This window comes from Microbacterium sp. Leaf320 (genome assembly GCF_001423485.1).
GTDB lineage: Bacteria > Actinomycetota > Actinomycetes > Actinomycetales > Microbacteriaceae > Microbacterium.
Genome location: NZ_LMOD01000004.1, coordinates 166,245 through 221,566, shown reverse-complemented (window position 1 = coordinate 221,566; position 55,322 = coordinate 166,245). Strand labels below are relative to the sequence as shown.

Sequence of the window (55,322 nt, the reverse complement as noted above, 5' to 3'; positions counted from 1 at the left end):
GATGCGTCTACCTCGAACTGGCCGACGTTGGTGCGCCCCTGCTCCCCGAAGGGGATGAGGAGGCCGGTGATGGTGCGATCATCGGCGGCGGCGAGCACCTCCCCGCCCTCGATCTCGATGTCAATGTCATTCATGTGATTCAGTCCTCACTGGTCGGTGTGGTTGTGGGGTCGGGCGTGGCGAACATGTTGGTCAGGTCGCCGCGGATGGACTTGCCGGTCGGGACGATGTCGTCCAGCGACATGCGCGCCTCGAACGCGAGGAGCATTCGGCGGGCGGGGCCGTAGTCCCAGAGTTCGGAGCGGGCGGTGCCGTTCTCTCCGACGCCCTGGTAGCGCATCTCAGTGCCACCTCCGGAGCCGCCCTGGCGGACGCCCTCCAGGACGGAGGCCGGGAGGGAGACGTGGTTGGCGATGTCGAGGCGGACGGCGTTGCGGCCGGTCTCGTAGAGGTCGGTGGCGACGTTCACTCCGGGGAGGTCGACGCCCATGGCGTCCTTCGGGAGAAGGCCAGTGGAGTTCTTCCGGCGGCCTTCGTTCCATTCGTCGCGAACGGCGGCGCGCTGCTCGGGCGTGTAGCTGAAATACATGTCGTCTTTCAGGCGGAGCACGGTGAGCGGGATGGGGTTGTCCAGCCGGTTGAGGTAGGCCTCCTCGATCTTGCGGGCCTGGTTGAGGGTGTCGCGCCCGTCGACGAGGAGGCCGTTCTCGCCGTAACCGAGGGGCACGGCGACGAGGTAGGCCTTGAACTCGTCGGGGATTTCGTCGGAATCGCAGTGCACGTTGCCGAGCGCGTCGGCCCACCAGTGCCCGACCGGGATATGGAGGCAGTCGGCCTCGGGGTCCTCGGCGGGCTTGGCGGTGAATCCGAAGCACGCCCAGCCGTAGAAGAACCAGTCCGACGATGCGCCGAACTGGCGGTGATAGGGCGAGACGCCGGAGTCGGAGGTGGTGAGCCAACGGGGCTGTGCGGTGTCGACCGTGTCGGCGTCCATCTGGAAGAACGGGATGCCGGAGAGCTGCGCGCACACGATGCCGTGTGCGCGCTTGACGCCGGGAATCCGGAGGGCGATCTCGCGGGTGAGCGGCTGGTTGGTGCCGTCGCCGACGAGGCCCTTGAGTGCGTCGGCCGTGAACGTGTCCAGTGACGACTGCGGCGACCACGGCGACGAGAACGGGGCCATGGTGGCGGCGGGCTTGTCGTAAGCCTGGACGATGCGCTTCTTGAAGATTCCCACGTTTAGAACCTCGGTCCCGTTTCCGACACCGAGGGGGTCGCTGCGTTTGCGACACGCCGGGCGAGGCGCACGCGGCGCGCGTCGCGGTGCCGGTTGTCTCTGGGGTGCTCGCGCTCTTCGTGGTCGCACGCGGCGTCCTGCGCCTCGTCGAGGTGGAACCGTGAGGCCCGCCACCACGTGTGTTCCTGGCAGTGGATGACGATGAGCGACTTGGATTCGTCGAGGCGGATGGGGCTGGTGGTCTGTCCGAGTTTGGCCATGACGGGTCCTAGAAGCTGAAGAGGTCGGAGGGGTCGACGAACTCGGTGACGTCGTCGAGGAACTGGAGGGCGAGGGTGCCGCCCTCCAGGGTGGTGACGTCGGCGTCAGGCTGGTCCTTTGGCCGGCCGATTCCGAAGCCGCCGTATGTGCCGATCGCGCGCTTGGTTGCGACGGCGGCAGCGCCGTCCAGGCGGTCCTGCGGCCAGTGCGCGAGGCCGCCCTCGTCGAGGAGTTTGAGGAGCTTGGTGGCACCCTGGCGGACGTCGATGGTCTTGGCCGGTTTGAGCTCCGGCGCGGGCATGGCCTTCTCGAGTGCGGCGACCTCGACGGCGGCGGCCTGGGATGCGGAGTCGTAGACGATGGGGACCTTGTGAGTGCGGGCGAGGAGGAGGACCTCCTGCCAGAATCCCTTCGTACCCTGCTGGTGGTGGAGGACTCCGATGGCGATGCGGGTCTCGCGCTCCGCGCCTTCCTGGTCGAGGGCGACGGCGACGAGGTCGAGGGGTTCCAGGGTGTGGTGCCAGGCCGCCATGGCGGAGGCCCAGAGGCCGTCCGGGTGGATCGCGATGGCGAGGGAGAAGCGGCCGGGGTTCTCGGGGAGCCCGCCGGGGATGAGCGTCTTGGCCCAGAGTTCGGGCTTGATGAGGGTGTTGGCGGTGCCCTCGTCACCGAAAATGCCGAGGTACTCGAAGATGAACTTCTGTCGCGGCTGGAGTCGGAAGTTACGCCGGACGGCCTCGATGTCGGTGAGGTTGCCGGGCGCGACGCCGGGGTGGTGCTTCTCGATCAGGGCGCGGACGTTCGCACGCGGGTGCTCCTCGGTCGGCTCCCAATCTGCTAGTTCCTCCTCGCTGGTCGAGTCGGGCGCGTTGTATCGGAGGATCGCTGCGCCGAGTTCGCCCGCCTTGACGAAGACGACTTCGTAGAGGAGGTTGCCGGTGCGGAACTTGTCGGCGGTGCCCGCGATGATGAACTGGCCGTCCGTCGTGTCGAGGGTGGGCGGGATCGCGGCGAGGAGGTCCTCAGTCATCTCGGGTTTCGCGCGGCCGGACTCGTCGATGAACACCTCGTCATAAGCCGAACCTCGGAAGTTGTCACCGATGGGCGCATGAACAGAGAAGACCGAGCGGTTAGCGAACGTGATGGCCTCGGCACCGGCCTGGCGTGAGACCTTGACCGGGCGCGTCTTCTTGTCGGGGTAGACGGTCTCGATCACGTCCAGCACTTCCTTGCCGAACTTCTCACGCGCTTTCAGTCCAGTCGTGGCGAGAGTGAATGCGGAGTTGCGGCGCGGTCGGCTCGCGCATCGGCCGATGATGACGGCGAGGATCGTGGCGGTCTTCGTCGAGCGTCGAGGCATGAGGATGCCGTCGATAGTTCTTCCGGCGGCGAGCGTGTCGACCACCTGGAGTTGTTGCGGCTTGGGGTCCTGAACCTCACCCTCTCGGTCGACGAGGAGGCCCATGATCTGCATGCCGGTGAGGAACTCAAGGCGGTCGCGTCTGGTGGTCACGTACTCGGTCGCCTCGTCGGGCGTCGCCTCCGAATCGCGGTGCGCGACCCACGCGGCCTCATCCATGAGCCAGTGCTCTTCCAACTCGGGGAAAAACACGCCTGTAGAGCCGTAGGCGGGGGTTGCTGTGACAGACATAAAAAGATCCGATGGTCAGGGGTTTTGTTACCACTTGAGGGAGCCGGGCGAGGTGATGGGAGCCGGTGCGTGTCGGGTCTTGGCCTCGCGCTGTCGGGCAGCGCCGAGGCGTCCGCCGTCCGCTCGATTGCCGATGCACCGCGCCGTCTTGTAGCGATGCTCGGGCGCGAGGTTGTCCAGGCCGGGTCCGCCGTTCGCGTCGATGTGCCCGACATCGAACCGCTGTTCGGGATCGATGAGGTGACCGCACCTCCAGCACGTCACATCGGCACCGGCTCGACGCTTGACCGCGACCCGAGAGCGGACGATGCGTGCATTCTTGAGGTACTCCGGGTCGCGATGCTTAGCGCCCACGGTCGAGGTCTCCGGTGCGGTGGTTGACATGCGGGCCGGTGTGGTCCAGCGGACGAGAGCACACGACCCATAGCCCGCTGTCATCACCGAGCCAGATGAGCGCGCAGATGCCCTGGTCGACGCGATCAGCGAGGGCAGCGGTGAGTGCCGCCTCGACGATCCGCCCGCGTCGGTGGTCACGGATGCCGAGGGCGAGCCAGGCGGCGACGATGAGGGCGAGGGCGATGAGGAACGGGACCGGGTCGATGTTGTCAACCACGACGGCGCTTCCCGGCGGTCTCGGCGCGGACGAGGTTGAGGAGGCTGGTCGAACCGTAGGCGGTCGCGATCTGCTTGCGTCCGGCGTCGACGAATGCCCACGCCGCGTCGAGGTACTCGATGCCGTCCTCGACGAGTCGGGTTCGCGCGCCGTCGAGGGTGTTGGCGATGGCGTCGAGGTCATTGGCCCGGCGAGCTGATCCGCCGATGGTGTTGCGTTCGCGGGCGGCTCGGGTGCGGGCGGTGTTGACGAGGTCGGTGAGGGCGTCGGTCGCGGGCTTGGTGGTCTGAGCTTCGGTGAGCGTCATCGGAGTTCCTTGGGTTCGTAGGTCGGGCCGAGGATGGCGCGGATGGCGGTTCGGTCGAGAGGCGGTGTCTCGTCGCGTTCGCTTCGTCCGTCGTCTCGGTGGTGTCCGCATGTGCACCATCCGGATTCGAGGTAGGCGTGTTCCATCTCGTCCTGCTTCGGTGGTGAGTGGTTGAGGGAGTACTGGCCCCCTCCACAACGGGAAGGGACCACTGATCTCGTTGCTTCGGCGGAGCCGGGCGTCGGTCGATCACTGGGCGCGTCTCTCGACAGCGCTACTGACAGGCGTGTGAGATCGGGGAGCCGTATGGGAAGGCCTCGCGCCCGGTCGTACCACTAACCGCGAGACCCCGATCTCTCGGGCGGCATCTTGTTCGATTTCGCGGAGCGCCTCCCGCGTGTCCCGCCCGGTCGTGGCGTCGCGTTACTGCATCTGTGGTCTCCCCTACGGCGGGGAGCATGGTGGTGGTCGGATAGTCCGATTCGGATTGTTCACACGCATGACTCAATCCGAATCGGACTGAATCGCCGCACATTGGATTCGGCGTGTCTCGGAATCCGATATGGACTACTCTCAGACCATGCGAACTATCTACGCCGTGACCGGCCTCCTGGCCGCGACGATGCTTCTCTCGGCGTGCGCCGCACCGGCTCCCACCTTGGAGGATGCGGGTAAGGCGTGCGTGACCTACGTCATGTCCAAGTACGACGAGACCCCCAAGCGGGCCGATCGCACGTGCGAAATCATGTATGAGGACATGGGCGAGGCCGACTTCATCGAGGAATGGACGAGATGATGAATGCAGACCAGATCACTGGCGAGTTGGTACACCTGGCGATGCGACGCCGTCGCGTAACCCAAGCCGCGCTCGGTGATGCCTTGGGCATCACTCAGGCCGCGATGGGCAAGAAGCTCTACGGCCGCCGGAGCTGGACGATTGACGAGGTGTTGGCCGTCGCCGACTACTTCGGCGTGCCCGTGTCCGAGTTCCTGCCTGGCGAGGACTACAAGCCGGTGTTGTCGGGTCGCGGTCGCGTTAACGCAGAAACGGCCTCCACCGAAGTGAAGACCGTTTCCGACTCTGTGCGCCCGAAGGGACTCGAACCCCTAACCTTCTGATCCGTAGTCAGATGCTCTATCCATTGAGCTACGGGCGCTCCTGGACCGCTCAGCGGGCCGTGGAACAGCCTATAACAGTCCACACTCGAATGCGAATCGAGCAGGGTCAGTCGTCGTCATCGGGGACGGTCTGCTTCTTCTTGCGCTTGGCTTTCGCGCGCTGCAGAGACGACAGAGCCTGCAGGTCGACGAGGCGGAGCGCCTGCATCCGGGCCTCGCGCATCCGCTCGTAGTCGGGGTCCTGATCGGGACGCATGCCCTCGACGTGCAGCCGGCGATCGAGGTTGTGGCGCACGTCTGCCCAGGCGCCCTCTCGGGCCTCCTCGACGATCGCGCGCAGCGCGGCCTCGTTCTCCATCGTCTCGCGCAGCTTCGTCGCGACTCCGTGCGACTGCTTGGCGCGGCGACGGAGGTTGCGCACATCGCGGTCGCGGTAGTCGTGCGTTCCGGAGGGATCGGAGTGGCGACCGCGAGCACGCTTGCGCAGCTCGGTCAGGTTGCGCTCGACCTCTTCGGACTCCTCGGCCATCGCCCGCAGCGCCTCTCGCGCGTCGGCGACGTACTTGTCGGTGTCGAACACGCCGTTCTCGGCGATCGTGCCGATGAGGATGTGATTCTTGACGGCGAGGCGCGCAGCAGCGGTCGCGATCGCAACGCCTTCGGCGATGGCTTCCGCAGTTCGTCCCACCGCTACCTCCTCTCTTCGAGCGTACCGGTATCGCTCCCCGATGCAGTGGGCCAGAATGGATCGGAATCGGGTCGCCACGGCCTGCTCTACGACCTGCGGCACTCCCGGACGCCGCCAGGAGGAGTGCAATGAAGCGTCTCACCCTCACCGGAAGCACCACAGTGATCACCGGGGCCGCGAGCGGTATGGGCGCGGAGATCGCACGGATCCTCTCCGCGGACGGCGTGCACCTCGCCCTGGTCGACCACAACGCGGAGGCTCTGGAGACCGTGGCCGCAGGGCTCGGGGGCACGACCGTCACCACGCACGTCGTCGATCTGCGCGACGACGACGCCGTCTTCGCCGCAGTGGACGAGATCACCTCGACTCACCCGCACGTGAACGCTCTGATCACGTGCGCCGGCTCCTCGATGCTGGGAACCCTCGACCAGCTGACCATGGAGGAGATGCGCTGGCTGACCGATGTGAACCTCTGGGGCACGGTGTCGATCACCAAGGCGCTGCTGCCGACGCTCCGCAGGGAGCGCGCCGCGCACATCACACACCTCGCGAGCATCTACGCTCTGGCGGCTCCCGCGGGGCGCATCCCCTATGCACTCAGCAAGTACGCCGTGCGAGGGTTCTCCGAGGCGCTCCGCCACGAGCTCGAGGGATCCTCGGTCACGGTCGGCGCGATCTATCCGGCCGGCGTGCGCACGGGCATCATCCTGCATGGCCGCTACGCCGCGGCGATCGACCCCGCGGTGGCAGCACGGGCGGCGGCCGCGCAGGCGGCGATGTACCACACCGAGCCCGCGGATGCCGCGGCGCAGATCGTGCGTGCGACCGAGCGACGTCGTGCGCGCACAATGGTCGGCCGGGAGGCGCGCCTCGTCGACGTGCTCGTGCGCGTCGCGCCGGCGGCCTACTGGCGCGTGATGCGGCGCCCGCTGCGCGAGGCAGTCGACACGACGACTCCGATCCGCTGAGTCAGCGGACCGCACCCACCCAGATCCCGGACGCCCACGCCTGCTGGTCGCCGTTGCAGCCCACCGAGCCGGGGAATCCGCGCACGACCGCCATGCAGTTCGCGAGGAACTCGGGGTCGCCGCCGAACATCGACTGGTACGAGCCCGACGAGGTCAGGGCGCCCCAGACCTTGAACTGGTAGATGTGCGCGAGCTCGTGCGCCATCGCCCATTTCAGCCGGTCGGAGCTCCAGTCCGAGATGTCGGCGCGGTACTTGATGTACCCGTTGCTGTTGGCACAGGCGGGGGCCGTTCCCCCCGCGCACGACGACGATTCGTAGAGCCCCACCCCGCCGCCGCCGACCGCGTCCAGCGCGGCGCGAACCCGCGCATATCCGTCGGGTCCGCTCGACGACCAGGCCGGCCCCCCAGGAGCCGCGTACTGGACGGCCTCCCACGTGGTCACGTCCTCGCCGAGCTTGTCGATGAGGGCGTGGACCGTGGCGGTCGCCGCCACGACCGTGGCCGGGTCCTCGCGCTCGGCGAGCACGGTCTGCTGGGCCGACAGCGCGGATGCCCGATGGGCGGCCGTATCGACCTTGCCCTCCGCGCCCGCCATCGCGGCACCGAGCGCGGCGATCCCCTCGACGAATGCAGGGCGCACCTCGAGCACCGCTGCACGGGAGGCAGTGTCCTTCTCAGCGAGATCGATCGCGCCCTCGAGGTGGTCGGTGCGCATCTGCGCGGTGCGCGTCGACTGCGACAGCGCCTGCAGCTCGGCGATGGCGGCGGCTCTGTCCTCGTCGAGGGCCACGGCACGGCCGACCACGCCTGCGGCAAGGAGGATCGCCGCGACCATGGTCACCGAGAAGACTCTTCTGATCACGACGCCGCCGTCATGGGAGGAATCCCGTGGTGTCGGCGAGCTGCGTCTCCTGTTCGGCGATGGCCGTGCGCAGAGCCGTCAGTTGTTCGGCGAGCAGGTAGTTCGCATCCCGAGTCGCGTCGAGCTGGTCTTCGGCGCGCACGACCGCAGCTCGCGCCTCGGCGAGCGAGTCGACCCGCTGCTGATCCGCGACCACGACGAGCACCGTCCCGCCGATCAGCAGCAGGCCCCCGGTGACGACGGCGAGGCCCCTCATATCGCTCCCCAGAACAAGATGACTTTCCGGAACGATTCCGTACGGCCAAATATATCCTCGCGAGTGGTGTCGTTCTAGCGCACTGTCTCACCCGCCGCGCTCCGGAAGCGACGGAGCCTGAGGCTGTTGAGCACGACGAACACACTCGAGAATGCCATCGCCGCACCGGCGAGCATCGGGTTGAGCAGGCCGAGAGCAGCAAGCGGAATAGCCGCGACGTTGTACGCGAGCGCCCAGAAGAGGTTGCCGCGGATCGTTCCGAGCGTGCGTCGAGCCAGCCGGATCGAGTCCACCGCACCCCAGAGGTCGCCCCGGACGAGCGTCAGATCGGATGCTTCGATCGCGGCATCCGTGCCAGTCCCCATCGCGATCCCGAGGTCGGACTGCGCCAGAGCCGCGGCGTCGTTGACGCCGTCCCCGACCATGGCGACGACGGCACCGCGCGCTTGCAGCGCAGTGACCACATCGACCTTGCCCTCGGGGAGGACCCCTGCGCGCACCTCATCGATGCCGACGGCATCCGCGATGCTCCGCGCCGCCCGTTCGTTGTCACCCGTGAGCAGCACCGGACGCAGGCCGAGCGTTCGGAGGGCTGCGATCGCGTCAGCGCTGGTGGGCTTGACCTGGTCAGCGACGACGAGGACGCCTCGCACTCGGCCGTCCCACGCCACAGCCACGGCCGTGCGCGCATCCGCTTCGGCGCTGTCGAATGCCGTGGCGAGCATGCCGTCGAGCGACAGCGCCCAGTCCTCGAGAAGCGAGGGCCGACCGGCGATCACGGCATGCGATTCCACGACCCCCGTGACTCCGCGGCCCGCGATGCTGCGGAAGTCGTGAACGGCGGGCAGATCGCCGATGCGCTCGGTGGCACCCCGGACGATCGCCTGGGCGATGGGATGCTCGGATGCCTCTTCGACCGCAGCCGCATGGCGGAGAACCTCGGTGGCGTCTTCACCATCCGCGACGATCACCTCGACCAGCGTCATGCGCCCCGTGGTGACCGTGCCGGTCTTGTCGAGCACGATCGTGTCGACGCGGCGGGTCGATTCGAGCACCTCCGGACCCTTGATGAGCACGCCGAGCTGCGCTCCGCGTCCTGTGCCGACGAGCAGCGCCATCGGGGTCGCGAGTCCCAGAGCGCAGGGGCACGCGATGATCAGCACCGCCACGGCTGCGGTGAACGCGGCAGCCGCACCGCCCCCGATCAGCAGCCACACGACGAGCGTGACGGCCGAGATCGCGAACACGATGGGCACGAAGACCGCCGAGAGCCGGTCGGCGAGCCGCTGCGCCTCGGCCTTGCCCGACTGGGCCTCTTCGACGAGACGCGCCATACGGGCGAGCTGCGTGTCGGCTCCGACGCGCGTCGCCGACACGAGAAGGCGACCGCCGACGTTGACGGTGGCTCCGGTGACCGAGTCGCCGGGTCGCACCTCGACCGGGATCGATTCACCCGTGAGCATCGAGGCGTCGACCGCAGACGACCCCTCGCGCACGATTCCGTCAGTCGCGATCTTCTCGCCCGGGCGCACGACGAACACGTCCCCCACCTGGAGCCGCTCGAGCGGCACCCGCTCTTCCCGCCCATCGCGCAAGACCGAGACGTCCTTGGCGCCGAGTTCTCCGAGCGCACGGAGTGCCGCACCGGCACGGCGCTTGGAGCGCTGCTCGAGGAAGCGTCCGAGCAGCAGGAACATGGTCACGCCGGCGGCGACCTCGAGGTAGATGCTGCCGAGGCCGTCGCCTCGTTCGATCGTGAATCGGAACGGGTGGGTCATTCCCCACATGCCGGCGGTTCCGAAGAACAGCGCGTACAGCGACCAGAGGTAGGCCGCGCCGACGCCGACAGAGATGAGGGTGTCCATCGTGACAGCACGGTGGCGCGCGTTGAGGAAGGCCGCGCGGTGAAAGGGCCAGGCGGCCCAGGTGACGACCGGCGTGGCGAGGATGAGCGACGCCCACTGCCACCCAGGGAACTGCAGTGGTTCGGCCATCGCGAGGGCGATCACCGGGATCGCGAGCACCGCAGCGACGAGGAGGCGGAGCCGCAGTCGACGGTACGAGGGGTCGACCTCGGCGGACTCGGCCTCCCGCGGGAGCGCGGCCGCGTATCCCGTGCGGACGACCTCCGAGATGAGGTCGTCGACGGCGATGCCGGACTCGACCTGAACATGGGCCTTCTCGGTCGCATAGTTGACGGTGGCCGCCACCCCCTCCATGCGGTTGAGTCGCTTCTCGATCCTCGAGGCGCAGGACGCGCACGTCATGCCCTCGATCTCGAGGTCGTAGGTCACCGCTCCGCCTGACATGCTCACTCCTCAGGCGCGGGTGGCGCTGTAACCGGCCTCATCGACAGCGGCCAGCACGGCTGCGTCGTCGAGCTCGGCGGTGGAGGTCACGGTCAGGCGGCCCGCTGCGGCGCTGACCTCGATGCCGGTCACGCCGTCCAGCTTCGCGACCTCGCTGCGGACCGAACCCTCGCAGTGCCCGCAGGTCATTCCGATGACGGAGTAAGTAGTGGTGCTCATGTGTGCGTTCCTCTCGACTGTGTTCGATCAGAATACCCCCCAGGGGTATCCTGATGATCACAACAGTACCCCGCGAAGGGGTATTCCCTCAACGCGAGGATGATCAGATCGAGTACGTCGGACTGCTGAGACGCCGCTCTGCCGCCGCCTGCCCGCTGGCCAGATGGCGCGGGATCAGCCACCTCAGAGTCTCGACGTCGCGCGCCATGACCGCTTCGAGGATCACGCGATGCTCTTCCGCCATGGCGAGCAGATCGTCGTGCTGTCCGAACAGCCACCGCAGGCGCGTGACGAACACGCCGATCAGCTCTCCGAGCATCTCGTTGCCGGCGAGCTCCGCCGAGATCTCGTGGAACTCCCCCGCCGCGATGCGGGCGGCCTCGACGTTCCCCGCCTTCGACGCCGCGAGCTCGCGCTCGTAGGCCGCCTGCAGCCTCGCGATACCCGCGTCATCATGACGCTCGGCAGCGAACACGAAGATGAGGGTCTCTATCGCCTCCCGCACCTCACCGAAGTCCTGGATGTCGCGGTGCGTGAATTCGCGCACCACGGCCCAGGTGCGGGGCCGTGCGACCACGACGCCCTCGCCGACGAGCGCGCGGATCGCCTCGCGCACCGGAAGTCGCGACACGTTGAGCTCTGCCGCGATGTCGCGTTCGACGAGTCGGGATCCGGGCACACGGCGCCCCAGGATGATGTCATCGCGCAGAATGCGCGTCACCCTCACCGACTCGAGTTCGCCGGCAGTCCCCACCCCCGCCATACCGTGATTGTCCCACCTGCACACCGGTCCGACAAGTTTTGGTATCCCAACGGGTGAATCTATTACGACCGTGCAGCGCTCGACACGCAGAAGGAGCGGGGCGGATGCCGCAGCATCCGCCCCGCTCCTTCTGCGTCGCTCAGGGCAGGCGGTTCGCGATCGCGAGGTTGGCCGCGAGCTCCTCGGCGGTCTGCTTCACGACGTAGGCGGGGCGATCGCGCTCGACGCGCCAGGACTCGCTGAGCGGACCGACGTTGACCGTGTCGAAGCCGGCCTCGTCGTAGAAGCGCGTGACGAAGGCGACGGCCTCGGCGTCGTCGCCCGCGGTCGCGAGTGCACGGCGACCCTCCGTGTCGGCCGGGGTGCCGTCGGTCGTGATGTCGGCGGCGAAGATGTGGTTGAAGGCCTTCGCGATGCGCGAGGTCGGCAGCTGCTCCTGCAGAAGCTCCGAGGTCGTGGTCTCGCCCTTGTCGAGGGCGTCGATGTGGCCGTCGCGCTCGAAGTAGTAGTTGTTGGTGTCGAGCACGATCTTGCCGGCGAGCTGCGCCACGGGAAGAGCATCGATCCTGCCGAGCGGCACCGTCACGACGACCGCGTCGCCCGCCTCCGCCGCATCCGCAGCGGTCGCGGCCTTCGCCTGCGGGCCGAGCTCGGCGACGAGGTCTGCGAGCGTCTCCGGTCCGCGTGAATTCGCGATCACGACGTCGTATCCGTTCGCCACCGCGACGCGAGCGACCTGGCTGCCGATGTGTCCTGCACCGATGATTCCGAGAGTTGTCATGCTCGGGCCAACGCCTGCGGGATCAGGCTATTCCCTCGGTGACGCCGCGTGTCGCCATCAGACGGCGAGGAGGAAGCGCTCCTCCACGCGGCGGTATCCCAGGCTCTCGTAGAGGCGGATGGCACCGGTGTTGAAGCCGAAGACGTGCAGACCGATCGAGTCGGCTCCGAGCCGCGCGGCCTCCCGCTCGGCCGCATGCATGACGTCGCGGCCGTATCCCCTGCGACGCTGATCATCGGCGATCTCGATGTCGAGGATGAACCCGTGCGGGCGTCCGCCGCGAGAGCGGACGCCGATCCAGAGCACTCCCACCTCGACGCCGTCGACCTCGGCGGTGAACAGCTCCTGGCCTGCCGACGCGACCCCGTCGGGCAGCTCCAGCTCCATCTGCCTGTGGGACTCGACCGCCGCGTCCTCAGCCGAATACCGACCGGAGGCGGCGAGATCCTCGGCGAAGGCGGCCTCGGATGCCTCGGCGAAGCTGGTGAAGCGCTCTGCCGTCATGGGCCTCACGACGACGCGCGAACCCGTCTCTCGCGTCGGGAGCGGTTCGAGGATCATCTGGATCGAGGCGACCTCGAAACCACCGCGCTCGATGAATGCGCGACTCTCGCTGTCGGAGGCGTAGACGCCCATGCTGATCCGATCGACCTGCTGTGTGCGGGCGAGTGCCTGCAGAGCGTCGAGGAGCGCACCCCTCTGGTCGACGCTCGGCGCGTGCTCGAAGGAGAGATCCACGACGAACAGGACACCGTTGTTCGCCGCGAGCCAGACGGTGCCCAGCCGGGTCCCGTCGTCCTCGATCTCGAGGATCAGCGAGGTCGGCGTCTCGTGTCCTTCCGCGAGCATCTCGGCCAGGAACTCCTCGACGCGGACGGCGGCGTCATCGCCGACGAACATCCCCGAGTCCTGCCTGAGAGCGATCAGCCGCTCACGCGTCACCCCGAGCCAGTCGTCGAAGCGTTCTGCGCCGAGAGGATTCAGAAGAAGAGGCATGGTTCCATCCTGCACCTCACGGCGTCCACCCCACGCCTCACACCTTGTGCAGGGCGTCTTCCACGGCGACCCAGGCCAGCATCGCGCACTTCACGCGCGCCACGTACCGTGAGACGCCACCGAGGGCTGCGACATCACCGAGCAGCTCCTCGTCCGGCTCGATCTTGCCGCGCGAGCGCATCGCCTCGCGGAACGACGCGATACGGATCTCCAGCTCCTCGACCGTCAGCCCCTCGGCGAGCTCGGCGAGAAGCGAGGCGGATGCCTGCGAGATGGCGCAGCCGTGCCCCTCCCACGCGATCGCCTCGATGCTGCCGTCGCCGGCGCGATGCACCTGCAGGGTCACCTCGTCGCCGCAGGTCGGGTTCACCTGGTGCGACTGCGCCGCGATCTCGCCGCGGAGCCCGAACCCGTGCGGGGTGCGGGAGTGGTCGAGGATGAGTTCCTGGTACAGGTTCTGCAGGTCGCTCATGCGCCCCTCCGGAAGAAGTCGATGGCACCCTGGACGCCGTCGAGCACGGCGTCGATCTCGGCATCGGTCGTGTACAGATACGTGCTCGCCCTGGTCGACGAGGTGACGCCGAGGCGTCGATGCAGCGGCTGCGCGCAGTGGTGCCCGACACGCACGGCGATTCCGCGGTCGTCGAGGAACTGACCGAGGTCGTGCGAGTGGATGCCGTCGACGTCGAAGCTCGCGAGCCCCACCCGTGGCAGGTCGATGCCGGCACCGAGCACGCGCACGCCATCGATGGCCGTGAGTCCCTCGACGAGACGCGCCCCGAAGGCGGCCTCGTGCGCGGCGATGCGCGGCATTCCGACAGCGGTCAGATAGTCGATCGCCGCGGCGAGCGCGACCGCCTGCGACACCCTCTGCGTGCCGGCTTCGAAACGCTGAGGAGGTGGCATGTATACGGCCTCCGTCGTGGTGACGGTGGTGATCATCGAGCCGCCGGTGAGGAACGGCGGCATGGCCTCGAGCAGCTCACGACGACCGTACAGTGCGCCGATGCCGGTCGGGCCGAGCATCTTGTGTCCGGAGAGCACGGCGAAGTCGACATCGAGCTCGCGGACGTCCAGCGGCAGATGAGGTGCCGACTGGCAGGCGTCGAGCACGACGAAGGCTCCCACGGCTCTCGCCAGCGCGACGAGCTGCTCGACCGGGTTGATCACACCGAGCACGTTCGACACATGGGTGAATGCGACGAGCCTGGTTCGCTCTCCGATCAGCTCGGCGGCGACGTCGAGACGCAGCGCGCCGTGGTCGTCGAGCGGGATGACCCGCAGAGTCGCCCCCGTGCGCGCCGCGAGCTCCTGCCAGGGGATCAGGTTGGCGTGGTGCTCCATCTCGGTCGTGACGATCTCGTCACCCTCACGCAGGCGGAGTCGCTCGGCGGCCGCTCCCCCGCGGCCGAGGGAGGCATTGGAGATCGAATACGCGACGAGGTTGAGCGCCTCCGTGGCGTTCGAGGTCCAGACGATCTCGCCCTCGTCGGCGCCGATGAACCGCGCGACGGTGGCGCGAGCATCCTCGAAGATCTCCGTGGCCTCGGCCGCGAGAGTGTGGGCTCCGCGGTGCACGGCTGCATTGAGCGTCGTCGCGAACGTCCGCTCGGCGTCGAGCACCGCGAACGGACGCTGCGATGTGGCACCGGAGTCGAGGTACGAGAGCGGATGCCCGTTGACCTCGACCTGCAGGATCGGGAAGTCCTCGCGCAGGCGCCGCACCTCGGCATCCGTCAGGGGATCGTCGCTCAGCGGGGCGATCTCGTCGGCGTCGCGGGAAGTGCTCATCCTTCTAGCTTCTCATCTGATGCGCCGAGCCGGGTCGCGGCCGCAGGCAGGCCGACGGTCAGGGAGAGACGAGGATGCCCTCGACCTCCGCCAGCCCGAGTGCCCCCGTGACCGGATCGACGTAGCGGACGATGATCTGACGCAGCCCCGGTCGGACGTCGAGCACAGACACGCGGGTGGATGCCTCCGTGAGCACGACGCTCGTCGTCGCCTCGCCGTCGACCGATACGGACACCGTCGAGCCGGAGATGCCCTGAAGCAGCAGACTGATGTCGTCTCGGGCTCCATCGGCGTCGGCGTCGATACGCGGGATGAACGTGTCGGAGACCTCAGCGAGCGTCGGAGTCTCGAAGGAGAAGGGACCGATCGGAGCGCTGACCGTCTGCTCGCCGGTGAGCGCGGTGTGGCGCACGGAGATGGACATGCCCTGATGAAGGCCCCCGGCCTCGGGAAGAACCGAGAAGGCGCCGGCGGAGTCGACGACCGTGGATGCGATGACGAGGCCCGCTTCGTCGAGGATCTCGACCTCGGCACCCGCGGCACCGGTTCCGGTGAGAGCGGTGGGCACGATCATCGACGTCGAGGCGCTCCACTCGACCGTCACAGGAAGGACGACGGGCTCCTCGACCTGAGGTTCCTCGACAGGGGCCGCAGGCGGCAGCCGTTGCGGTTGCGATCGGGGTTCCGGCGGAGTCGTCGAGGCCGCGACCTCCTGCGGCGCCGGCGAGGCGTCGCTCTGTTCGGGGCTGACCTCGTTGTCGGGCTGGGGTTCGAGAACGGGGTCGGGTGAGTCAGGCGCCTCCGGCGGCACCGGCACCGCCGGAGACTCCGTGGTCGACGGCGCCTCGATCGGCGCAGGAGACTCGACGACGAGCGCAGCCGGGGGCGTTGCCTCGGCACCGGGTACCGCCTTCGGAGTGAGCTGGGCGGCGACCGCGATCGCCGCGACCGCGACGGCCGCGGCAGCGACCGCTCCGCCGACGAGCAGCCAGGGCGCGACTCCCTTGGGCAGCACGCCGACGGAAGCCGCTGCCATGACCGGTGCCGGCGTCGCGGCGGAGTAGGCCGCCGCTGCAGGGCCGCCGATGATCGCCGGCAGCAGCAGAGCACGCAGCTTGGACGACGCCTGCGAGATCTCCGTGCTCGCCATCGTGCAGCGGTGACAGTTCTCGAGGTGCGCCTCGAACCGCGAACGGTCCGCACGTGAGACCTGCCGCCTGCGCCCCTGGGCGACGATGCGCTCGCAGGTCCACCGGCACTCGGGATCGCGACCCGGCTCCTTGATGTGCGCCTGCAGCCAAGCGACTTTGAAGCCCTCGCGGGCCCGCGAGGCCAGCACCGAGACGGCATTCGGTGTCATGCCCATCAACGGTGCGATCTCGCGCGGCTTCATCCCCTCGACTTCGAGGTACCACAGCAGTGTGCGCCACCGCTCCGGCAGGTCCTTGAACGCCGTCGTCAGCAGCGCCTTGTCCGAGAGGATGTCCAGGGAGTCCTCCGAGTCGTCGACGGGCAATTCGTCGATGTACTCGAGGGCGAGATCCTTCTGCTTTCCTCCCCAGGTCGCGGCGGCGCTGCGCACCGCCGCGAACAGGTAGGGCCGGAACGCCTCGGTCGGGCCTCCGCCGTTGCGGATCGCACTGAAGGTCTTCGCGAAGGCCTCGCTGACCAGATCCTCGGGGTCGATCGAGCTCGTGATGGCCCGGGCGGCACGCAGCGCGGCGGGAGAATGGCGGTCCCACAGCATCCCGTAAGCCCTGTTGTCACCGTCGCGGGTGGCGCGCACGAGATCGTCATCGCTCGTATCGGGGTCGAGTCGCGTGCGGATCACGGTCGGCGGCAGCACGGTCATGACGGACGGCCCTTCGCCCCGATGCGCCGCGTGGGGCGAATGCTGAAACGGGCGATGTCGCCGTCGATCCCCGGCGCGTGCTGCCAACCCTCACGAAAGAACCGGGCCGTCGACGCTCCCACGGGGATGACAAACCTGAAAGCGCCCCCGCTCCTGCGCTCGTCCAGAAGGAGGCCGACGGTGTCCGCCTCCGGTTCCCGGTGAAGGTCGGGGGTGCTGTTCATGTGAGCGTCCTCTGTGAGGGGGCGACGTCGCCCGGATTCCATCTGCACCTGTGACGTGCGAGAAGAGGAGATTGTCGTATATCGAGCGAGGCGCCCTGGAGACCTCGTACTCTCAATTCTTACGGGGAACCGATCTGACCGATATGTGAGTTCCTCTGTCATTAGACCTCCGCGAATGGAGAAGAGTCCATGTATGTACTCCCGCACTCGAGCGATTCCGGGGCTCCGACGCTGCATGAGGCGCTCCTCATCGCGGACCGATCGCTCTCGACTCGCACATCCGACTCGCGTGCGGAGGCGACGGTCTACAGAGGAGTGGACTTCTTCGACCCCGCGATCGACGCGGCGGAATATCGCGAACGGGTCGTGCTCGCCGCAGGCGTCGCTGAAGACGACCTGCCCGCACTCGCCACGCAGTTGGCCGCGGCCGGCGCAGCGGCACTGGTCGTCCGCCGCGCGCAGCCGGTCGACATGTCGAGCGATACCCCCGAATGGACCAGAGCGCTTCCGTTGATCCACCACGTCGAGGGCGATTGGGCGCAACTGGCCAACGTCCTGCGGTCGCTTCTCAGCCCGCACTCCGTCGGTGATGTGACGGGGGTGCGCCTCGGTGACCTCTTCGGCCTCGCGAATGCGCTCGCAACGCTGTCGGAGGGCGCGGTCAGCGTCGTCGATTCCACCGGTCAGGTCGTGGGGTACTCGACCCACAGCGAGCAGCCCATCGACGACATCCGGCGCCGCACGACGCTCCTGCTGCAGGAGGAGATCCCCATCTCGTCCGACCTGGACTACCAGTCGCTGCTCCGCGCTCCCGATGCCAGGCACTTCCCGTCCGAGACCGACCAGTTCGGTCGGGTCGGCATCGCGGTGCGGGCGTCCGGTGAGCTCCTCGGGTCGATCTGGGTGATCCAGATCGACCCCGCGCTCGCCCCGCGCACCAAGACCCTTCTCGAGGAGATGGAACCGATAGCCGCCCAGCACCTGCTGCGGGCACGGGAGGACGCGGCGGATCGGGACCAGCGCAACTCCGGCCTGCTCCGCACTCTGCTCGAGGATGAACGGCACGCCCGCAGCGCGGCGTCGCAGCTGCTGATCCGCCCGGAGGCCGGGTGCACGATCGTGTGCTTCCGTGTCGACACCTTCGACCAGGTCGAGGCGATGCGGGGCCTGCATCGCCTGCTGCATCTGGCGATCACCGTGTCGAGCGCCGCGTTCCCCGGATCCCACAGCGCGGTGATCGGCACGCAGGTCGTGACGCTGATCCCCGGCTCGATCGCTGCGCGCGCACACACGTTCGCGCAGGCTGTCATCCGAACCGACACCGCGCTGATCGCCGGCATCGGCACTCGCGCGTACGACGTGAACGGGATCGCCCGCTCGCATCGCGAGGCCGGTGCGACAGCCGGAGTGCTGATGAGCACTCCCGTCGCTGACGACCATCACCGCCAGACCCGTATCGCGACGTTCGACGAGATGCGCGATCGGCTCGCGATCCTGCAGGTGACTGACCTGATCGAAGGCCTCGATGCCGCCGTCGGCGACTCCGCGAGCATCCTGGCCGAGCACGATGCTGCGCAGGGCACGGATCTGTCGAGAACCATGCGCATCTACCTCGACCACCTCGGGAGCGTGCGAGAGACCGCCGCCGCGCTGCACGTTCACCAGAACACCGTGCGGTATCGCCTGGATGTCGTGCGCAACGACCTGGGCATCGATCTCGACTCGCCGGACACACGGCTGTGGCTGTGGCTGCGCCTGTCGGTCGCCTCCCGCTCTTCGCGCTGACCACTCATTCGACACCTCGAGAAACCGCGACCGACACTCCAGACCGCCCGGTCGTCGGATCGATGTAGCGGGCCGCGACGACCGGTGCGCCGGCCCCGACGTCGAACAGAACCAGCTCGTCGACGCCCTGGGGCATCCGCACGATCTGCGAGCGTCCCTGCTCGTCGAGCAGCTCGATCCAGGTCCCGGGCTCCGCACGCAGGCGCACGCAGTCACGCTCGAGGGCGGACGGCACGCGACACTGGTCATCGTCGCCGGTCTGGATCTCCGGCACCAGGAAGAACAGCGGTCCGATCGGCTCTGCCCAGCCTGTGGCACCGGTGCGGGCGTCCTCATGCCGCATGCTCAGGGTGATCCCCTGGCGCAGCCGATCGCCGGAGACGTCGAGCGCGAAGGTGCCGTCGTCCTCGACCGACACGGCGTCGAGGACTGCACCTGCCTCGTCGACCACGCTCACGATCGCCCCCGGCGAGCCTGCGCCCTCGATATACCCCGGCATCAGGGAATGCTGGGAGATCGACCTCGTGATGCGGAAGTCGTGGGATTCCTCGATCAGCGAATCGACCGCGGGCGGACCCACCGGCGCCCTCGGTGACGATGTCGGCTGAGGCTGCGGGGGCGTCGGATTCGGGTTCGGCGTCGTGCTCGGCGTCGCTGACGGCGAAGACGGCGCTCCGGTCCGGGCTGACGTGCCGTCCACCTCCACCTCCACCGCGTCGGGCTGAGCCTCGATGGTCAGCAGGCGCTGAGAACCGGGGCTCGGGCGCCTTGCAGGCCCTGCGGGATCCTCCGCGCGCGGTGCTTCCTCGGCGGCCTGCGCCAGCGGAAGCTCTCCTCGCGGATCGGAGGCCTCGATGCTCGACGAGGCGGCGTCCTCATCACCCGCGTGGGGAAGACTCAGTACGCTCCCGCCGAACACCACTGCTCCGAGAACAGCGACGGTCGTGGCTGCCAGGGCGGCGAGCCCGCTCATCGGGAAGGAGGCGGGCGAGGTCGCGTGCGCGGCGATGCCGACTCGCGTGGCCATGACCGCAGGGGCCGCGCCGGCTGTTGCGGTCTCCGCAGGACCTGACCCCGCGTGCTCGAACCACGACCGGACGTCGCTCGCGTGATCCGTCACCGTGTCAGCGGCCGTCGCCGCCGCGTCGGGACCTGCGTAGAGGCCGGCCGCCACACCGCCGAGCAGAGCTGCCGGGAGGATCGACCTCAGTCTCTGCGACACCGTGTCGATCTCGGCCGCGACGAGCTGGCATCCCCGGCAGCTGCGCATGTGAGCTCGGAAGCGTGCGGCATCATCGCCCCGCACCGGGCGCTCACGCTGCGCCACGATGCGTTCACAGAACCAGCGGCAGTCCTCGGACCGCGACGGATCGTGGATGTGCGTCTGCAGCCAGGCCCGGCGGAAGCTGTCCCGTGCGCGCAGCGCGAGCGCAGACACAGCATTCGGGGTGATCCCCATGAGTGGGGCGAGCTCTCGCGGCTTCATGCCCTCGACTTCGAGGTACCACAACAGCGTCCGGTGTCTCGCAGACAGCTTTCCGAAGACCTCGGCCACGCTCGAGCGCTCTGACATCCGCTCGATGGGGTCATCGGTGTCCGACATCAGCTCCAGCTCGGAGATCACCTCGATCGACAGCACCCCCGATCCGCGGGACCATCGGGCGGCGGTGTTGCGAAGAGTGGCGAGGAGATACGGACGGAAGGCGTCGCTCGGGCCCCCTCCGGCCTTGGTCACGCGGAGGATCGACGCGAAAGCCTCGCTCACGAGATCGTCAGGGTCGGCCGACGGTGAGATCGCACGCGCGGCCCGACGAGCGGCGTCGACGTGACGCCGCCACAGCAGTGCGAAGTCCCCGATGTCGCCGCCACGGACCGCATCGATGATCTGGTCGTCTGAGGGCTCGATGAGCGCGTCGTCGTCGCTGTCGAGAGGCGTGGGGGGATTCATGCTGCTCCGAATGTGGCGGATGAGGGACGAGACGTTGGGGGTGCCTCGTCCCTCCGACTCTCGTAAGGGTCGATTCCGCAGTGCGTGAGTCGGCCGGGGAGGCGTCGATTCTCGCGAAGCGGTGCGCCGGGCGGGAGTCCGACGCGAGGCCGATGGCCATACTTACAAGACCCTGACGGCGGCGAATCGTGACGGACGCCCTCGGAATCGACGCTCAGGGAGGGCATCAACCGGCGTTCTGCGGGGATTCCACCGGCGCGAGCGCGAGGAAGCGCATCTTGTTCTCGCCGTAGAAGCAGGTCTGCACCATGAATTCGCCGGACATGCCGACGAGCTCTTCGACGTTCGACCACTTCGGCGTGTGTCGCTCTTCGATGACCTCATAGATGACGTCGGAGCCCGCCACCGTGACCCGTTGACCGATTTCCCAGCCCAGGATGACATCGCCTCCGCAGTTGTTGTGAGCAGCGAACAGGGGCAGGACCGCGTCGACGCGATAGCTGACCATCTCGGTGAACGTGCCGTCGCAGTGGTCGAGCTCGACCATGCCGCCTTCGGCCCCGAGTCTGATCACCGGCAGCTCATCGGGCGCGACGATCTGGTGCAACTGCTTCTGCACGGCGACCTTGACGTCGCCGGTCACCCTGTCGACCATCTCAGGGGCGAACGTCGACGCGGCGAGGAAGGCCACGCCGAGCCCGACCAGCACGATGCTGCAGCCCAGCAGCCCCACCCGACGTCGGCGTCGGCGTCGGCGTCGGGTCGCGGGGTACCGCTCGGAGCCTGCATCGGGCCGGATGCCGTCATCGGCGCGGAGGTCTTCGATCCCGGCCGTCATGACGGGGGCGTCCGCTCGACGTGGGTTCTCCGCCGAGAGCCTCCGCGATCGCGGGAGCGCGGTGAACGGCGGCGGCGGTCGCGAGATCGCCGTGGTTTGACGACGATGAACGTGAGCACCGGAACAGCGACGACGAGCAGCGCCCACCACGGCAGGCCCGCGGGGCCCGTCGCATCGTCGATCGTGATGATGGACGTATCGTCGGACGGTGCGTCGATGCGCTCGGCCCGCACCAGAAGGCGATGCGTGTTGACGCCGGTCGGCGTGCACGTCACGAGGGTGATGTAGTCCTTGCCCGGCACCTGGCGCAACGCCTCGGTGTCGTCGGGCAGCACCGTCGTGGTCTGATCGACCTCGTAGTAGAGGTCTTCTCCCAGGGTGGTGACGACGATGACGTCGCCCTCGACCAGTTCGTCGATGTCGTCGAAGAGCGTCGCCTGAACGAAGCCGTTGTGGCCGGTGAGCACCGAGTGCGTCCCTGCGCCCCCGACGGGGAGTGACGAGCCGTAGAGGTGGCCCACGCCGCGTGAGAGCGTCTCTTCGCTCGTGCCGTGGAAGATCGGCAGATCGACATCGATCTTCGGGATGCTCACGCGCGCCATCGCGTCGGTGCCTTCGGGGCTCAGGGTGTCGAAGTACGCGGCGGCACCGTCGCCGATGGCCGTCTGCTGCCCGTCGGCTCCGAGCGCGTACGGATCACGCAACGGCCCGCTCGGCAGGTTCCCGTTGTAGGCCTCGGCATCCGCGAGCATGTCGGTGATCGCGTCGTCGGGAATCTGTTCGATCGACTGGACGTATCCGTCGACCTCGGTGTCGTGGCTCCACGCCGAGAACCAGGACGCGGCAGTCGGGTACACCAGCACCACGATCCCGACGGTCGCGATGAGCATGACGATCGTCTGGCTCCATCCCCAGCGCGCACGCCGCGCGGCGACCCGCGTGGTCGGTGTCGTGCGGGCATCCGGAGCGGATGCGTCGATGAGCGTCATGCGGATCTCTCTGAGTGGGTGTCGGTCAGGATCTGAAGGGAGACGGAGTGAAGGCGAATGGGCCGTGCGGGGGAAGGGACCTCAACACCTCCCCCGCACGGCCGGTCTTCGTGTTACGCCTCGATACCGGCCTTGCGGCGGCTGCGGATGGCGAGGAGCACTGCTCCACCGAGCAGCAGGACGCCGCCGGCCAGGAACAGGGTGGTTCCGGCGCCACCGGTCAGCGGCAGCTTGAACCCGGCGTTCGACGGGACGTTGACGACCTCGAGGTCGATGCCCACGGCCGAGGTGGCCTCGGTCACGGTGAACTCGATCGGTGCGGCGAGCAGCTCGTATCCGTCGGGTGCGACCATCTCAGCGAGCCAGTACGTCTGGTAGCCGTCTTCGCCTGCAGCGACAGCGGCGTTGTCGGCCCAGTCGGAGTAGCGCAGACCCGAGATGGTCACGGTGCCGTCGGCGGCCACGGCGAACTCTGTCGCTCCGTCGAGCGCGATGGCGTTGGTGCCGTCGATCGCGTCCTGCTGAGTCGGGTACACCGAGAACACGGCGCCGGTGAGCGGTGCGCCGGCCTTGTCGGTCTTCTCGACCGTGATGTCGCCCCACTTGGTGACGACCTCAGGGGTGACGGTGGGGCCGCCGGGCTCGCCCGGAGCGACAGTGTACGAACCGAGGTTCGGGTAGAGCACAGCGGTGTTGGCGATCTCGCCGACCGTGTTGACCGTAGCCGTGAGAACGACCTGCACCTGCGTGGCCGGGTGTGCGGCGAGCACTGCGAGGCCGGATGCGGTGAACTCCACCGTGACCGTGTTGGTGGTGGCGTCCAGGACGACCGTGTAGTCGGTCGCGGCGAGAGCGGTGCCGTCGAGGAGCGTCACAGCGGCGCCGACGTAGTCGAGCTTGGCGTCGAGCGTGTCGACGACCTTGTAGCCGTCGATGACGGCGACGTTCGGGATGTCGGTCGTGATCGTGAAGTCGATCTCATCGCCGAGCTTGACGTCCTCGGAGTCCTCCACGGTCTTCGTGGCCTCGGTGAGAGCGTTCTTCGGGTAGACGTGCACGTCGTACAGCCAGGTGCTGTCATCGGCGGGGTCGGTGAGCGGCACGGTCACGAGGAACGGTGCGACGGCGGTCGATCCGCTCAGCGGTGCGGTCTCGACGACGAAGTACAGACCGAGGTCGAGGTTCGCGAGAGCGATCTCGCCATTGGCGTCGGTCAGCGTCTGTCCGCCGACGGCGCTGGCGGTGTAGCCGGCGGCCGTGATGTCGGCGACGCTGTCGGGCGCGAGGTCTGCGAGGTCGTTGGCGTCGATCCAGCCCTGGTTGCTGGTGAGGTCGATCGTGTCGACCTTGTAGACCGTGAAGCCCACGCCCGGCAGCGGTGCCAGGGCGACGTTCTGCTCGGTTCCGTCGTTCGGGAGCCCCGTCGGCGTCTCGGGTGCCTCGAACTTGTGGATCGTCAGCGAGCCGGTCGCGTCAGGGTCGACGAGGTTGGGCGTCGCGGCGCTCGCCGGTGCAGCGAGGGTCAGTGCGGCGACGCCTGCGGCAAGCAGACCCGCTGCGACGCGGGAGCCGCGCCTGTTGTTCTCGGTGTTCACTGTGTCTCTCTCTCGGTGATCCAGGTCGCCCTGGAGGTCTTCGGATGGTGGTGAGCTGATGCAGATCAGATCTGCGGGTCTTCGGTATCGGCGCGTGCGCTGCGGCGACGGATCCAGAGTGCGAATCCACCTGCGCCGAGCACGATCAGAGAGCCGGCGAGGATGTAGGGCAGCGCGCCCGTGCCTCCGGTGGTCGGAAGCTCCATCGCGGGCACGTCGTGCACCGTGATCGTCTGCCCGGCAGACGTGACCGCCTCATCTCCCCCGGCCGTGATGCTCACGGTGCGGTCGGGGTTGATGGTGAACTTCACCGGGGCTGCGAGCAGGCTGAACCCGTCGGGCGCCGTCAGCTCGCTCAGCCAGTACGTGCCGGCAGGAATGCTGTCGATCCGGAACAGACCGGTCTCGACGTCGCCGATCGTGAACGGCAGCGCCGCCCCCGGCTCACCCGCGACGTCTTCGAGCACTGCGAACGACGATCCGTCCATGCGCACCCAGGCGTCGGCGTCCGACTCTCCGACCTTCTCGATCTGGAGCGGGATCCGGAACGGCTCGATGGGCGTCTCGGTGCTGTCGTCGTTCGAGCGCACCGGCCCGCCGTCGGGGTCCGTGCCCGTCGAGTACGCCGTGTTGATGACCTTCTTCGCGTCCACGTCCGCCTGGGTCACGACGTAGGGAGCGTTCGCGACGCAGTGCGCGATCTGAGTCGGCGCGATCGTCGACGGCGTGCACGTGACGGTGATGCTGCGCTGGGTCAGCCGGTCGTCGACCACGGTGATGTTCGCCACGGTGACGTTTCCGGTGTTGGTGACGTCGAACGCGTACATGATGTGATCGCCGAGCCCGGTCACGCCGTCCTGATCGACGTCTACGACGGATGCCGTCTTGTCGAGCACGATCTTCGGCGTCCAGACGGCGGGGATGATCTCGTCATCGGTGTCGGTGACGTTCGGTCCGACCGTCGGCGTTCCGGTGGCGCGAGCGATGTTCGTCAGGGGTGCGTTGTCGAGGTCGGCCTGCTGCACCACGTACGTGGCCGTGCAGGTCATCGTGGCGCCGCTGGCGAGTGTGGACCCCTGGGGCGGAACGCACGACAGCGTCGTCATGTCACCGGCACCGGAGAAGGTGTCTTCGGTGATGCGCACATTGCTGAGGCTCGTGTTGAGCGTCGTGTTGGTCGGCGCCTTAGGTGTCGTGTTGGTCGCCACGAAGGAGTAGGTGATGACGTCACCCACCTTGGTGAAGACCTTGTCCGGGTCGGTGTCACCGGTCACGGCGACTCCGTTCACCGCGGTGATGCTCTTGACCAGGTCGATCGATGGCTGGATGACCTCGAGCGACGCGTTGGCCGGCGGGTTGAGGTTCGTGGTGATGTTGGCGGGGCCGTTGATGTAGGTGCCGTTGACCGTGGAGGTCACGTCGACCGTGATCGTGCACGATGCCTGTCCGAGCGCGAGGTCGCCTCCGGTGATGCCGACCGTCGTACCACCGGCCGGCGCCGTCACTGCGTACGGCGCTCCCGCCGTGCTGGCGCAGGTGCCGCCGACGTTGGGCACGGCGGCGATCTTCAGGTTCGCCGGCAGCACGTCGGTGATGAACCAATCGTTCTTGGCCATGAGGTCGGTGGTGTTGGTGACGGTCAGCGTCATCTTCGACGCGGTGCCGTTGAGGATCAGCGTCGGGCTGAACGCCTTGTCGAGCTGAGGAGTGACGTCGACGATCTGCGGCAGGTCGAAGGCGACATCGTTGCCGGATCCGGTGGCGGTCGCGTTGTACAGCGAGAGGCCGAGGTTCGCCGTCGTCCCGACGGGCACCTGATACGCCGCCGACTGCAGCTTCGCGGTCTGCGTCTCCCAGACCGTGTTGTTGGTGCAGGGGTTGAGTCCTGTGCTCAGCACGATCGGGGCGCCGTTGACGATCAGACTGAACGTCTCCTTGGGCTGGTTCGCACCGCCGGCCGCCGGACAGTTAACCGCAGCGAAGAAGGCGGAGACGGCGTAGTAGTGACCACCGATCGCGGGGATCGTGTTCACTGTGCGGAACTGCGTGCCCGCGGCGATGGTGCCGTTCGTCGCATTCGTATAGGACGTCAGCACCTGATTGGTCGCGGCCTGAGTGGTCGTCTGCCCCTGTGCCACGCCGAGCGCACGAGCCATCTGCTGCAGGGTGGGCCAAGTCGTGGAGACGTTGTTGGTGCACCCGAGGTCGGTCAGCGGCGCTGTCGGAGTCGCGCCGCTCATGATCCAGCCGTTGCACTGGTTTCCGGCCGGCGTGTACTGCCGGTCGGCCGTGTAGGTGGAGTTCGCTGCGGCTGCGCCACCGGTGTAGTTCAGGATGCTGATCGGCAGGAGGGACGCGTTCTGGTTCGAGAAGTTCTCCGTGTAGACGGGCGTCCCCGCCTGCGGGATGCCCGGCGTGCCGGGAACCGTGGCCGCAGCGGTGAGGCCGGAGTTCGGGGCCAGAGTTGCGCCGGCGACGAGCACACCTGCGACGGCGAGCACGCCGAGCAGTCGAACGAGCGCCCGTCGGCGCGGCGCGACCGCGACACGCGCAGTGCGCCCCGTCGAGCGGTGGTGTGAGCGAACGCTCATATGTGTCCCAATCCCGGCGCACGCCATGCGCCGGCCGCGTGCGGCCGAGCGACGGCGTGAGCCTGTCCCCAGAAGTGCGTGTGTGTATTCCCCTGTGACGTGCAGCCCAGAAAGGCTGCCCATCACATACCCAGACCTCCACGAGGAGCTTTTATGACGGTCTCGCGAAAACTTTCTGATCGGATGCCGCAGAGCTGCCCTAGGCTCGCACCATGTTCAGCGCCGACACCCTCCTGGCCTTCGTCGTCGCGGCGTTCGTCATGGTCGTGATCCCCGGGCCGACCGTGCTCTTCACGATCGGCAGGGCCATGGCCCTGGGCAGGGTCGGCGGCTTCCTGAGCATCCTGGGCACCGCGATCGGATCGGTCCTGCTCGTCGTCGGCGTCGCACTGGGGGTCGGCACCGTGGTGGCGCAGTCGATCGTGCTGTTCACGATCGTCAAGGTGCTCGGCGCCGGCTACCTCGTGTTCCTGGGGATCCAGGCGATCAGACACCGCAAGGACGCGGCGGAGGCGATGACGGGTGCCGTGCCGAGTCGCTCAGGTCTGCGACTGCTCGGCGAAGGCTTCGTCGTCGGTGTCACGAACCCCAAATCGATCGCTTTCTTCCTGGCGATCCTGCCGCAGTTCGTCGACCTTCACGCAGGATCGGTGCCGATGCAGCTCTTGGTGCTCGGGGTGATCGTCGTCGCGATCGGAGTCGCGTGCGACGCGATCTGGGTGCTGCTCGCGAGCGCGGCCCGGGAGTGGTTCGGTCGCTCGCCGCGTCGCATCGAGGCGATGAGCGCGACGGGCGGAGGCCTCATGATCGGGCTCGGCGTGTTCCTGCTGGTGTGGAGCGAGAAGCCCTCGAGCGCCTGACGCCCGGAATCACATCCGGGCGTAGCGCGCGCGGACCATCGAGAAGACGCCGTAGATCGCGAGGCCCGCTCCGACCAGCCAGAGGATGGCCCGTCCGAACGGCAGGTCGGTGAGACTGCGCAGCGCGGCATCGAGGCCCGCGGCCTTCTCGGGGTCCTGCGTCCACGCCGCCACCACGAAGAGCACGCCTGTGACCGCGACCGCGACGCCCTTGGCGATGTAGCCCGCGATCCCGAGGGCGACGATGCCCGGTCGGGCGGCGCCCGTCGGCACGTCCATGGTCTTCTCGAATCCGCGAGTGAACCCGATGACGATGAACCCGACTCCCACCCCGACCACGCTGAGCCCCAGGACGACGAGCAGCACCACACCGCCGGGAGCAGACAGCACCACGGCGCTGAGGATCTGCGAGGTCTTCTCGGACTCGACCGTCCCGCCGAACGCGAAGACCAGGGCGAGCCCGGCGATCACCAGGTACGCTGCGGCGATCCCGATCAGCTTCACCCGCTGCCCCCACTTGCGCGGTTCCTCGCCCGACGCGAGCATCCCGCTCGCGACCTGCCAGATCGCCAGCGCGATCAGTGCTGCGGCGACCGCGGCGAGCAGCAGCCCCCCGATCGGAGTGGAGCGGATCTGCTCCATGGCGCCGTCCTGATCGGCATCCCCGCCGCCGCCTGACGCGATCGAGACGGCGATGGCTCCGATGATGATGTGCACCACTCCGACCATCACGAACCCCGTCCGTGCCACACGGCGGAAGGCGTCGGAATGCTGGGCCGTACGCGCGGCATCCTTCGGGGAGGAGGTCATCCGTGCAGGATATCGCCGCGCGGGGAGTCGGCGATGGGGCTTGCCTCCTGGCTCTCGCCGAGCAGTCGTCGGTCTGCCTCGTCGTCAAAGCGATCCTGTGCGTCGAGGACCTCCTCGACATGCGATTCCGCCCAGATCTGCAGAGCCTGCAGCGGTTCGTGCAGCGTGCGACCGAGCGGGGTGAGGCGGTACCGCCCGTGTCCGTCGTCATCCACGGAGCGCACGAGCATGCCGTCGCGTTCGAGAGCGCGAAGAGTGTCGACGAGGACCTTCTTCGTGATCCCCTCGACCTTGCGGTGCAGCTCGCCGAACCGCAGAGGCTGCTCGTGAAGGAGGATCACGATCATCGCGGTCCACTTGTTGGCCACCCGCGCCAGCGACGCCCGCGACGGGCAGCTCGACGAGAACACGGTCCATTCAGGGCTCATCCGCTCGGCATCCTTCCGGTGACGTTGAAGTGACCACGCTCGGGTGGAGACGCTGGATCCTCAGAGTACCGAGACATCGAGGAGGACATCATGTCGGCGATCGACATCGTGGGACAGTACGGCGCGGCCATGGCCGCGGGAGACATGCAGGCGCTGGCGGCGACCTTCGCCGCGGATGCCGTCTGGCACCAGCCCGGCCGCAGTCAGGTGTCGGGCGACAAGGTCGGCCCAGACGCGATCATCGCGCATCTCGGGCACTTCATGGAGCTGAGTGGCGGCACCTTCGTGCTCGAGACCGACTCGGCGACCGAGAGCGGGGCCCTCGTGTCGGCGACGGTGCGCTTCCGTGCTGTGCGCGAGGGACGCGCGGATCTCGAGCAGCATGGCGTCGACGTGTTCCGCGTGGCGGACGGCAGGATCGCGGAGGTCTGGCTGATCAGTGAGGACCAGCAGGCGGAGGACGCCTTCTGGGGACACGCATGAGACGCACGCGGGGGCCGGGCGTCAGCTTCGGCGGGCTCCGGCCCCCGCCCGTGCCCGCGGGTCAGCTCACGCGCTCGACCGGTTGACGGAGGATCGTGCGGAGTCTCGCCGGCTCGACCCGACGGACGTCGCTGAGATAGATCTCGTGATGCAGACCGGTCATTCGCAGACCGCTGCCGGGGATGAAGCGATGGTGCAGGTCGTCGAGCACCGGGGCTTCGTCATCGTAGGAGCCGACGTGCAGGGTCTGCACGCAGAGTCCCTCATCGAGCGTCTCGAGGCGCACCGCGCGCAGTGACGGGTTCTCCTGCTTCTTCTTCGCCGCTTTCTGCTCGACCGCGTCGACGGCGTCGGCGAACATCTCGGGCGTGACGTGGTCTGGGACCATGATCATCAGCGTCCACAACCACGCCGACTTGTCTCGCCGCGATGTGAACGACTCCATGTCCGGCGCATGCCACTGACCTTCCAGCGGCATCACGACGGTGTCGACGCCGAGAGCCCTCCTGCTCTCGAACTTGAGCGTGTACGCCAGCGGGAAGAGCGCCGTGACCGCATCCGAATACGCCGGCGCCGTGTTCGGGTCGCCCGCCCCGTCGATCATCAGGTACTGCATCGCCGGGACCTCGAGGATGCGGAACTCGCCCCGCTTCGCCTTGTACGCGTCGAGGGTCTTCTTCGGGTCGATCGCCATCATCCCTGCTCGACTGCCAACCAGAGTTCGCACGACGCATGTGTGCCGGTGAACTCGAGGTATCGGACGATCGACGGCCCCGGCCGCAGCCTCCACGGGTTCGACGGGAACCAGTCGCTCGCGGTCGCGGCCCAGAGGTTCTGAAGAGTCTCGGGGAACGGGCCCGAGGCGGCGAAGACCGCCCACGAACCGGCCTCCACTCGGATGGCGTCGAGATCGTCGGGTACCGGTGCATCCGGATCCAGGGAGACCCCGTGCAGGTAGGTCAGCTCAGTGCCTTCGGGGGCGTCCGGTGCGATGTCGCCCGTGATCGCGAGGATCCCCGAGGGCTCCGCATCGCTCAGCTGCTTGAGCCTGAGGTGCTCCTCCGGCGCGATCCCCGCGATGTGCGCCTGGATATGCGGATTGACTCCGGTATGGATGAGCGGGACTCGCGCGGCATGACCCACGAGCACGAGCTCGGGAATGGTGGTGATGGTGACGTCCATCGGGGTGCTCCCTTCGACGCTCAGGCGGAACCGGAGCGTGGGTTGTGTACGGAGAGGACCGCCGTCCCGGCGCGCGTCGACGGGGCCGATGCCGTGCACCGCACGGAATGCGCGGCCGAACGCCTCGGATGAGCCGTAGCCGTGTCGCACCGCGACCTCCAGCACGCTCGGGGCACCCGCCACGAGCTCGGCACCCGCGAGCGTCATCCGACGCCGACGGATGTAGTCCGACAACGGCATACCCGCCAGCGCCGAGAACATCCGGCGCAGGTGATACTCCGTGGTGCCGTGTGTCCGAGCGAACCCGGAGACGTCGAGGTCTTCGTGCGAGTCGCTCTCCACGAGCTCGACCAGGGCGTTGAGCGTTCCGATCATGAGGTCCTCCTTTCCCCACCATCGTCCGCTGATCGGGGCCGCGCCACCCGATCATCCGGATCGGATGCGATCAGCTGGCGCGATGCGTCAGGCTCGCTCACCCGGATCGGCCAGCAATCCGGCGAAAGCCAGCTCGGCGGCTCCGATCAGCAGCCGATCGGCGCCGAGGGCGGCCGGGCGGATCTCGAGGCCCTCGACGCTCTCGGACATGGCGAGCGCGTCGACGTCTGCGGCGATCTGCTCTGAGCGCAGATCGGCGATCGTCGCGAGGAAGCCTCCCAGCACGACGAGCGTCGGATTGAGCACGTTGACGGCATTGGCCAGCGCGCTCGCGAGCACGTGAGCCTGTCGTGTGATCTCGTCGGCCACCGCCGGCGACTCCGACGATGCGAGCGCGGCCTCGAGCGTCTCGTCGTCAGCGCCCTCCAGACCCACCGAGTCGAGCAGCAGCCGCCTGCTCACCTCTGCCTCGAGGACGCCGTCGCCGGTGCGGCGGTCGCCGTCCGCAGAGATGCGCGGGCGGTTCTGTCCGAACTCCCCCGCGTATCCGCCCGCACCCGCGACCGCCCGACCGTGGATGATCAGGCCACCACCGATTCCGGAGGCGCCGCCGTTCAGATAGACGATGTCGTCGATCCCCCGACCTGCCCCGTAGCGGTGCTCTGCGATCGCCCCGAGGGTGGCGTCGTTGTCGACGAAGGCCGCAGACGACGTTGCCGTGCCGACGAGGCCGGCGAGCGGCACATCGGTCCAGCCCAGATGGGGCGCGTTGCGCACGACTCCGTCGGAGGTGCGCACGAGACCGGGCACGGCGATTCCGACAGCCGCGATCCGCACGTCCGCGAGCGGCCCCGCGCGCCACGCGGCGATGCGCTCGGCGATGGTCGCCACGACGACTGCAGGTGTCGGCACGGTATCGTTCGGCAGTCGCTCGCGCACGAGGATGCTGCGGTCGAGACCGACCGCAGCGATCTCGATCGCATCGACCTCCGGGTTCACCGCGATGGCGACGACGCGGGCCGAGGCCGTCACGACCGGCGACGGTCGACCCACGCGACCGGCGACGTCGGGGACCCGCTCGTCTACCAGACCCCGTCTGACGAGTTCGGCGACGAGGTCGGCGATCGTCGAGCGGTTGAGGCCCGTCTGCTCGGTGAGAGCCGCTCTGGACTGGGCGCCGTTCTCGTGCACGAGCCGCAGGATGAGGGAGAGATTGTGTGGGCGGGTGCCCAGCGCGGGGCTCGACTGCGACGGCATCCCTTCACTGTAGGGGGTGGACGGGGCTCCTGTCATGAGATATGTTGTCAAGCACAACTTATTCGATGATCTGCACAGGAGCAGCCATGACCACCCCCACCCGTGACGACAAGTTCTCCTTCGGCCTGTGGACCGTCGGCTACAACGGAGCCGACCCGTTCGGCGGCCCGACTCGACCCGCACTCGACGTCGTGCACGCCGTCGAGAAGCTCGCCGAACTCGGCGCCTACGGTCTGACCTTCCACGACGACGACCTGTTCGCCTTCGGCTCGACCGACGCCGAGCGCCAGAATCAGATCGATCGCCTCAAGGGCGCACTCGACGACACGGGCCTCGTCGTGCCGATGGTCACCACGAACCTGTTCAGCGCACCGATCTTCAAGGACGGCGGCTTCACCTCGAACGACCGCGACGTGCGCCGCTACGCCCTGCGCAAGGTCTTCCGCCAGCTCGACCTCGGCGCTGAGCTCGGCGCGAAGACATTCGTGATGTGGGGTGGCCGGGAGGGCGCCGAGTACGACTCCGCGAAGGACATCCGGCAGGCACTGGAGCGCTACCGCGAGGCCGTGAACCTGCTCGGCGACTACGTGACCGACAAGGGCTACGACATCCGCTTCGCGGTCGAGCCGAAGCCGAACGAACCCCGCGGCGACATCCTGCTGCCGACGCTCGGCCACGCGATCGCATTCATCGACTCGCTCGAGCGCCCTGAGCTCGTCGGCGTGAACCCCGAGGTCGGTCACGAGCAGATGGCCGGACTCAACTTCACCGCCGGCATCGCGCAGGCGCTGTTCCACGGCAAGCTCTTCCACATCGACCTCAACGGCCAGCGCGGCATCAAGTACGACCAGGACCTCGTCTTCGGTCACGGCGACCTGCACAATGCCTTCTCGCTCGTCGACCTGCTCGAGAACGGCGGCCCCGGCGGCGTCCCCGCGTACGACGGCCCGCGTCACTTCGACTACAAGCCGAGCCGCACGGAAGACGAGAAGGGCGTCTGGGATTCGGCCGCCGCGAACATGCGCACCTACCTGCTGCTCAAAGAGCGGGCGGCCGCGTTCCGCGCCGACCCCGAGGTGCAGGAGGCACTCGCCGCCGCCCGCGTCGACGAGCTCTCGACCCCGACGCTGAACGCCGGCGAGACGTACGACGACTTCCTCGCCGACCGCTCTGCATACGAGGACTTCGACGCCGACTCCTACTTCGGCGGCAAGGGCTTCGGCTTCGTCCGACTGCAGCAGCTCGCGACCGAGCACCTGCTCGGCGCCCGCTGATCGTCATGCCACTGGTTCTCGGGGTCGATTCGTCGACCCAGTCCTGCAAGGTCGTGGTCGTCGACACGTCGACCGGCGCGGTCGTCCGCTCGGGTCGCGCATCGCACCCCGAGGGGACGTCGGTCGACCCCGAGGCCTGGTGGCGTGGGCTGAACTCGGCGATCGCGGAGGCAGGGTCTCTCGACGACATCGCCGCATGGTCGATCGGCGGTCAGCAGCACGGCATGGTCGCCCTCGACGAGTCGGGGGCCGTGATCCGCGATGCGCTGCTGTGGAACGACACCCGCTCATCGCGTGCCGCCCAGGATCTGATCGACGAGTTCGGCGCATCCGCACTCGCCGCCCGCACCGGTCTCGTGCCCGTGGCCTCGTTCACGATCACGAAGCTGCGGTGGCTGCGCGACCACGAGCCCGAGAACGCGGCGCGGGTGGCGGCGGTCGCGCTGCCGCACGACTGGCTCACCTGGCGGCTGCGAGGCTTCGGCCCTGACAACCCCGCGCTCGACGAGCTCGTCACTGACCGATCTGACGCGTCAGGCACCGGATATTGGAATCCTGCGACGGGTGAGTACGACCGCGAACTGCTCGTGGCAGCTCTCGGGCACGACGCGATCCTGCCGCGCGTGCTCGCTCACGACGAGTCGGTGACGGATGCCGAGGCGCGTCGCGTGGGCGCGGGAGCAGGAGACAACGCCGCCGCAGCGCTCGGATTAGGTGCCGCTCCTGGCGACGTCGTGGTGTCGATCGGCACGTCGGGCACCGTCTGCGCCGTCAGCGCGACCCCCATCAGCGACCCGAGCGGCACCGTGGCCGGCTTCGCCGACGCCTCGGGCAACTTCCTGCCGCTCGTGGCGACGCTGAACGCGGCTCGGGTCGTCGACGTCACCGCGGCGCTTCTCGGGGTCGCCCACGGCGAGTTCAGCGATCTGGCGCTGCGCGCGGATCCGGGCGCGGGAGGTCTGACCCTGCTCCCCTACTTCGAGGGCGAGCGCACCCCGAACCTGCCGGATGCCACGGCATCCCTCAGCGGTATGAGACTCGCCTCGACGACCAGGGAGAACCTCGCCCGGGCTGCGGTCGAAGGGATGCTCCGAGGACTCGGCGCAGGGCTCGACGCGCTGCGCGAGCTCGGCATCCCGCTCGAACGGGCATTGCTGATCGGCGGTGGCGCACAGTCCGAGGCCGTGCGCCGCATCGCGCCGGAGATCCTCGGCCTGGCGGTCGAAGTACCCGAGCCCGGCGAGTACGTCGCCCTGGGCGCCGCGCGCCAGGCCGCACAGCTGGTCGCCTGAGGCAGCGAGCGTCCACCCCTCGGGAAGAGAACTGCGCCTCGGCAGGAGAACTGCGCCTCGGGAGGACGAATCAGCCGCATCCGTCCTCCCGAAGCCCAGTTCTCCTCCGCAGCGCGATCAACCGGATGCCGGGCGGCGGCAGGCCGATGTCGGAGGACGGATGCCGTCAGCCGGCGAGCACCCGAGCATCCCGCTGCGCGACGATGCTCAACTCTGCCGCAGCGAACGCGTGCTCCTGCGTCATGGCGAACTCGGTGCGGTCGAGGCAGTCGCGGATGAGCTGACCGAAGAACGGGAAGCCCGTCTTGCCCGTCGCATCGAAGCGGAACTGGCCGTCATGGTTGACGAGCAGCACCTGCCCTCCGCCGTTGTCGGTCGTGATGTCGGTGTACTTGCGCAGCTCGATGTAGCCGTCGGTGCCGAGCAGCACCGTGCGGCCGTCGCCGAAGACGTCGAGACCCGCCGGGGTGAACCAGTCCACCCGCACGTACCCTGTCGTGCCGTTGTCGAGCACGACGTGCGCGTCTCCGAAGTCCTGCAGCCCGGGGGTCTCGGGATGCGCGTAGTTGGCCACCGTAGAGCTGACGATCTCGCCGTCGGTCGCGCCCGTGTAGTAGAGCATCTGCTCGAAGTTGTGGCTGCCGATGTCGCAGATGATGCCGCCGTACTGCTCGGGGTCGTAGAACCAGTCAGGTCGCCCCGAGCCGATGCGGTGAGGACCGAACGAGGCGACCTGCAGCACGGTGCCGATCGCCCCCTGATCGATCAGCTGGCCGGCGAGGATCGCTGCCTCCGAATGCACCCGCTCGCCGTAGTAGACGGCGAACTTCCGCCCGGTGCGTTCGACGGCGTCACGCGCGGCCGTGAGGTCACCGATCGTCGTGATCGCTGGTTTGTCGGCGAAGAAGTCCTTCCCGGCATCCAGCACACGCACGCCGAGAGGCGCCCGCTGATTCGCGATCGAGGCGCTGGCGATGAGCTGCACCGCGGGGTCATCGAGCACCTCCTGCTCGCTCACGGCGGCCCGTGCCTGCGGGAACCGCTCGATGAAGTCCGCGACCTTCGCCGGGTCGCCGTCGTAGACGAGCGAGAGCGTCGCGCCGGCCTCGATGAGCTGCTCGACCATCCCGTGGATGTGTCCGTGGGCCAGGCCCACAGCCGCGAAGACGAACTCCCCCGGGCCGACGACCGGCTCAGGCAGCGGATCGAAAGTGTATGTGCGGGTCATCGGTCGTTCTCCTCGTCGGTCACGTCGCCATCCGTGACGTCGTCATCGGTCACGTCATAGGTGCGCAGGCGTCCGCACATGCCGAAGCCGCGATCCCCCACCGAGGGTACGGCCTGGTGAACGCGCGCGTCGGCGAGGTGCGTCACCGAACCGGACGCGACAGCTTCGGCGAGCGCGAGCGACTGCTCGGCCTGGGCCAGCGGACGCTCTCGCACCAGGTCGCCCCATGCCTCGGCACGGTCACGCACGAGCGAACCCGCAGCGGCGTGGAAGGCCTCGAGAGCAGCACGATCGCCGGCGATGACCGCATCCCGCAGAGCCTCGAATCCGGTCACGGCCAGGTCCCGACGCGCGGACGCACGCTCGGCTCGCCCGCTCTCGTCTCCGAGCGAGGTCGCCGCAGCATAGGCTTCCGGGTCTGCCACGATCTCTGCGGGGAAGGTCATCACGGCATCCCCCGCCTCCGGCAGCCCTGCATTGCTCATCAGCACGACGACCCGAAGGTCGCCCCTGTTCACGGCACGATGGATGGTTCCCGGAGTGAACCACACGACCGACCCCGCCGACAGGGCGGTCTCGCGGAAGCCGTCTGCGTCGATCGTCTGCAGCGCGCCCCGCCCCGAGATAACCACGTACGCCTCGGTCGAGACGAGGTGCATGTGCGGGCTTCCGCCGCAGATGCCGTCGGGAGCCGCATCCGCATAGACGTCCAGATGCGACAGCGACGTGCCGCCGGGGAACGAGGATGCGGTCACGATGCCGCCTCGGTCAACGAGGTCGTCTTCTCGAAGAAGTGCGGGGCGTTCGCGACGAGCTGGCCGGCCCGGTAATACGGATCGGAAGCCGCGATCGGCAGGGATACGAACTGGTGCTCGAAGCCCGCCTTGTAGATCGCCGTGACGACCTCGACCGCATTGCGTCCGTCGAGGCCGCCGGCGATCGGCGGCCTCCCGTCGCGGATCGCGCCGAGCAGGTCACCGATCTGACCTTCGTGCCCGAGATGGGCGAGAGGTGTGCGCTCGGCGACGAGCGCCTCGATGCGCGCCACCACGTCGACATCGCCTTCCTCCTCCGGGAATCCGTCCGCGCGGGCGCGCTCGGCGGCGACCGAGAACGGCTGCGAGACTCGGGCGTTCGCCCCCTGGATCACGATCGCCTGTTCCTGTCCGTGGTGCACGACCGAGCTGGTCAGCTGTGCCAGGCCCCGGTCGTAGCGGAAGACCGCCACCGAGAGGTCCTCGACCTCGGCGTTGTCGTGCTGCGCATTGGCGAGCATCGCGGTGATCTCGGTCGGACTCCCCAGCAGCCACAGCAGCAGGTCGATGTGGTGGATGGCGTGGTTCAGAGTGCATCCGCCACCCTCCTTCTCCCACGTCCCGCGCCACCACAGGTCGTAATACGGCAGCCCCCGCCACCACGCCGAGTCGACGCGCACGTGGGAGATCGATCCGAGCAGCCCGGAGTCGACGACGTCCTTGAGGGTCGCGAGATCGTCGCGGAATCGGTTCTGGGCGACGACCGAGAGCACCTTGCCAGAGCGCTCCTGCGCCTGAAGCATCGCGTCGCACTCTTCGAGCGACGGGGCCATGGGCTTCTCGACCAGCACGTGGATGCCGGCATCGAGAGCCGCGATCGCGAGGGACGCGTGCGTCGACGGCGGGGTCGCGATGCTGACGATGTCGACCAGCCCGGAGGCGATCATCTCGAGCGGATCGTCGAACGTCGCGACGTCTGTCAGATCGAAGGACCCGGCCTTCTGCGCGGCCTTGCCGGGGATCACGTCGGCGAACGCTGCGATCTCGCAGTCCCCAGGGAACGCAAGGTATCCGTTGATGTGCGCGTCAGCGATCCCGCCGGTGCCGATAATTCCGATCCTGAGCATCCACTGCCTCCTCGATGAGGTGTTACTACGTATTACTAAGACGTAGTAGATACTATCGAGAGGGACACCGGTCACGTCAAGCCCCGAAAGGACGGATGCCATGGAGAAACGCCCGACGAGCCATGACGTCGCCCATCTCGCCGGGGTGTCGCAGTCCACCGTGTCGTTCGTCTTCACCGGACGCGCCGGTATCTCCGAGGCAACACGCGAGAAGGTGCTGCGCGCGGCATCCGAGCTCAACTACCGGCCGAACCTCGCAGCCCGCTCGATGCGCACGCAGCGCACCGGCCGCCTCGCCGTCGTGGTGCCGATCGCGACCATGAATCCGCTCACCCTGCTGTCGGGGGCGATCGCCGCCGCGCGAGACGAGGGGTATGTCGTCGAGGTCGCCAGCCTGCCCGACGGCCCGGAGGAACGCGTCGAGCGTCTGACCGACGTGGTCGAGTCCGGACAGTACGAGGGTGTTCTCGCGTTCACTCCGCTCCCCTTCATCGACACGACCGGCGGTGGGCCGATCGTGCTCTCGGTCGGCGAGTTCGACGACGCCATGCACATGACCGGCGAGTTCACCGACTCACGTCCGATCGCCGAGATGATCGAGCAGTTGGCAGACCAGGGTCACCGACGGTTCATCCATCTGGCCGGAGCCGAGGACTTCCCCTCCGCACGAGCACGCCGCGACGCCTACGTCTCGACGATCGACCGACTCGGACTCGAGTCCCTCGGAGTCACCGACGGCGACTGGAGCGGCAAGGCCGGAGAGGCTGCGATCGCCGCGCTGCCCGACGATGCTCCGCCGCTCGCCGTGATCGCCGCGAACGACGTCATCGCGACCGGCGCGATCCGGGCCGCCACCAGGCGCGGGTGGAAGCTGCCCCACGAAGTCGCCGTGACCGGGTGGGACGACCACCCTCAGAGCGCGTTCCTCGTGCCCTCGCTCACGAGCGTCTCGCAGGACCGCGAGCGTCTCGGCGCCTACTCGATGCACCGACTCGTCGCGGCGGTGCGAGGTGGCGAGCCGCCCGAGAAGCCCGACGGACTGCTCACCATCGTGTGGCGCGAGTCGACCGAATCCCCTCAGTGACTACCGTGGAAGCGGAGGCCCCCATGAAGATCCTGATCCCGAACACCATCGACCTGCCGGTGACCGCCGACGTCGAGGCAATCGTCTACGACATCGATGCAGCCGTCCCGGAGGAGCACCGCGACGCCGAAGTGCTGGTCGTCTGGCACAACTCGTCGGAATGGCTGAAGGAGGCCGCCCGCGTACTCCCGAAGCTCCGGCTCGTGCAGGCGCTCGCCTCGGGTGCCGATGTCGTCCTGAACGCCGGATTCGATGATGATGTGCGCATCTGCTCCGGTCGTTCGCTGCACGACGGTCCGGTCGCCGAGCACGCACTGACGCTGATCCTCAGCGCGGTGCGGCGCCTCGATCGGCTCCACGATGCGCAGCGCGAGCACCGCTGGGACGATGACTTCAACGACATGCAGAGCGCTCCCGACACGCAGCAGTCCTACACGCTCGCCGGCTCCCGGGTCACGATCTGGGGCTTCGGCTCGATCGCCGGGGCTCTCGCTCCCTACCTCACGGCGCTGGGCGCCGACGTGCAGGGCATCGCCCGCACCGCAGGCACCCGATCGGGTTACCCGGTGCACGCGGATGCCGACGCCACGGCGATCCTCGCCGAGACAGACGTGCTCGTCTCGATCCTCCCCGCCACGGCCGAGACCACCGACCTGTTCGGCGCCGAGGTCTTCGGTGCGCTCAAGCCCGGGGCGGCCTTCGTGAACGTCGGCCGGGGCGCGACGGTCGATGAGGCCGCCTTGATCGCAGCACTCGAGTCGGGGCAGCTGCGTGCGGCCGCCGTCGACGTCACGAAGTCCGAACCGCTTGCGGCATCTGATCCGCTGTGGGATGCGCCGAACCTGCTCATCACGCCGCACATCGCGGGCAACCGGCCGGTCGGCGCCGCGCACCTGGTCGACCAGAACGTGACCCGCCTGAACGCCGGCGACGACCTCGTCAACCAGGTGCGCCCTTAGGGTCTGGACACCGCGCCGCGAGCGGCGCATGCTGAACGCATGACCGCCTTTCAGACCACGCACGCGTTCAGCGGATTCAGCGTCGACGACATCGACGCCGCCCGTTCCTTCTATGGCGACACCCTCGGGTTGGATGTCACGACCAATGCCATGGGCTTCCTCGACATCAGCCTTCCCGATGGCGGCTCGATCCTCGTCTACGCCAAGCCGAATCACACGCCGGCAAGCTTCACGATCCTCAACTTCCCCGTCGACGACATCGACGCGGCGGTCGACGACCTCAACGGGCGCGGAGTCGTGACCAAGATCTACCCCGACTCCGAGTTCGCGACCGATGACAAGGGCATCCTTCGCGGCGGCCCCGATCGCGGCCCCGACATCGCGTGGTTCACCGACCCTGCGGGCAACGTGCTCGCGGTGATGTCAACCGCCTGAGCGACGCGGCCCCCACGACCGGTCAGGGCGTGCGTGTGCTCGACACGATCAGCGCGCGCCCCAGTGCGGCGGCTCCCAGGAGTTCGACGGCAGCGGGAGCAGATGCATCTCTTCGAGGGCCAGCTCCGCTGCGATCGGATCCGCGTCCTCGACCGCGCGACCCAGACGACCCCACCCGGTCTCGAGCATCGCCCAGTTCGGCTCGCGATCGCCTGCCGTGATGCGGATCTGGTAGCTCATCGGGGTCATCGCAGCGCGCGCGAGCGAGACCAGCGCGGCATTGGCGCAGCGTTCGAGGAGCAACTCGTACATCTCGATCCCCAGACGCAGGTGCTCATGCGTGTCTCGCGCCGCGAGCGCCGACTCGACCCTGCGGACGATCGCGGCGAATGTCGCCCGGTCGGTGTCGTCGAACGCGCCCACTGTGGTTCGGGTCACCCCGCCCATCACGACACCCAGAGTCTGGATGAACGATTCCACGTGCTCGGGGTCCGGCTTCACGACACGCGTGTAGCTCTGCGCAGCGGACTCGACGAGTCCTTCCATCGCCAGGCCCTGCAGGGCGTCACGAATCGGTGTGCGCGAGATGCCCAGCCACTGCTGCAGCTCTTTGTCGTCGAGGCGCTCGCCGGGCTTCAGCGTGCCGTCGAGAATGGCGTCGCGGATCGCGTCGTGGGCTTCATCACGCAGAAGCCGTCGTCGGACGGTCGGCTTCGAATCATTGGGAACCGGCATGTGGCTTCCTGCTCAGGGGTCGGGAACGCTGCAGCACAGGTTACCGGTCTGACGTCGGTCTCAGATCTCCCGGTCTCGGGCGAGCAGCCCGTCGAACAGCGCGTTCATGGCGGGGTCGACGCGCTGCAGCTCGGGGTGCGAGTCGTGCCAGTCGATGATCTCGCGCGCCGCGGTGTGCAGCGGTACGACCGGGGCGAAGTCCGGCACGACGCGGCGGATCTTCGTGTTGTCGAAGATGACCGAGTGCGCCATGTCACCCGTGAGCTGACCGGTGCGGTCGGGCGCGGCATCCTCGATCACCCTGCTCGTGGCGTAACGGATCTTCGGCTCCGCACCCGCCGCACGTCCGAGGATCGAGTAGATGTCGTTCCAGGTGTAGACGAAGTCGCTGGTGATCTGGAAGGTGTCGCCGTACGCGAGCGGGTTGCCGAGCAGCCCGGCGAAACCCACCGCGAAGTCGCTCGAGTGGGTGAGCGTCCACAGCGACGTGCCGTCGCCGTGCACGATGATCTCCTCACCGCGGCGGATGCGGTCGATCGCCGTCCATCCGCCGAACGCGGGGATCGTCCATTTGTCGTAGGTGTGCGACGGACGCAGAACCGTGACCGGGAAACCGCGGTCACGGTAGGCGGCTTCGAGCAGATCCTCGCAGGCGATCTTGTCGCGTGAGTACTGCCAATACGGATTGCGCAGCGGCGTGGACTCGGTGATCGGCAGGCGCGCCACGGGCTTCTGATACGCGGATGCCGAGCTGATGAAGACGTACTGCCCGGTGCGGCCCTCGAACCGGTCGATGTCGCGCTGCACCTGGTCGGGGGTGAAGGCGATCATGTCGACGACCACGTCGAACTCGCGGCCGGCGAGGGCGGCGTCGACGGCGGCAGCATCCGAGACATCGGCGGTCAGCACCTCGACGCCGTCGGCGGGCTCACGGCGCGACTGCCCACGGTTCAGCAGCGTCACCTCCATGCCCCGAGACGCGGCGAGCGCGCTCGCCGCGGAGGAGATGATCCCCGTCCCACCGATGAACAACACCTTCGTCGCAGTCATGCCTTCGACTCTATCGACGGCTCAGGCGCAGGGCTCCGATCACTGCCGGGATGCGGCTATAGGGAGCCGTGGACTCAGGCGAGCTGTTCGAAGAGCGCGCGGACTGTCGTCTCAGCGACCCCCGGCTCCCCCGCGCGTATCGCCCGCGCTGCCGCTCGGGCCGCCGTCGAGTACTCCTGCGTGGTGACGCCACGAGAGGCACCCTCAGAGAACTGCAACGCGCACTGGGCCAGGATCGCGCTCTCCACGAGGTGCATCGACTGTCGGGGATGCTCCACGAGGTCGGCTACAGCGGTGAGGAACGCGACCACCGCGGCGTTGCGTCCGGCTGCTGAATCTGCACGGCCGACCAGTTCAGCGAGCGCCGCGAGATCCGAGCGGACCTGCTCCGTTGTCGTGGACAACGTCTTTCTGAGCGCTGCACCGGCGAGCACGCCGGCATAGCCGATCGCGGCACGCGACTCACCGGTGGTGAAGTCGGCGACCTTCGTGTACCGGGCGGGAGTGACCTCCACCAGTCCGATGTCCCGAAGCCGGATGATCGCTTCACGGATCGGATTCAGTGACATGTCGAGCTCCTTGGCGAAGCGCGTGGTGTTGAGCGAATCGCCGGAGAGGTAGTCCCCCCGGAGTATCGCCGCAAGGATGTGCTCGAAGGCCAGTTCCGGCAGCGGAACGGAACCGTGATGCACCCGCTGACGCGCCCACGGGTCGGCATAGGCGATGGTCATTGTTGCTCCCCGGGTCCGTTGTGGACGCTCCCGGTCGTGGGAGCCCCTACTGAACAGACTCGCTGCCGCCCGGAATATTACGCCGAGCTCGCAGATTCGCCTCAGACGACGGTCGCGCCGGGGGTGGCCGCGTACTCCTCGAGGGCTGCGATGACATCGACCGACAGCACGACCTGGCTGGCTGCGACGGCGTCGTCGATCTGTCCGATGCGCGATGCGCCGATGATCGCTGTGGTCACCACCGGATCGCGCAGCACCCAGGCGACGGCGAGCTGCGGGATCGACAGACCCGCGTCCTTCGCGACGCGGTCGATGCCGCGAATGCGCTCGAGATAGCTGTCGGTCAGTGCCGATCCGTTGAGGAAGTGACTGTTCGCCGCGCGCGAGTCGGCGGGGACGTCGCCGTCGATGTACTTGCCGGTGAGCAGTCCCTGGGCGAGCGGCGAGAACACCGCACTGCCGACGTTCAGCTCGCGCAGCGCCGGGAACAGCTCGGCCTCGGGAGTGCGGTCGAAGAGCGAGTAGCGGGGCTGGTGCAGCAGCAGCTTCACACCCTGCTCGGCGAGCAGCTCATACGCCCGCCGCGCGAGCTCGGCCGGGTAGTTCGAGAGGCCGACGTACAGCGCCTTGCCGCTGCGCACGATGTCGGCGAGCGCCGTCACGGTCTCCTCGAGCGGGGTCTCGGGGTCGGGGCGGTGCGAGTAGAACACGTCGACGTAGTCGGTGTTCATGCGCGTGAGGCTCTGCTCAAGCGAGCGTGTCAGGTACTTGCGCGAGCCGCCGTCGCCGAAGGGTCCGGGCCACATGTCGTATCCGGCCTTGGTCGTCACGAACAGCTCGTCACGGTAGCGGGCGAGTCCGCTGTCGAGCACGGCACCGAACGTCGACTCGGCCGATCCGTAGGGCGGACCGTAGTTGTTGGCGAGGTCGATGTGCACGACTCCGCGGTCGAAGGCGTGCAGCACGATCTCACGCTGGCTGTCGAAGGTGCGGTCGCGGCCGAAGTTCTGCCAGAGACCCAGCGAGACCTTGGGCAGCTGCACGCCGCTGGCGCCGGCGCGCTGGAAGGGCACATCGGTGTACCGGGTGGAGGCGGCCTCGAAGGGGGTCGTCAGGCGGGGGTCATCGGCAGCGATGGGCATGAGGGATGCTCCTAGAGGCGAGGCGGGGGAAGGGCTTCAGGATAGCGCTTGCCGCACCGCGGGCCCGGACTCGCCATAATCTGCGATCATGACGACTCCGGTCTGCGGCCGCCGGGTCGGAGCGACCTCTGTCAAGGACTCCGACGAAGTCGGACGGGCGAGGTAACGTGACGCGGAGCCGGCGAACGTCGCATCCACCCCGCTGTGCGCGGGATATGAGAAGAGGTCCATGATGGGCGGGACCCCACCGTCGAAGCTCTCCGGCACGTCGAACGCGATCGTCGTGACCGGAGCACGTGTGCACAACCTTCGTGACGTGAACGTCGCGATCCCCCGAGACGCCCTCGTCGCGTTCACGGGCGTCTCAGGCTCGGGAAAGAGCTCTCTCGCCTTCGGCACGCTCTACGCCGAGGCCCAGCGCCGCTACTTCGAGTCGGTGGCTCCCTACGCGAGGCGCCTGATGAGCCAGGTCGACATCCCCGACGTCGACGCCATCGCGGGTCTGCCGCCTGCGGTCGCCCTCCCCCAGCAGCGCACCGCCGGCAGCGCACGATCGACCGTCGGCAGCGCCACGTCGATCGGCAACGTCGTGCGCATGCTGTTCTCGCGCGTCGGCACGTACCCGCCGGGGGCGGAGCCGCTGCTCGCCGAAGACTTCTCCGCGAACACCGTGCAGGGTGCCTGCCCGCGATGCCACGGAATCGGGCAGGTGTACGACGTGCCCCTGCATCTCATGGTCCCCGACGAGTCGCTGACGATCCGCGACCGCGCTCTCGACGCCTGGCCGAGGGCGTGGCACGGCAAGCAGCTCATCGACAGTCTGATCTCGCTCGGCTACGACATCGACATCCCGTGGCGCGATCTGCCCGAGGAGCAGCGTCAATGGGTGCTGTACACCGAGGAGTCCCCTCAGGTTCCGGTGTTCACCGACCGCGGTCCGGCGCAGGTGCGCAAGGCGGTCGCAGCCGGCATCGAGCCGTCCTACATGAGCACGTTCGTCGGCGTGAAGCAGTACGTGCTCAACACCTTCGCCCATTCGAAGAGCGCGAAGATGCGCGAGAAGGCAGCGAGCTTCATGGTCAGCGTCCGCTGCCCGATGTGCGACGGGCGTCGGCTGAAGCCCGAAGCGCTCGCCGTGAGGTTCGCCGGCCTCGACATCACACAGATGGCCGCGCTTCCGCTCGCCGATCTCGCGGCTCTTCTCGAGACGGCACTCGCCCCGCCCGGCGGTGAGTCGGGCACAGATGCATCCGATGGCGGAGCACTCGCGCCCGAGAAGCAGCTCGCCGCGCACCGGCTGGTCAACGAGCTGCGCGATCGGGTCTCGCCCATCATCGAGCTCGGGTTGGGCTACCTCTCGCTGGATCGATCGACCCCCACGCTCTCGTCCGGGGAGTTGCAGCGGATGCGGCTCGCGACCCAGGTGCTCTCGCAGCTGTTCGGGGTCATGTTCGTGCTCGACGAGCCTTCTGCCGGGCTCCATCCCGCCGACGGCGAAGCACTCGTGCGCATCCTCCGCTCGCTCAGAGACTCGGGCAACACGGTCTTCTTCGTCGAGCACTCCCTCGATGTGATCCGGCATGCGGACTGGATCGTCGACATCGGCCCCGGTGCGGGAGCCACCGGCGGCGAGATCGTCTACTCCGGCCCGATCGACGGGCTCCGAGAGGCGGAGCACTCGCAGACCCGGCGGTACCTGTTCGCCGATGAGCTGCGCGCCGAAGAACCGGCGACACCGAGGCCGGCCTCGCGCGAGCCCGACGGCCGGCTCGTGCTCACCGATGTCTCGCGCAACAACCTCCGCAGCGTCTCGGTGTCGATCCCCCTCGGCTGCCTCACCGCCGTCACCGGCGTCTCCGGCTCGGGCAAGTCGTCTCTCGTCACCCAGGCTCTGCCCGATCTGCTGCAGAAGAGCCTGTCCAGCGAGGTGGACGGCTCGACGATCGACACCGCGGGCGACACGCAGAGCAGCACGGCAGCGGATCCGCTGTTCTCCTCGCCGACGGCCGAGACCACGGGGCGCGCCTCCGGTCCTGCCAGTCGCGTGCGGCGCGTCGTGCAGGTCAGTCAGAAGCCGATCGGCCGCACGTCACGATCGAATGTGGCGACGTATACGGGGCTCTTCGACCGTGTCCGCGCTCTGTTCGCCGCGACTCCCGAAGCACGTCGGCGGCGCTATGCCGCGAGTCGATTCTCCTTCAACCTGGCGAGCGGACGATGCCCCACCTGCAAGGGAGAGGGCACGGTCGAGGTGGAACTGCTCTTCCTCCCCACCGTCCATGCCCCGTGCAGCACGTGCGGTGGCACCCGCTACAACCCGGAGACCCTCGAGATCGAACTCCACGGGCATACGATCGCCGACGTCCTCGCCCTGAGCGTGAACGACGCGCGGGTTCTGTTCGCCGACGATGCCGACGTCGCCCGACACCTCGACGCCCTTCTCGACGTCGGACTCGGGTACCTGCCGCTGGGGCAGTCGGCGACCGAGCTCTCCGGCGGCGAGGCGCAGCGCGTGAAGCTGGCGTCCGAACTCCGGCGCGCCCAGCACGGCGACACCCTCTACCTGCTCGACGAGCCCACCTCGGGGCTGCATCCGTCCGACAGCGATCGGCTGCTCGTGCATCTTCAGCATCTGGTGGATGCCGGCAACACCGTCGTGATGGTCGAGCACGACATGCGCGTGGTGGCGCAGGCCGACTGGGTGATCGACATGGGTCCCGGCGCCGGAGACCTCGGCGGGACGGTCGTGGCCGAGGGGACTCCGCGTGACGTCGCCTCGGCGAGCGGAAGCACGACGGCGTCGTACCTTGCGGACGCCATCTCGGCTCAGGACCGCGGGGTCAGCACCTGAAAACAGAAAATCCCTGCCGAGGCAGGGATTTCATCTGCGGAGACGAGGGGATTTGAACCCCTGGTCCCCGTGAGGGGACTCCACCTTAGCAGGGTGGTGCACTCGGCCGGACTATGCGACGTCTCCAGGCATCCGTTCCGTGAAGACCGGATGCACCTTGCAAGCATAACGGGTTCCCGTGGCGGGAACGAATCGAGACTCGGCGGTCCTCGGCCGGGCCGTCTGCAGGACGAAAGCACGTCTGCAGGACGAAAACCGACGGATGCTCCCGCATCCGTGCCCCGGTCCTGCACACGGCACGGGTTCCGAGCGTGCCACCCACCGACGGTCGGTCAGCCGGCGCTCGACTCGCGCACGACGAGCTCGGGCTGGAAACGCACGCGACGGTCGTGCTCGACCCCGTCGAGCTCCTTGAGCAGCAGGTCGACCCCCGTCCAGCCGAGCAGCCGGGCGGGCTGGCGCACCGAGCTCAGCGGCACGACGGTCGCCGAGGCGAAGTCGATGTCGTCGTAGCCGACCATGGCGATGTCCTGGGGCACGCGGATCGCGGATCCGAAGCTGAAGGCCTGCAGCAGACCGACGGCGAGCAGGTCGTTCGCGGCGAAGACGGCATCCGGGCGCGATTCAGGGGCACGCGCCGCGATGACCTCGCCCGCAGCCCTCCCCTGCAGCACGGTGAGCGCCGACTGCTCGAACACCTCGAGCGTCACCTCGGGGTGGGCTGCGACCGCCGCCTGCACTCCCCGCAGACGATCGGCCACCTGCTGCACAGACTGCGGCCCACCGACGAAAGCCAGCCGGCGCCTCCCCGAAGACAGCAGATGCTCGGCCGCGAGCCGGCCGCCCTCGACGTCGTCGACGGACACCGACGGAAGAAGGCCCTCCTCCACCTCACGGTCGACGAGGATCACCGGCATGCCGCCAGCGGCGAAGCGGTGCACGGCCGAGAGGTCGTCGGAGGCGGGCGTCAGCAGTACGCCGTTGACGCGCTGCTCCTGGAAGAGTTCGAGATGAGCGACCTGGCGCTCGTCGCGCTCGTCGCTGTTGCCGAGCAGCACGGTCATGCCGGCATCCGCTGCTCTGTCTTCCGCTCCCCGCACGACCTCGGCGAAGAACGGGTTGCCGATGTCGGGCACCACGAGACCGATGCTGCGACTGCGTCCTGCCCGCAGCTGCCTGGCCGCGTCGTTGCGCACGAAGCCGAGCTCCTGGATGACGCGCTGCACGCGTTCGACCGTCTTGGCGGACACGCGTTCCGGCTGGTTGAGCACGTTCGAGACGGTGCCGACCGAGACGCCGGCCGCAGCCGCGACGTCCTTCACCCCTACTGCCATGGCGTGCCTCCGTCCGTCCGCGCGTGCGCCAACGACTACCTTCTCATTCCTCGCCGCTCTCCCGGCGCCGACGACGCCCCGGCACGGCGACGACGGCAAGCGCCGCGCAGCCGATTCCGGCGATGAAGAGGGGTGCGAGCGCCCACGTCACGACACCGGTGAAGACGGCCGCGGCCGCGATGTAGGCGGCTCCCGCGACATCCGCTCGGATGGCCGCGGGCACGGCACGCACGGCGTCCTTCCACCCGAGCGACGGCGACCATGCGCCCGCTGCGAGGAGCACGGCGACGGCGAGAGCGAGCAGTCCCGCCCAGCCGACGACCGCGATGGCCTCGCCACCGGGCAGCGCACCCGACCCCGCGAGCACCACGTCGATCGTCAGCACGGTCGCGATCAGCGCAGCCGGCACACCCACGGCGAGCGACGGCAGGATGCCGGCGCGTACGTCTTCCCAGAACAGCGCGGTGCGCGAGTCCTCGGCCGCGACGAAACGCCGCAGGTGACGGACGCCGGCAGCCAGCGCGATCGGCAGGGTGACGACGCCGAGGGCGATGATCGTCATGAGCAGCCCGACCGTCAGCACCTCGCCGAACAGACCGAACTTCGCCGTCGCGCCGGGGTTGACGCCCGGCTCGACCCCGCCGACCGTGGGGCCGGCGCCTGAGCGCGCCTCACGTTTCGCGGCCCGATGAGCCCGACGGTCTTCGCGGATGACCGACATGGCTATCCCTTGAGTCCCTGGGTCGCCACGCCGTCGACGAGGAAGCGCTGGAAGACCACGAAGAACAGCAGCACCGGCAGCAGGGCGACGAACGAGGCCGTGACCGTCGCGCCGTAGTCGGACGACGAGGTCTGGTCGTTGTAGAGACGCAGCGCGATCGGCAGCGGGTAGTTCTCGGGGCTGGTCAGGTAGAGCAGGGGCCCGAGGAAGTCGTTCCACGCCCAGATGAACGAGAAGATCGCGCAGGTGATCAGCGCCGGCTTGATGAGCGGCAGGATGATCGACCAGAAGATCCGCAGGTGGCCCGCACCGTCGATCTTCGCCGCTTCATCCATGTCGCGGGGCATCTGACGGATGAACTGCACGAGCAGGAAGACGAAGAACGCCTCGGTGGCGAGGAACTTCGGCAGGATCAGAGGGATGAACGTGTCGACCCAGCCGAGCTGGTTGAAGATGATGTACTGCGGGATGATCACGACGTGGAACGGCAGCAGCAGCGTGCCGATCATCGCCGCGAACAGCACCCCGAGCCCCTTGAACTGCACCCGGGCGAACGCGTATGCCGCGAGAGCCGACGAGAGCACCGTGCCGACGACCGCGGAGACCGCGAGGATCAGCGAGTTCAGGAAGAAGCGCCACATCGGCACTCCGGCGATGCCCTCCATGACCTTGCCGTAGTTCTCGACGGTCGGCGCCTGCGGGAACAGGCCCGGGTTCTGGCCGAACTCGGAGTTCGGCTTGAACGTCGACAGGAACAGCCACAGCAGCGGGTAGAGCACTACAGCGGTGAGCACGATCAGACCGATGAACCAGATGACGGTCTGCCAGGTCTTGCGCTTGATCCTGCGGCGAGGGGCGGAGGCGGATGCAGTGACGACAGCCTCGGTGGTGGGGGTGGTGATGCTCATTTGTCGTCTCCCGAGTAGTGCACCCACGACCTCTGGGTGCGGAAGAGGATGAAGGCGATGATCGCGACGACGACCAGCAGCACCCACGCGATAGCAGCCGCGTAGCCCATCTGCCCGTCGGAGAATCCGCGCTTGTACAGGTACACGGTGATGAAGTTCGTCATTCCGGCGGGGCCGCCGGTGCCGTTCGAGATGATGTACGCCGAGGCGAACACCTGGAACGCGCCGATCAGACCGAGCAGCAGGTTGAAGAACATCACCGGCGAGAGCATCGGGATGGTGACCGCACGGAACCGGCGGTAGGCGTTCGCGCCGTCCATCTCGGCCGCCTCGTAGAGCTCCTTGGGGATCTGCTTGAGGCCGGCGAGGAAGATCACCATCGTCGCGCCGAACTGCCACACGGCGAGCAGGATCATCATCGGGAGCACGAGGCCCGGGTTTCCGATCCATCCCCCGAGGTTGACCCCGAAGATCTGCAGACCGCTGTCGACCGGACCGTCGGAGGAGAACATCGCCCGCCACACGATGGCGACCGACACCGAGCCGCCGATGAGCGACGGTGCGTAGAACGCGGAGCGGAAGAAGCCCGCACCCTTGTCGCGGTAGTTCAGCAGCATCGCGACGGCCAGCGCCGCCGCCAGGGTGATCGGGGTGCCGATGAACACATAGACCAGGGTGATCTGCGCCGACTGGATGAAGTTCGGGTCGTTCGTGAACAGACGGATGTAGTTGTCCAGGCCGATCCACTTGGGCGGCTGGAAGATGTTGTACTTCGTGAAGGACAGGTACAGGGAGTACACCATCGGCACTCCGGTCAGCCCGAAGAAGCCGATCAGCCACGGGGTGAGGAACGCATAGCCGGTCGCGGTCTCGCGACGCAGTCGTGCACGCTGTCCGGGCCGTGCGAGTTCGTTCTCGGGGCGGCGGCCGCTTCGCAGCGCCCGCCCTCGCCCGGACTTCTTGCCCGTGACGATCGTCCTGGTCGCCGTCGTGCTCATGACAGCTCCTTCCGAAGTGGATGGGGTGCGGTGGGTCGGGCGGACGTCGCCCGACCCACCGGCGGAATCACTGGTTGAGGACGACGTCCATCTCGGAGAAGAACTGCTCCACGGCCTCGTCGACCGTCGTCGTTCCGAAGTTCAGCTCGGTGCCCAGCACCCGGAACTTCTCCTCGAGGGTGCCGTAGCCGACGATCGGCACGGGCGGAGCGTCGCCGAGGCGGTCGGAGATGGACTCCTCGTAGTCCTTGACGAGCTGGCTCATTGGGTCGAGGTCGGCCGCCTCGAGAGCGGTCTCGGATGCCGGGAGGCCACGGTTCGTGCCGAAGATCTCCCCGGACTCGGGCGAGTTCACCAGGAAGTTGACGAGCGTCGCCGCCGCCTCCGGGTGCTCCGTCTTGGCCGAGATCGTGTGCAGCATCGACGGCTTCAGGTAGAGGTCCTTCGCGCCGTCCTTGGTGACGGGAGGAGCCACGAGGCCGAGCTCGGTGTAGTTCTCACCGAGGTTGGCGAGGTAGCCGGCACCGAAGTTGTCCCACGTCAGCTCGCTGGCGTTCTTGGCCGCATCGAAGGCGCTCAGCGGGTTGAGCTCCTCGACGGTCTGCTGAGGAACGACGGCTCCATCGCGGATGTCATCGCCGGACTCCCAGAACTCCTTCAGGCGGTCCTCGTCGAAGCCGGGGGTGCCGTCCTCGTCGAACAGGTTCTTGCCTTCGCTGCGCAGCTGGATCTCGAAGTTCTGGATGCGGCCGGTCCAGTCCGACCCGCCCCAGAACGCGCCGCCGCTGGCATCGGTGACCTCGCCGATCCACTCGTCGTAGTCTTCCCAGTCGCCACCGGCGAACTGCTCGACGCCCGCGGTCTCGAGGAGTGCCGGGTTCGTGAACATGCCCCACGCGTTGGTGGAGGTCGCGATGCCGTAGGTGGTGTCGTCGACGACGCCGATGCCGAGGATGTTCTCGGGCAGCGGGTCGGTCTCGATGACGGATCCGAGGTAGGGCTCGAGGTCGAGCAGCAGGCCGTTCTCGGAGTACTGACGCAGGTACGAGTAGTCGAACTGCATCACGTCGGGGAGCCCGCCACCGGCGGCCTCGGTCTGACGCTTCTCCCAGAACTCCGGGAAGCCGAGGAACGTCGCGTTCACCGTGATGTTCGGGTACTCCTCGTTGAACGCCTCGATCGCCTGGTTGTACAGGTCGGCGCGGACGTCGTTGCCCCAGAACGCGAGGTCGAGTGTGACCTTCTCGTCAGGATCGTAGGTGGCCCCGCCCTCGGGGCTGCCGCCGCCGGCGCAGCCGGCGAGCACCAGCGCTGCGCTGGTGGCGACGGCCGCTGCGGCCGCCAGACGCTTCTTGCTGAACATCGTTGTCCTCTCTGGTGAACGTCCTCGTTCGGCTGAGCCGCGGAACGCCTGTGTCCATGTGGTGCGGGATGCGATCTCCGAAGTGCGGGGAAAACGCTTACCTGCACGCTAATCCAGATTGAAACGTTTCGCAACCGGCAATTCCACGACCCGATTACATCGATTACCGCGGGATCTTCCAGTCTTTCACGACCAGGTTCCCGGCCTCGACGTCGAGACCCAACCGATATACCGCCCCTCGCCTCTGCTCACCCGTCGCGGTATGCATCGGCGCCGCCTCCGCCGCGGCGAAGAAGTAGAACCACAGCTCGTCGCCGTGGCGCACATGAGCGCCGTGATTGCCGTGCCCTCCCCCGGGCACATCGGCGAGGATGACGGCATCCTCACCGCCCTGCCTGGTCCACCGGATGCCGTCGTCGGAGCGGTACACGCCCATCCCCCGCCACTCGTCGACGATCAGCCACCAGAATCCACCGAGGTCGAAGACCGTCGGACCCTCATGGGGGCGTCCGCCGATCGCGATTCCGTCGAGACGCCACCCCGCGAGGTCGGCGGATGACGCGACCATCGTGACCGAGTCCGCCGCCTCGTCCTTGTACCAGATCCGCCAGAGGCCGTCGGGGGTGCGCGCGACCGCCGCGTCGATGACCCGATCGCTGCTCAACGCGAGCGGTCCGCGTCGCGCCCAGCGACGGAGGTCATCCGAGACGTACTCCACGATCTCGCGCACGAATCCGGGCCAGCGGTCGGGAATGCCGTCGATCTCGGTCAGGTACATGCGCCACCGCGCGCCGTCCCAGACGACCTCGGGCGCCCAGTGCGTGCGGTCGACCTCGGCGGGCGGCGGGCCCGGCTCCAGGACGAGGTCGGATGCCGCGGGCTCGAGCGTGCCGTCGTACGTCCACTCGACCCCGTCGTGCGAGGTGGCGACACCGATCCGACTGCCGTGGATCCACGAGACGCCAGGACCCGCATCCTCGAGGCTCGCCCGGCGCTGCGTGTAGAACATCCACCACAGCCCGTCGGCATCGATCACGACCCGCGGATCCGTGGCGCCGTCGTAGACCGGGTCTCGGTAGAGCTCGTTCACCGGCGGAGATCGGTCACCGGGCTCGCGAAACCGGCACGATGCGTCGGATGCGCGGCCAGCGCCTCGGGCGTGATGACCGCGCCGTCGGATGCGGCCGAGGCGTAGATCCCCGCGACGATCTCGAGCGACCGAGCGGGGGCATCCGCGGTCGCCGGCAGGGGCTCACCGTCGAGCAGCGCGTCGAACACGTCGCGCAGCAGTGGCCCGTGGTCGCTGCGCTCTTCGACATCGGGGAACGCCCACGAGTCCGCCTCGGCCTCGAAGCCGGGCGCCGGGGTGATCCGCCAGTTCTCGTGCCCATGCCCGTAGACATGGTCGACCGTGATCGTGGCTTTCTGCGTGTCGATGCGGATCGAGCTCGTCTCGCGCGGCGACACCGCGCTCGTGATCAGCTGCGCAACGACACCCTGCTCGAAGACGATCGTCGCGGTCGACACGTCTTCGGTCTCGGTCTCGCGATCGAGCCTCCAGAGACGCCCCTGCACCGATGACCAGTCACCCAGCAGGTGAGCGAGCAGATCGATCTGGTGGATGCCGTGGCCGAGAGTCGTGCCACCACCCTCCGTCTCCCACTTGCCGCGCCACGGCACCGCGAAGTAGTCCGCGTCACGGAACCACAGCGTCTGGCACACCGCTACGAGCGGGCGACCGAGCGCTCCGCTCTGCAGCAGCCCGCGAACGTGCGCCGCCGCCGTACCGGTGCGCTGCTGGAACACGACCGCCAGCTGCCTGTCGGCCGAGAGTGCACCGGCGCGCATGTCATCGAGCTCGTCGAGGGACGGTGCCGGCGGCTTCTCGACGATCACGTGCGCGCCCGCGGCGAAGGCGGCCAGCGACTGCACCCGGTGCGGACCCGGCGGGGTGCAGATGAGCACGACGTCTGGATGCTCGGCGGCGAGCATCTCGTCGAGGTCGGAGTATGCGGCGGCGATGTCGTATCTGCCGGCGAACTCCCGGGCCTTCTCGAGGCTGAGGTCGGCGACGGCGATGAGTTCTGCGCGCGGATACGCGGCGACGGCGCGGGCGTGGGAGTTCGCCACAGAGCCGGTGCCCACCAGGGCAGCGCGAAGGGTCTTCTCGGAAGTCATCGGTCCTCCTCAGGACGGTGAGTCGGTGTCATCTCATGCCGTTCTGCACCAGGTGCAGCCGAGCGTATCGCCCACCGGCGGCGAGCAGCTGATCGTGCGAGCCCTGCTCGACGATGCGGCCGTGTTCGAGCACGACGATGCGATCGGCCTGCCGAATGGTGGACAGTCGGTGCGCGACGACCAGGGTGGTTCGGCCACGCATGAGTCGTTCGAGAGCCTCTTTCACGAGGCCTTCGGATTCGGGGTCGAGGGCACTGGTGGCTTCATCGAGCAGCAGGATGCGCGGGTCGCGCACGAGCGCACGAGCGATCGCCAGTCGCTGACGCTGGCCGCCCGACAGGCGCGCTCCCCGCTCGCCGACCACCGTGTCCCAGCCGTGGGGCTGCTCGCTCACGAACTCCCACGCGTTGGCATCGCGCAGCGCCTGCTCGACGCGGTCGGGCGTGACGTCGGGCATGCCGTAGGCGATGTTGTCGAAGACCGACCCCTCGAACAGCACCGATTCCTGCGGCACGACCGAGATCGAGCGACGGACCGTCCGCAGGTCCAGCTCCTGCATGTCCTGCCCGTCGAGCCTGATCCGGCCGCTGGTGGGCCTGACGAAACCGAGCACCAGGTTCAGGAGCGTCGATTTGCCCGACCCCGACGACCCCACGAAAGCGACGGTCTCGCCCGGCGCGATGCGCAGATCGATCTCGAACAGAGCGTCGTCCTCGGCATCCGCGTACCGATGCGTGGCCGAGTCGAGCACGATCTCGCCGGTGACGGCCGACACCGTGCGCTTGCCCGAGTTCTGCTCGACGTCGGGCTCCTGCAGCACCTCGGCGATCGAGCGCACCGACTCCAGGCCGCGCGCACCGACGGGGATGAGCATGAGCAGCTGGGTCAGCCCACCGGTCAGCAGCGTGAAGTAGCTCGAGAGCATCACGACCTCACCGGGCGTGATGGGAAGGAACCCCGTGAGCGCGCACACCGCGGCGAGCATGAGGCAGGCGACGCCGAGCAGCTGCATCGCGACCCACGAGATCGACGCGACGCGTCCGTTGAGCAGATCGAGGTCGAGTCCCGCCCGGCGCACGCCGTCGGCCCCGCCGGCGACCCGGGTGATCGCCGTCT

56 protein-coding genes and 2 tRNA genes (2 of these 58 cut by a window edge) are annotated in these 55,322 nt (G+C 68.1%); 12 read left to right on the top strand and 46 right to left on the bottom strand.

The annotated features are described in order from the left end of the window. The 7 genes in view from ASF63_RS14645 to ASF63_RS14615 are tightly spaced (at most 27 nt apart) and all read right to left on the bottom strand, a layout consistent with a single transcriptional unit that may run on beyond the window. Positions 1-134, bottom strand: partial view of a hypothetical protein gene (locus ASF63_RS14645; protein ID WP_056515579.1) — the 5' end (the start) only. It extends 1,750 nt beyond the left edge of the window; 134 of the gene's 1,884 nt are visible here — the first part of the coding sequence; the start codon lies at positions 132-134; its stop codon lies beyond the left edge, outside the window. Positions 135-139: 5 nt separating this feature from the next. Then, positions 140-1,237, bottom strand: a complete 1,098-nt coding sequence (locus ASF63_RS14640) for a hypothetical protein (protein ID WP_056515575.1) — start codon at positions 1,235-1,237, stop codon at positions 140-142. Between the two features lie 2 nt (positions 1,238-1,239). Next, positions 1,240-1,497: a hypothetical protein gene (locus ASF63_RS14635; protein WP_056515573.1), complete on the bottom strand. Its 258-nt coding sequence runs from the start codon at positions 1,495-1,497 to the stop codon at positions 1,240-1,242. 8 nt (positions 1,498-1,505) lie between these two features. Continuing rightward, positions 1,506-3,149 (bottom strand): hypothetical protein, encoded by a 1,644-nt coding sequence (locus ASF63_RS14630; protein ID WP_157534383.1) that lies wholly within the window; start codon positions 3,147-3,149, stop codon positions 1,506-1,508. Between the two features lie 27 nt (positions 3,150-3,176). Beyond that, the gene (locus ASF63_RS14625; RefSeq protein ID WP_157534382.1) at positions 3,177-3,533 is read right to left on the bottom strand and encodes a hypothetical protein; all 357 of its coding nucleotides are present in this window, start codon (positions 3,531-3,533) and stop codon (positions 3,177-3,179) included. Continuing rightward, positions 3,493-3,762, bottom strand: coding sequence for a hypothetical protein (locus tag ASF63_RS14620; protein ID WP_056515565.1), 270 nt, complete (start codon positions 3,760-3,762; stop codon positions 3,493-3,495). Before ASF63_RS14620 ends, ASF63_RS14625 begins: the two co-directional genes overlap by 41 nt. Next, positions 3,755-4,069 carry a hypothetical protein gene (locus ASF63_RS14615; RefSeq protein WP_056515561.1) on the bottom strand — a complete coding sequence of 105 codons (315 nt, stop codon included), beginning with the start codon at positions 4,067-4,069 and terminating at the stop codon, positions 3,755-3,757. The genes ASF63_RS14620 and ASF63_RS14615 overlap by 8 nt, the downstream gene beginning before the upstream one ends. 580 nt (positions 4,070-4,649) lie before the next feature. On the opposite strand from ASF63_RS14615, the gene ASF63_RS14610 reads away from it, so the two are divergent. After that, the gene (locus tag ASF63_RS14610) at positions 4,650-4,865 is read left to right on the top strand and encodes a hypothetical protein (protein ID WP_157534381.1); all 216 of its coding nucleotides are present in this window, start codon (positions 4,650-4,652) and stop codon (positions 4,863-4,865) included. Next, a complete protein-coding gene (locus ASF63_RS18890) occupies positions 4,862-5,188 on the top strand; it encodes a helix-turn-helix domain-containing protein (RefSeq protein WP_162238895.1) in 327 nt (108 codons plus the stop codon). Before ASF63_RS14610 ends, ASF63_RS18890 begins: the two co-directional genes overlap by 4 nt. Here the strand turns inward: ASF63_RS18890 and ASF63_RS14605 are convergent. Both ASF63_RS14605 and ASF63_RS14600 read right to left on the bottom strand, forming a co-directional pair. After that, positions 5,154-5,226: transfer RNA gene (locus ASF63_RS14605), tRNA-Arg, on the bottom strand. The two genes, ASF63_RS18890 and ASF63_RS14605, sit on opposite strands and share 35 nt — an antisense overlap. 68 nt (positions 5,227-5,294) lie before the next feature. Then, positions 5,295-5,876, bottom strand: coding sequence for a hypothetical protein (locus ASF63_RS14600; RefSeq protein ID WP_056309674.1), 582 nt, complete (start codon positions 5,874-5,876; stop codon positions 5,295-5,297). 128 nt (positions 5,877-6,004) lie between these two features. On the opposite strand from ASF63_RS14600, the gene ASF63_RS14595 reads away from it, so the two are divergent. Then, the gene (locus tag ASF63_RS14595) at positions 6,005-6,844 is read left to right on the top strand and encodes an SDR family NAD(P)-dependent oxidoreductase (protein WP_056515554.1); all 840 of its coding nucleotides are present in this window, start codon (positions 6,005-6,007) and stop codon (positions 6,842-6,844) included. A gap of 1 nt (position 6,845) precedes the next feature. Here the strand turns inward: ASF63_RS14595 and ASF63_RS14590 are convergent, their stop codons facing one another. The 11 genes from ASF63_RS14590 to ASF63_RS14540 all read right to left on the bottom strand — a co-directional run bounded on the left by ASF63_RS14590 (position 6,846) and on the right by ASF63_RS14540 (position 16,900). Further along, a complete protein-coding gene (locus ASF63_RS14590) occupies positions 6,846-7,682 on the bottom strand; it encodes a hypothetical protein (protein ID WP_235560830.1) in 837 nt (278 codons plus the stop codon). A 37-nt stretch (positions 7,683-7,719) separates the two neighbouring features. Then, the gene (locus ASF63_RS14585; protein WP_056515551.1) at positions 7,720-7,965 is read right to left on the bottom strand and encodes a hypothetical protein; all 246 of its coding nucleotides are present in this window, start codon (positions 7,963-7,965) and stop codon (positions 7,720-7,722) included. A 74-nt stretch (positions 7,966-8,039) separates the two neighbouring features. Then, complete coding sequence (locus ASF63_RS14580; RefSeq protein WP_056515548.1) at positions 8,040-10,274, bottom strand: heavy metal translocating P-type ATPase; 2,235 nt, start codon at positions 10,272-10,274, stop codon at positions 8,040-8,042. Between the two features lie 9 nt (positions 10,275-10,283). After that, positions 10,284-10,493 (bottom strand): heavy-metal-associated domain-containing protein, encoded by a 210-nt coding sequence (locus ASF63_RS14575; protein WP_056515546.1) that lies wholly within the window; start codon positions 10,491-10,493, stop codon positions 10,284-10,286. 103 nt (positions 10,494-10,596) lie between these two features. Then, positions 10,597-11,256 (bottom strand): GntR family transcriptional regulator, encoded by a 660-nt coding sequence (locus ASF63_RS14570; protein ID WP_056515543.1) that lies wholly within the window; start codon positions 11,254-11,256, stop codon positions 10,597-10,599. 139 nt (positions 11,257-11,395) lie between these two features. After that, positions 11,396-12,037, bottom strand: a complete 642-nt coding sequence (locus tag ASF63_RS14565; RefSeq protein ID WP_056515540.1) for an NADPH-dependent F420 reductase — start codon at positions 12,035-12,037, stop codon at positions 11,396-11,398. A 57-nt stretch (positions 12,038-12,094) separates the two neighbouring features. After that, positions 12,095-13,033 carry a GNAT family N-acetyltransferase gene (locus ASF63_RS14560; RefSeq protein ID WP_056515537.1) on the bottom strand — a complete coding sequence of 313 codons (939 nt, stop codon included), beginning with the start codon at positions 13,031-13,033 and terminating at the stop codon, positions 12,095-12,097. Between the two features lie 37 nt (positions 13,034-13,070). Further along, positions 13,071-13,505, bottom strand: a complete 435-nt coding sequence (sufU, locus tag ASF63_RS14555; RefSeq protein ID WP_056515534.1) for a Fe-S cluster assembly sulfur transfer protein SufU — start codon at positions 13,503-13,505, stop codon at positions 13,071-13,073. Continuing rightward, the gene (locus ASF63_RS14550; protein WP_056515529.1) at positions 13,502-14,824 is read right to left on the bottom strand and encodes a SufS family cysteine desulfurase; all 1,323 of its coding nucleotides are present in this window, start codon (positions 14,822-14,824) and stop codon (positions 13,502-13,504) included. Before ASF63_RS14550 ends, sufU begins: the two co-directional genes overlap by 4 nt. A gap of 58 nt (positions 14,825-14,882) precedes the next feature. Next, entirely contained in the window at positions 14,883-16,676 is a 1,794-nt protein-coding gene (locus tag ASF63_RS14545; RefSeq protein ID WP_056515526.1) for a sigma-70 family RNA polymerase sigma factor, read from the bottom strand. Next, positions 16,673-16,900, bottom strand: coding sequence for a hypothetical protein (locus ASF63_RS14540; protein ID WP_056515523.1), 228 nt, complete (start codon positions 16,898-16,900; stop codon positions 16,673-16,675). Before ASF63_RS14540 ends, ASF63_RS14545 begins: the two co-directional genes overlap by 4 nt. A gap of 189 nt (positions 16,901-17,089) precedes the next feature. Here ASF63_RS14540 and ASF63_RS14535 point away from each other — a divergent pair, with 189 nt between their 5' ends. Next, positions 17,090-18,685 (top strand): PucR family transcriptional regulator, encoded by a 1,596-nt coding sequence (locus tag ASF63_RS14535; RefSeq protein ID WP_056515519.1) that lies wholly within the window; start codon positions 17,090-17,092, stop codon positions 18,683-18,685. A 4-nt stretch (positions 18,686-18,689) separates the two neighbouring features. Here the strand turns inward: ASF63_RS14535 and ASF63_RS14530 are convergent, their stop codons facing one another. The 5 genes from ASF63_RS14530 to ASF63_RS14510 form a co-directional block, all read right to left on the bottom strand. Beyond that, positions 18,690-20,633: a sigma-70 family RNA polymerase sigma factor gene (locus tag ASF63_RS14530; protein ID WP_056515516.1), complete on the bottom strand. Its 1,944-nt coding sequence runs from the start codon at positions 20,631-20,633 to the stop codon at positions 18,690-18,692. 226 nt (positions 20,634-20,859) lie between these two features. Beyond that, positions 20,860-21,471: a hypothetical protein gene (locus tag ASF63_RS14525; RefSeq protein ID WP_056515513.1), complete on the bottom strand. Its 612-nt coding sequence runs from the start codon at positions 21,469-21,471 to the stop codon at positions 20,860-20,862. Further along, positions 21,468-22,460, bottom strand: a complete 993-nt coding sequence (locus ASF63_RS14520) for a class C sortase (protein ID WP_056515510.1) — start codon at positions 22,458-22,460, stop codon at positions 21,468-21,470. Before ASF63_RS14520 ends, ASF63_RS14525 begins: the two co-directional genes overlap by 4 nt. A 113-nt stretch (positions 22,461-22,573) precedes the next feature. Further along, a complete protein-coding gene (locus ASF63_RS14515) occupies positions 22,574-24,055 on the bottom strand; it encodes a SpaH/EbpB family LPXTG-anchored major pilin (protein WP_056515508.1) in 1,482 nt (493 codons plus the stop codon). Positions 24,056-24,120: 65 nt separating this feature from the next. Then, positions 24,121-26,646, bottom strand: a complete 2,526-nt coding sequence (locus ASF63_RS14510; protein WP_056515504.1) for a prealbumin-like fold domain-containing protein — start codon at positions 26,644-26,646, stop codon at positions 24,121-24,123. Positions 26,647-26,858: 212 nt separating this feature from the next. Between ASF63_RS14510 and ASF63_RS14505 the strand changes: the two genes are divergently transcribed. Next, positions 26,859-27,506: a LysE family translocator gene (locus ASF63_RS14505; RefSeq protein WP_056515501.1), complete on the top strand. Its 648-nt coding sequence runs from the start codon at positions 26,859-26,861 to the stop codon at positions 27,504-27,506. A gap of 9 nt (positions 27,507-27,515) precedes the next feature. On the opposite strand, the gene ASF63_RS14500 is transcribed toward ASF63_RS14505, so the two are convergent. Continuing rightward, positions 27,516-28,316, bottom strand: coding sequence for a DUF1206 domain-containing protein (locus ASF63_RS14500; protein WP_082478213.1), 801 nt, complete (start codon positions 28,314-28,316; stop codon positions 27,516-27,518). Further along, on the bottom strand, positions 28,313-28,744 hold the full coding sequence (locus ASF63_RS14495; RefSeq protein WP_082478211.1) for a winged helix-turn-helix transcriptional regulator: 432 nt from the start codon (positions 28,742-28,744) through the stop codon (positions 28,313-28,315). Before ASF63_RS14495 ends, ASF63_RS14500 begins: the two co-directional genes overlap by 4 nt. A 90-nt stretch (positions 28,745-28,834) precedes the next feature. Between ASF63_RS14495 and ASF63_RS14490 the strand changes: the two genes are divergently transcribed. Further along, the gene (locus ASF63_RS14490; protein WP_056515498.1) at positions 28,835-29,227 is read left to right on the top strand and encodes a nuclear transport factor 2 family protein; all 393 of its coding nucleotides are present in this window, start codon (positions 28,835-28,837) and stop codon (positions 29,225-29,227) included. A 61-nt stretch (positions 29,228-29,288) separates the two neighbouring features. Here ASF63_RS14490 and ASF63_RS14485 read toward each other — a convergent pair whose 3' ends face one another. The 3 genes from ASF63_RS14485 to ASF63_RS14475 all read right to left on the bottom strand — a co-directional run bounded on the left by ASF63_RS14485 (position 29,289) and on the right by ASF63_RS14475 (position 32,041). Next, positions 29,289-29,924, bottom strand: coding sequence for a GyrI-like domain-containing protein (locus ASF63_RS14485; protein WP_056515495.1), 636 nt, complete (start codon positions 29,922-29,924; stop codon positions 29,289-29,291). Further along, on the bottom strand, positions 29,921-30,784 hold the full coding sequence (locus tag ASF63_RS14480) for an AraC family transcriptional regulator (RefSeq protein WP_056515493.1): 864 nt from the start codon (positions 30,782-30,784) through the stop codon (positions 29,921-29,923). Before ASF63_RS14480 ends, ASF63_RS14485 begins: the two co-directional genes overlap by 4 nt. 87 nt (positions 30,785-30,871) lie before the next feature. Then, complete coding sequence (locus tag ASF63_RS14475) at positions 30,872-32,041, bottom strand: ROK family transcriptional regulator (protein ID WP_056515491.1); 1,170 nt, start codon at positions 32,039-32,041, stop codon at positions 30,872-30,874. A gap of 86 nt (positions 32,042-32,127) precedes the next feature. Here ASF63_RS14475 and xylA point away from each other — a divergent pair, with 86 nt between their 5' ends. Together xylA and xylB are read left to right on the top strand one after the other, a co-directional pair. Next, positions 32,128-33,315, top strand: a complete 1,188-nt coding sequence (gene xylA, locus ASF63_RS14470) for a xylose isomerase (RefSeq protein ID WP_056515489.1) — start codon at positions 32,128-32,130, stop codon at positions 33,313-33,315. A 5-nt stretch (positions 33,316-33,320) separates the two neighbouring features. Continuing rightward, entirely contained in the window at positions 33,321-34,607 is a 1,287-nt protein-coding gene (xylB, locus tag ASF63_RS14465) for a xylulokinase (protein ID WP_056515486.1), read from the top strand. Positions 34,608-34,773: 166 nt separating this feature from the next. On the opposite strand, the gene ASF63_RS14460 is transcribed toward xylB, so the two are convergent. From ASF63_RS14460 to ASF63_RS14450, 3 genes are read right to left on the bottom strand one after another with little or no spacing between them, the layout of a single operon-like run. After that, positions 34,774-35,835, bottom strand: coding sequence for a Gfo/Idh/MocA family protein (locus ASF63_RS14460; protein WP_056515483.1), 1,062 nt, complete (start codon positions 35,833-35,835; stop codon positions 34,774-34,776). Further along, on the bottom strand, positions 35,832-36,590 hold the full coding sequence (locus ASF63_RS14455) for a cupin domain-containing protein (protein ID WP_056515480.1): 759 nt from the start codon (positions 36,588-36,590) through the stop codon (positions 35,832-35,834). Before ASF63_RS14455 ends, ASF63_RS14460 begins: the two co-directional genes overlap by 4 nt. Next, the gene (locus ASF63_RS14450) at positions 36,587-37,717 is read right to left on the bottom strand and encodes a Gfo/Idh/MocA family protein (RefSeq protein ID WP_056515477.1); all 1,131 of its coding nucleotides are present in this window, start codon (positions 37,715-37,717) and stop codon (positions 36,587-36,589) included. The genes ASF63_RS14455 and ASF63_RS14450 overlap by 4 nt, the downstream gene beginning before the upstream one ends. 100 nt (positions 37,718-37,817) lie before the next feature. Here ASF63_RS14450 and ASF63_RS14445 point away from each other — a divergent pair, with 100 nt between their 5' ends. From ASF63_RS14445 to ASF63_RS14435, 3 genes are read left to right on the top strand one after another with little or no spacing between them, the layout of a single operon-like run. Beyond that, positions 37,818-38,801 carry a LacI family DNA-binding transcriptional regulator gene (locus ASF63_RS14445; protein WP_056515475.1) on the top strand — a complete coding sequence of 328 codons (984 nt, stop codon included), beginning with the start codon at positions 37,818-37,820 and terminating at the stop codon, positions 38,799-38,801. Positions 38,802-38,824: 23 nt separating this feature from the next. Beyond that, the gene (locus ASF63_RS14440) at positions 38,825-39,760 is read left to right on the top strand and encodes an NAD(P)-dependent oxidoreductase (RefSeq protein WP_056515472.1); all 936 of its coding nucleotides are present in this window, start codon (positions 38,825-38,827) and stop codon (positions 39,758-39,760) included. 39 nt (positions 39,761-39,799) lie between these two features. Beyond that, on the top strand, positions 39,800-40,195 hold the full coding sequence (locus ASF63_RS14435; RefSeq protein ID WP_056515469.1) for a VOC family protein: 396 nt from the start codon (positions 39,800-39,802) through the stop codon (positions 40,193-40,195). Between the two features lie 48 nt (positions 40,196-40,243). Here the strand turns inward: ASF63_RS14435 and ASF63_RS14430 are convergent, their stop codons facing one another. The 4 genes from ASF63_RS14430 to ASF63_RS14415 all read right to left on the bottom strand — a co-directional run bounded on the left by ASF63_RS14430 (position 40,244) and on the right by ASF63_RS14415 (position 43,853). Continuing rightward, a complete protein-coding gene (locus tag ASF63_RS14430) occupies positions 40,244-40,930 on the bottom strand; it encodes a GntR family transcriptional regulator (protein ID WP_056515466.1) in 687 nt (228 codons plus the stop codon). Between the two features lie 60 nt (positions 40,931-40,990). Then, positions 40,991-41,980, bottom strand: a complete 990-nt coding sequence (locus ASF63_RS14425) for an NAD-dependent epimerase/dehydratase family protein (protein WP_056515462.1) — start codon at positions 41,978-41,980, stop codon at positions 40,991-40,993. 74 nt (positions 41,981-42,054) lie between these two features. Further along, positions 42,055-42,711 (bottom strand): GntR family transcriptional regulator, encoded by a 657-nt coding sequence (locus ASF63_RS14420; RefSeq protein ID WP_056515460.1) that lies wholly within the window; start codon positions 42,709-42,711, stop codon positions 42,055-42,057. A 101-nt stretch (positions 42,712-42,812) separates the two neighbouring features. After that, entirely contained in the window at positions 42,813-43,853 is a 1,041-nt protein-coding gene (locus ASF63_RS14415) for an aldo/keto reductase (protein ID WP_056515456.1), read from the bottom strand. Between the two features lie 229 nt (positions 43,854-44,082). Here ASF63_RS14415 and ASF63_RS14405 point away from each other — a divergent pair, with 229 nt between their 5' ends. Next, complete coding sequence (locus ASF63_RS14405) at positions 44,083-46,704, top strand: excinuclease ABC subunit UvrA (protein WP_200934030.1); 2,622 nt, start codon at positions 44,083-44,085, stop codon at positions 46,702-46,704. A gap of 37 nt (positions 46,705-46,741) precedes the next feature. Here the strand turns inward: ASF63_RS14405 and ASF63_RS14400 are convergent. The 9 genes from ASF63_RS14400 to ASF63_RS14360 all read right to left on the bottom strand — a co-directional run. Further along, positions 46,742-46,830, bottom strand: a tRNA-Ser gene (locus ASF63_RS14400). A gap of 206 nt (positions 46,831-47,036) precedes the next feature. Further along, positions 47,037-48,038 carry a LacI family DNA-binding transcriptional regulator gene (locus tag ASF63_RS14395; RefSeq protein ID WP_056515446.1) on the bottom strand — a complete coding sequence of 334 codons (1,002 nt, stop codon included), beginning with the start codon at positions 48,036-48,038 and terminating at the stop codon, positions 47,037-47,039. Between the two features lie 43 nt (positions 48,039-48,081). Continuing rightward, entirely contained in the window at positions 48,082-48,759 is a 678-nt protein-coding gene (locus tag ASF63_RS14390; RefSeq protein ID WP_056515443.1) for a hypothetical protein, read from the bottom strand. A gap of 2 nt (positions 48,760-48,761) precedes the next feature. Beyond that, positions 48,762-49,667 (bottom strand): carbohydrate ABC transporter permease, encoded by a 906-nt coding sequence (locus tag ASF63_RS14385; RefSeq protein ID WP_056515440.1) that lies wholly within the window; start codon positions 49,665-49,667, stop codon positions 48,762-48,764. Next, a complete protein-coding gene (locus ASF63_RS14380) occupies positions 49,664-50,665 on the bottom strand; it encodes a carbohydrate ABC transporter permease (RefSeq protein ID WP_056515437.1) in 1,002 nt (333 codons plus the stop codon). The genes ASF63_RS14385 and ASF63_RS14380 overlap by 4 nt, the downstream gene beginning before the upstream one ends. 67 nt (positions 50,666-50,732) lie before the next feature. Next, entirely contained in the window at positions 50,733-52,028 is a 1,296-nt protein-coding gene (locus ASF63_RS14375) for an ABC transporter substrate-binding protein (RefSeq protein ID WP_056515434.1), read from the bottom strand. A 163-nt stretch (positions 52,029-52,191) separates the two neighbouring features. Continuing rightward, positions 52,192-53,118: a hypothetical protein gene (locus tag ASF63_RS14370; protein WP_056515431.1), complete on the bottom strand. Its 927-nt coding sequence runs from the start codon at positions 53,116-53,118 to the stop codon at positions 52,192-52,194. Then, the gene (locus ASF63_RS14365; protein WP_056515428.1) at positions 53,115-54,206 is read right to left on the bottom strand and encodes a Gfo/Idh/MocA family protein; all 1,092 of its coding nucleotides are present in this window, start codon (positions 54,204-54,206) and stop codon (positions 53,115-53,117) included. Before ASF63_RS14365 ends, ASF63_RS14370 begins: the two co-directional genes overlap by 4 nt. A gap of 28 nt (positions 54,207-54,234) precedes the next feature. Beyond that, positions 54,235-55,322, bottom strand: partial view of an ABC transporter ATP-binding protein gene (locus ASF63_RS14360; protein ID WP_056515425.1) — the 3' portion only. 688 nt of this gene lie beyond the right edge of the window; only the last 1,088 of its 1,776 coding nucleotides appear in the window; the start codon falls outside the window, past its right edge; the stop codon is at positions 54,235-54,237.

Excerpts from the sequence above, each read along its gene's own strand:
- ASF63_RS14530 (WP_056515516.1), bottom strand. The coding sequence starts at position 20,633 with ATGAATCCCCCCACGCCTCTCGACAGCGACGACGACGCGCTCATCGAG.
- ASF63_RS14460 (WP_056515483.1), bottom strand. The coding sequence starts at position 35,835 with ATGACCCGCACATACACTTTCGATCCGCTGCCTGAGCCGGTCGTCGGC.
- ASF63_RS14490 (WP_056515498.1), top strand. The coding sequence starts at position 28,835 with ATGTCGGCGATCGACATCGTGGGACAGTACGGCGCGGCCATGGCCGCG.
- ASF63_RS14550 (WP_056515529.1), bottom strand. The coding sequence starts at position 14,824 with ATGAGCACTTCCCGCGACGCCGACGAGATCGCCCCGCTGAGCGACGAT.
- ASF63_RS14375 (WP_056515434.1), bottom strand. The coding sequence starts at position 52,028 with ATGTTCAGCAAGAAGCGTCTGGCGGCCGCAGCGGCCGTCGCCACCAGC.
- ASF63_RS14565 (WP_056515540.1), bottom strand. The coding sequence starts at position 12,037 with ATGACAACTCTCGGAATCATCGGTGCAGGACACATCGGCAGCCAGGTC.
- ASF63_RS14610 (WP_157534381.1), top strand. The coding sequence starts at position 4,650 with ATGCGAACTATCTACGCCGTGACCGGCCTCCTGGCCGCGACGATGCTT.
- ASF63_RS14485 (WP_056515495.1), bottom strand. The coding sequence starts at position 29,924 with ATGATGGCGATCGACCCGAAGAAGACCCTCGACGCGTACAAGGCGAAG.
- xylB (WP_056515486.1), top strand. The coding sequence starts at position 33,321 with ATGCCACTGGTTCTCGGGGTCGATTCGTCGACCCAGTCCTGCAAGGTC.
- ASF63_RS14520 (WP_056515510.1), bottom strand. The coding sequence starts at position 22,460 with ATGACGCTCATCGACGCATCCGCTCCGGATGCCCGCACGACACCGACC.
- ASF63_RS14560 (WP_056515537.1), bottom strand. The coding sequence starts at position 13,033 with ATGCCTCTTCTTCTGAATCCTCTCGGCGCAGAACGCTTCGACGACTGG.
- ASF63_RS14540 (WP_056515523.1), bottom strand. The coding sequence starts at position 16,900 with ATGAACAGCACCCCCGACCTTCACCGGGAACCGGAGGCGGACACCGTC.
- ASF63_RS14445 (WP_056515475.1), top strand. The coding sequence starts at position 37,818 with ATGGAGAAACGCCCGACGAGCCATGACGTCGCCCATCTCGCCGGGGTG.
- ASF63_RS14495 (WP_082478211.1), bottom strand. The coding sequence starts at position 28,744 with ATGAGCCCTGAATGGACCGTGTTCTCGTCGAGCTGCCCGTCGCGGGCG.
- ASF63_RS14450 (WP_056515477.1), bottom strand. The coding sequence starts at position 37,717 with ATGCTCAGGATCGGAATTATCGGCACCGGCGGGATCGCTGACGCGCAC.
- ASF63_RS14575 (WP_056515546.1), bottom strand. The coding sequence starts at position 10,493 with ATGAGCACCACTACTTACTCCGTCATCGGAATGACCTGCGGGCACTGC.
- ASF63_RS18890 (WP_162238895.1), top strand. The coding sequence starts at position 4,862 with ATGATGAATGCAGACCAGATCACTGGCGAGTTGGTACACCTGGCGATG.
- ASF63_RS14585 (WP_056515551.1), bottom strand. The coding sequence starts at position 7,965 with ATGAGGGGCCTCGCCGTCGTCACCGGGGGCCTGCTGCTGATCGGCGGG.
- ASF63_RS14435 (WP_056515469.1), top strand. The coding sequence starts at position 39,800 with ATGACCGCCTTTCAGACCACGCACGCGTTCAGCGGATTCAGCGTCGAC.
- ASF63_RS14380 (WP_056515437.1), bottom strand. The coding sequence starts at position 50,665 with ATGAGCACGACGGCGACCAGGACGATCGTCACGGGCAAGAAGTCCGGG.
- ASF63_RS14590 (WP_235560830.1), bottom strand. The coding sequence starts at position 7,682 with ATGGTCGCGGCGATCCTCCTTGCCGCAGGCGTGGTCGGCCGTGCCGTG.
- ASF63_RS14545 (WP_056515526.1), bottom strand. The coding sequence starts at position 16,676 with ATGACCGTGCTGCCGCCGACCGTGATCCGCACGCGACTCGACCCCGAT.
- ASF63_RS14440 (WP_056515472.1), top strand. The coding sequence starts at position 38,825 with ATGAAGATCCTGATCCCGAACACCATCGACCTGCCGGTGACCGCCGAC.
- ASF63_RS14390 (WP_056515443.1), bottom strand. The coding sequence starts at position 48,759 with ATGTCGGTCATCCGCGAAGACCGTCGGGCTCATCGGGCCGCGAAACGT.
- ASF63_RS14525 (WP_056515513.1), bottom strand. The coding sequence starts at position 21,471 with ATGACGGCCGGGATCGAAGACCTCCGCGCCGATGACGGCATCCGGCCC.
- ASF63_RS14500 (WP_082478213.1), bottom strand. The coding sequence starts at position 28,316 with ATGACCTCCTCCCCGAAGGATGCCGCGCGTACGGCCCAGCATTCCGAC.
- sufU (WP_056515534.1), bottom strand. The coding sequence starts at position 13,505 with ATGAGCGACCTGCAGAACCTGTACCAGGAACTCATCCTCGACCACTCC.
- xylA (WP_056515489.1), top strand. The coding sequence starts at position 32,128 with ATGACCACCCCCACCCGTGACGACAAGTTCTCCTTCGGCCTGTGGACC.
- ASF63_RS14570 (WP_056515543.1), bottom strand. The coding sequence starts at position 11,256 with ATGGCGGGGGTGGGGACTGCCGGCGAACTCGAGTCGGTGAGGGTGACG.
- ASF63_RS14405 (WP_200934030.1), top strand. The coding sequence starts at position 44,083 with ATGATGGGCGGGACCCCACCGTCGAAGCTCTCCGGCACGTCGAACGCG.
- ASF63_RS14615 (WP_056515561.1), bottom strand. The coding sequence starts at position 4,069 with ATGACGCTCACCGAAGCTCAGACCACCAAGCCCGCGACCGACGCCCTC.
- ASF63_RS14635 (WP_056515573.1), bottom strand. The coding sequence starts at position 1,497 with ATGGCCAAACTCGGACAGACCACCAGCCCCATCCGCCTCGACGAATCC.
- ASF63_RS14595 (WP_056515554.1), top strand. The coding sequence starts at position 6,005 with ATGAAGCGTCTCACCCTCACCGGAAGCACCACAGTGATCACCGGGGCC.
- ASF63_RS14505 (WP_056515501.1), top strand. The coding sequence starts at position 26,859 with ATGTTCAGCGCCGACACCCTCCTGGCCTTCGTCGTCGCGGCGTTCGTC.
- ASF63_RS14420 (WP_056515460.1), bottom strand. The coding sequence starts at position 42,711 with ATGACCATCGCCTATGCCGACCCGTGGGCGCGTCAGCGGGTGCATCAC.
- ASF63_RS14580 (WP_056515548.1), bottom strand. The coding sequence starts at position 10,274 with ATGTCAGGCGGAGCGGTGACCTACGACCTCGAGATCGAGGGCATGACG.
- ASF63_RS14415 (WP_056515456.1), bottom strand. The coding sequence starts at position 43,853 with ATGCCCATCGCTGCCGATGACCCCCGCCTGACGACCCCCTTCGAGGCC.
- ASF63_RS14475 (WP_056515491.1), bottom strand. The coding sequence starts at position 32,041 with ATGCCGTCGCAGTCGAGCCCCGCGCTGGGCACCCGCCCACACAATCTC.
- ASF63_RS14430 (WP_056515466.1), bottom strand. The coding sequence starts at position 40,930 with ATGCCGGTTCCCAATGATTCGAAGCCGACCGTCCGACGACGGCTTCTG.
- ASF63_RS14480 (WP_056515493.1), bottom strand. The coding sequence starts at position 30,784 with ATGATCGGAACGCTCAACGCCCTGGTCGAGCTCGTGGAGAGCGACTCG.
- ASF63_RS14385 (WP_056515440.1), bottom strand. The coding sequence starts at position 49,667 with ATGAGCATCACCACCCCCACCACCGAGGCTGTCGTCACTGCATCCGCC.
- ASF63_RS14630 (WP_157534383.1), bottom strand. The coding sequence starts at position 3,149 with ATGTCTGTCACAGCAACCCCCGCCTACGGCTCTACAGGCGTGTTTTTC.
- ASF63_RS14365 (WP_056515428.1), bottom strand. The coding sequence starts at position 54,206 with ATGACTTCCGAGAAGACCCTTCGCGCTGCCCTGGTGGGCACCGGCTCT.
- ASF63_RS14625 (WP_157534382.1), bottom strand. The coding sequence starts at position 3,533 with ATGTCAACCACCGCACCGGAGACCTCGACCGTGGGCGCTAAGCATCGC.
- ASF63_RS14535 (WP_056515519.1), top strand. The coding sequence starts at position 17,090 with ATGTATGTACTCCCGCACTCGAGCGATTCCGGGGCTCCGACGCTGCAT.
- ASF63_RS14510 (WP_056515504.1), bottom strand. The coding sequence starts at position 26,646 with ATGAGCGTTCGCTCACACCACCGCTCGACGGGGCGCACTGCGCGTGTC.
- ASF63_RS14395 (WP_056515446.1), bottom strand. The coding sequence starts at position 48,038 with ATGGCAGTAGGGGTGAAGGACGTCGCGGCTGCGGCCGGCGTCTCGGTC.
- ASF63_RS14425 (WP_056515462.1), bottom strand. The coding sequence starts at position 41,980 with ATGACTGCGACGAAGGTGTTGTTCATCGGTGGGACGGGGATCATCTCC.